This is a genomic window from Kitasatospora sp. NPDC008050 (assembly GCF_042957465.1).
Taxonomy (GTDB): domain Bacteria; phylum Actinomycetota; class Actinomycetes; order Streptomycetales; family Streptomycetaceae; genus Kitasatospora.
The window spans coordinates 1-57671 of record NZ_JBIBIJ010000027.1; the positions used below are offsets into that span (position 1 = coordinate 1).

Genomic DNA, 57671 nt, shown 5'->3' on the forward strand with positions numbered 1-57671 from the left:
GCCTCAAGAGGCCTTCGCCGTAACCGACCTGACGGCCTGTCCGACGTGTTGAACTTTAGCCCAGCCCCGCTCCGAAAAGCGAATCCGGCCCACCCCCCGAAATACCGGCACGACAAAAGAAGCCAGCCGCAGAAGCGTGCGAAAAGCGACGCGCCAACGACCGACATTTCATATCGGAAATGGTGTTTCAGGAGAGTGGCCGCCCCGGGACCGTCCGCGCCGATGCGTGTCCGGTTCTCCCTGCCGAGCGACTAGGACACGCTACGCCTTCCGAGGCCGCTATGCAAACGCCAGCTGAACGGCTCCGGCCGGTCTCCCCGGTGGGGATGGACCGGCCGGAGCCGCATGGGGGGACCAGGGTGAGCGTGGCCGCTCAGCTGTTGGTCGGGAAGCCGAGGTTGATGCCCCCGTGCGAGGGGTCGAGCCAGCGCTGGGTCACCGCCTTGCCGCGGGTGAAGAACTGCACTCCGTCCGCCCCGTACGCGTGCGCGTCACCGAAGAGCGAGGCCTTCCAGCCACCGAAGGAGTAGTAGGCGACCGGCACCGGGATCGGCACGTTGATCCCGACCATGCCGACCTCCACCTCGTGCTGGAACCGCCGGGCCGCGCCACCGTCGTTGGTGAAGATGGCGGTGCCGTTGCCGTACGGGTTGGCGTTGATCAGCTCCACGCCCTCCTCGTAGGAGGAGACCCGGACCACCGAGAGCACCGGCCCGAAGATCTCGTCGTTGTAGACCGACATGCCCGGCTTCACGTGATCGAAGAGCGTGGGGCCCAGCCAGAATCCGTCGGCGGTGTCCTGCCCGTTCACGTCCTGTCCGGCGATCGGGTGGGCCCGTCCGTCCACGGCCAGCTCCGCGCCATCGGCCAGGCCCGACTCGATGTAGGAGGTGACCTTGTCGCGGTGCTGGCCGGTGACCAGCGGGCCCATCTCGCTGTCGCCGTTGCAGCCCGGCCCGACCTTGAGCGTGGCCACCCGCTGCTTGATCTTCTCGACCAGCTCGTCGCCGATCGGATCGACCGCGACCAGCACGGAGACCGCCATGCAGCGCTCGCCGGCCGCACCGAAACCGGCGTTCACGGCCGCGTCGGCGCTGAGGTCGAGGTCGGCGTCGGGCAGCACCAGCATGTGGTTCTTCGCGCCGCCCAGGGCTTGCACCCGCTTGCCGTACCGGGTCCCGGTCTCGTAGACGTAGCGGGCGATCGGGGTGGAGCCGACGAAGCTGACGGACTTGACGTCCGGGTGCTCCAGCAAGCGGTCGACCGCGACCTTGTCACCGTGCACGACGTTGAAGACGCCGTCCGGGAGCCCGGCCTCCTGCCACAGTCCGGCGATGAAGTTCGCCGCCGACGGGTCCTTCTCGGAAGGCTTGAGGACCACCGTGTTGCCCGCCGCGATCGCGATGGCGAAGAACCACATCGGCACCATCGCCGGGAAGTTGAACGGCGAGATGATGGCGACCGGGCCCAGCGGCTGACGGATCGAGTAGACGTCGATGCCGGTGGAGGCCTGCTCGGTGAAGCCGCCCTTGAGCAGCTGCGGGATCCCGCAGGCGTACTCGACCACCTCCTGGCCGCGGGCCAGCTCGCCGAGCGCGTCCGCGTGCACCTTGCCGTGCTCGGCGACGATGATCGCGGCCAGCTCGTCCTTGCGGGCGTTGAACAGCTCGCGGAAGGCGAAGAGTACCGAGGTGCGCTTGGCGATCGAGGCGTGGCGCCATTCGGCGAAGGCCGCGGCGGCCGACGCGACCGCCTGGTCGACCTCGGCGATCCCCGCGAAGTCCACCTGGCCGGAGATCCGTCCGGTGGCCGGGTCGTAGAGGTCGCCGCGGCGGGGTGCGGTGCCCGCGGTCGGCACCGGCGCGCCACCGATCCAGTGGATGACGTGCTTGTCCACGCCGGCCGGACGCCCGGTGTTCTCGGCGCTCTCAGTGGGCTTGCTCACGGTTCGTCTGCCTCCAAGTCACGGGCGGTCTGCCTGCCGCCGGACCCGGGCGCCGGCCGCGCACTTCGGGGTGCGGCCGGGCCTCTTGGTCACGGGGCTACCGCGCTCGGGCTCCAGTCTGGTCGCCGCCCGGTGGCCGCTCAACGAGCACACTGACGGGCATCACCCGGTTGGCCTTACACCTCGTCGCCACCGGAGCGGCCCGCGGACCCCGGACGCCTCACCGGTGCTCCCGGGGCCCGTCGAGCCCGGCCGCGGCCTCGTGCAGCGCCAGCTCCAAGGCCATCGGATCGGTGAGCCGCCCCGAACCATCCGGCGCCACCAGCCAGCGCGGTCCGGGCCCGCGCCGGGCGGGGTGCGGCACCACCACCCAGCTCCCCTCGCCCGCGCCGCGCAGCCCGGTGCCGACCCAGCGCGCGGCGGTACCGACCGGGACGAGGAAGGCGACGCTGTCGTCCCCGGGGTCGAAGAGCACCGGCCCGCTCCGTGCGGCCCTCCCCCGGCCGCCGGCCAGGGGTGCTCCGCCGAGCAGGCGCGCTGCGGGCCGTCCGAGCATCCCCGGCGCCGAGAGCACGTCCCAGCGGCGGCCGGCCGGGAGCAGCGTGAGACCTGCCGCACTCTGTTCCCACTCCCGTCGGCATGCCTCGGGGTCGGGCGCGGCGGCGGCCAGCCAGGCCACTGCGGCGGCGTTGGGTCCGGTGCTCTCCATGGCCCGTCCTCTGCTCGGTTCGCGCGGCGGCCGTGGGCGGTCGCCGTTCTGCGAGGAGAGACGGGTCCGGGGTCGGACTCTTACACGGGTTGGCGCGGGACCCGGGCGGCGCGGACCCGCCCGGGTCAGGCCCGGCCGGCTCAGGCCGCCCGGCTCAGGCCCGGTCGCCGAAGACGGTCCGGTGCCAGTCCTTCCTGGCCACCGCCGTGGTGTCGAACATGACGTGCTTGACCTGGGTGTACTCCTCCAGCGCGTACTGCGACATGTCCTTGCCGTAGCCGGAGGCCTTGTACCCGCCGTGCGGCATCTCGCTGATGATCGGGATGTGGTCGTTGACCCAGACGCAGCCGGCCGCGATCTCCCGGGTGGCCCGCAGCGCGCGGTGCACGTCCCGGGTCCAGGCGGAGGCGGCCAGCCCGTACGGCGTGTCGTTGGCCAGCCGCAGCGCCTCGTCGTCGGTGTCGAAGGGGAGCACCACCAGCACCGGGCCGAAGATCTCGCCCTGCACCACCTCGCTGTCCTGGGCGACACCGGTGATCAGGGTCGGCCGGTAGTAGGCGCCCCGGGTCAGGTCGGTGCCGTCGTGCCCGGTGCCCGGCGCGCCGCCGCCGGTGACGACGGTGGCGCCGTAGCCGCGCGCCCGTTCGACGAAGCCGGCGACCCGGTCGCGGTGGGCGTAGGAGACCAGCGGGCCGAGGTCGGTGTGCGGATCGCGCGGGTCGCCCAGCCGGACCGCGCCGAACAGCTCGGCGACACCGGCCACGAAGGCGTCGTAGAGCGGGCGTTGGACATAGGCGCGGGTCGCGGCGGTGCAGTCCTGGCCGCTGTTGATCAGCGCGCCGGCCACCGCCCCGTGCACGGCGGCCTCCAGATCGGCGTCCGCGAAGACCACGAACGGGGCCTTGCCGCCCAGTTCGAGGTGGGTCCGCTTGGCGGTGGCGGCGGCCAGTTCGGCCACCCGCCTGCCGACGGGGGTGGAGCCGGTGAAGGAGACCATCGCCACGCCCGGGTGCCCGGCCAGCCGCTCGCCGACGCCACGGCCCGCGCCGGTGACCACGTTGACCACGCCGTTGGGCAGCCCGGCCGCAGTCGCGGCGCGGGCGAACATCAGCGCGGTGAGCGGGGTGAGCTCGGCGGGCTTGAGCACCACGGTGTTGCCCGCCGCGATGGCCGGCAGGATCTTCCAGGCCGCCATCTGCAGCGGGTAGTTCCACGGTGCGATCGAGCCGATCACGCCGATCGCCTCGCGCCGGACGTAGGAGGTGTGGTCGCCCGAGTACTCGCCTGCGGCCTTGCCCTCCAGGTTCCGGGCGGCACCGGCGAAGAAGGCCGTGTTGTCGATGGTGCCCGGGACGTCGAACTCGCTGCTGAGCTTGATCGGCTTGCCGGTCTGGGCGGTCTCGACGTGGGCGAACTCCTCGGCCTGCTCGGCCAGCAGGGTGCTCAGCCGCAGCAGTACCTCGGCCCGGGCGCCGGGAGTGGCCCGTGACCAGTCGGGCAGGGCGGCGGTGGCGGCGGCCACGGCGGTGTCGACGTCGGCGACCGAGGCGAGCCGCACCTGCTGGACCGTGCTGCCGTCGGCTGGGTTGACCACCTCGAACGGCTCCTCGCCGGTGCCCGCGGTCAGCCTGCCGTCGATGTACTGGGCACCGTCCGCGAAGTCGCTCAGGTCCATGTGTCGGCTCTCCTCCATAGGTCCATTCCATCGGCTCCGGTCCGCCGACGATGCCCGCCGGCCCCAGGGTCGGGCAAGGCTCACTCCGACAGCCGAGCCGCCAAGGGGCTTACACAGTGCCAGGGCCGGTTGGCGGCAACAGGTCGTCACGGGGCTGCATGATTCACCTGACACCTTGCTCCCCTCGCCCGCTCCCCCGCCGCCGCTGCGCCCAGCCAGGAGGTCCACCGTGCTGCCCACCGTCGCCCGTGTGCTCGATCTGGACGTGATGCGCCGTGGCCTGCCGCAGGTGGTGGCCGGGGCCGACCGGCTGGAGCGGCCGGTGCGCTGGGTGCACGTCAGCGAGCTGCCGGACGTGGCCGGCATGCTGCAGGGCGGTGAGCTGGTGCTGACCACCGGCATCGCGCTGCCCGAGGACCGGGAGGGGCTGGCCCGGTACGTCCGAGAGCTGGTCGAGATCGGCGTGGCCGGGCTGGTGGTCGAGTTCGGCCGCCGCTACTTCGACACCCTGCCGCGCGCTCTGGTGCACGCCGCCGAGCAGCGCGGCCTGCCGCTGATCGTGCTGCGCCGGGAGCTGCGCTTCGTGGCGGTGACCGAGGCGGTGCACGCGCTGGTGGTCAACGCCCAGTTGGAGCAGTTGCGCGCCTCCGAGGCAGTGCACCAGGTCTTCAACGAGCTGGCGGTGGAGGGGGCCGAGCCGGCCGAGGTGCTGCGGCAGATCGCCCGGATGGCGGGGGCGCCGGTGGTGCTGGAGAACCTGAGCCACCAGGTGCTGGCGCACGATCCGGCCGGGCGGACCGAGGACGAGCTGCTGGACCGCTGGGAGCGCCGCTCACGCGCGGTGCGGCCGGCCGGCCGCACCGGGTACGACCCGCGCAGCGGCTGGCTGGTGACGGCGGTGGGCGCCCGCGGTGAGGACTGGGGACGGCTGGTGCTGGTCGAGGAGCCGGGCGCGCTGCCCGACCAGCAGACGCACCCCTTCACCATGCTGCTGGAGCGCGGTGCGGCGACGCTCGCGCTCAACCGCCTGCTGGTGCGCGACCGGGAGAGCCTGGAGCGGCAGACCCACCGCACGCTGCTCGCCGGGATCCTGACCCACGCGCTGACCGTCAGCGAAGTCGCGCTGCGGGCGCAGGCGCTGGGGGTTCCGCTGGAGGGGCGGCGGCTGGTCGGGGTGGTGCTGCGCCGGCGCGGCGGGCCGCTGCCCGCCGCGCTGGAGGCCCAGGCCCGGCTGCGGGACTTCACCGAGCTGGCGGCCACGGCAGCACGCGCCAGCCGGCTCTCGGCGCTGGTCGGCACGCTGGACGACGAGGGCGTGGGGCTGCTGATCGCGCTCGGTTCGCAGCAGGACGAGCATGCCGCGCTGGAGGGTTTCGCGGCGGCGCTGCGGCGGCTGGTGGCCGACGGCGGCAAGGAGGCGGCAGCACCGGTGGTGGCGGTGGGCTCCTCGGTCGGCTCGGTGCGCGATGCCCGGCGCACGCTGATGGAGGCCACCCAGGTGGCGGACGCGGCGCTGCACGACGCACCGGGCGCGCGGGCCGCCTCGTACTACCGGCTGCCGGATGTGCGGCTGCGCGGGCTGCTGCACCTGCTGCGCGACGACGCCCGTCTGCAGACCTACGTGGAGCGCGAGTTGGGGCCGCTGCTGGCCCATGACGCGGAGCACGGCTCACAGTTGGTGCAGCTGCTGCGGATCTACCTGGAGCAGGGGCGGAACAAGTCGGCCGCGGCAGACGCTGCGCATCTGTCGCGGCCGAGCTTCTACGACCGTCTGCACAAGGTGGAGCGGATCCTGGCGGTGGACCTGGACCAGGTGGAGTCCTGTCTGTCGCTGCACGTCGCCCTGCTGGCGCTGGACGCCGTGCGGCGCTGATCCCGGGCCGGCCGGCGGGCCCACCGTGCGTCTCAGCCGACGTACGCGTCGGCCACGGCGAGCGCCTCGTCGAGCACCGCCAGGCCGGCCTTGGCCTCCTCGACAGTGACGGTGCACGGCGGCACCACGTGGAGTCGGTTCATGTTGGCGAACGGCCACAGCCCGCGCTTGCGGCAGGCCGCCGTCAGCTCCGCCATCGGCGTGTTCGCGGTGCCGCTCGCGTTGTACGCAACCAGCGGCTCGCGGCTGACCCGGTCGCGCACCAGGTCCAGCGCCCAGAAGACACCCAGGCCACGCACGTCGCCGATCGAGGGGTGCCGCTCCGCCAGCTCGCGCAGGCCGGGGCCGAGCACGTTCTCGCCGATCTGCTTGGCGTTCTCGACGATCCCCTCCTGCGCCATCGCGTTGATCGTGGCCACCGCGGAGGCACAGGCCAACGGGTGTCCGGAGTAGGTCAGGCCGCCGGGGAAGGGGCGCTCGGCGAAGGTGGCGGCGATCTCGGCGCTGATCGCCACCCCGCCCAGCGGAATGTAGCCGGAGTTGACGCCCTTGGCGAAGGTCAGCAGGTCGGGGACGACGCCCCAGTGGTCGGCGGCGAACCACTCGCCGGTGCGGCCGAAGCCGGCCATCACCTCGTCCAGGATGAAGACGATCCCGTAGCGGTCGCAGATCTCCCGCACCCCGGCCAGGTAGCCGGCCGGCGGGACCAGGATCCCGGCGGTGCCGACCACCGACTCCAGGATGATCGCGGCGACCGTCGCCGGGCCCTCGAAGGCGAGGGTCTGCTCCAGATGGGCGAGCGCCCGCTCGCACTCCTGCGCCTCGTTCTCGGCGTGGAAGGCCGAGCGGTACAGGTGCGGTCCCCAGAAGTGCACGATGCCGGAGGTGCCGGTCTCGTTGGGCCAGCGGCGCGGGTCGCCGGTGAGGGCGATCGCGTTGGCGGTGGCCCCGTGGTACGAGCGGTAGGTGGCCAGGACCTTCTGCCGGCCGGTGTGCAGCCGCGCCATCCGCACGGCGTTCTCCACGGCCTCGGCACCGCCGTTGGTAAAGAAGATCTTGTCGAGGTCGCCGGGGGTGCGCTCGGCGATCAGCCGGGCGGCCTCGCTGCGCGCCTCGACCGCGAAGCCCGGTGCCAGGGTGCAGAGCTTGCCGGCCTGCTCCTGGATCGCGGCGACCACCTTGGGGTGCTGGTGGCCGATGTTGGTGTTCACCATCTGGGAGGAGAAGTCGAGGTAGCGGTTGCCCTCGTAGTCCCAGAAGTACGAGCCCTCGGCGCCGGCCACCGGGAGGGGGTCGATCAGGGCCTGGGCGGACCACGAGTGGAAGACGTGCGCGCGGTCGGCGGCCTTGACGGCCTGCCCGGCGGCGGGATCGGCGGTGGGGATGCTCATGCCCGCCAGCGTAGGGAGCGGACCCGCCGACCGGGAGCGGCATCTTGTCAGGTGGTCACCGGGAACGACGACAGGGTGGAAAGCCACAAGCGGGCCCGGGGACATACCCGAACCCGCTTGTAGGAAGAGCCGATCAGATCGCGGTCATACAGCGACTGATCGTCGCGACCCGCTAGATCGCGGTCATACAGCTCCCGATCGTCACGACCCGCTAGATCGCGGTCATGACGTGCTTGATCCGGGTGTAGTCCTCGAACCCGTACGAGGACAGGTCCTTGCCGTACCCGGACTTCTTGAAGCCACCGTGCGGCATCTCGGCGACCAGCGGGATGTGGGTGTTGATCCAGACGCAGCCGAAGTCCAGCCGGCGCGACATCCGCATCGCGCGCGCGTGGTCCTTGGTCCACACCGAGGAGGCCAGGGCGAACTCCACGCCGTTGGCGTAGCCGACGGCCTGCTCCTCGTCGGTGAACTTCTGCACGGTGATGACCGGGCCGAAGACCTCGTTCTGGATGATCTCGTCGTCCTGCAGCAGGCCGGAGACGACGGTCGGGGCGTAGAAGTAGCCGACCTCGCCGACCTGGTGGCCGCCGGTCTCGACCTTGGCGTGCGCGGGCAGCCGCTCGATGAAACCGGCCACCTGCTTGAGCTGGTTGGCGTTGTTCAGCGGGCCGTAGAGCACGTCCTCGTCGTCGATCCCACCGGTCCTGGTCTCGGCGGCGGCCTTGGCCAGCGCGGTGACGAAGGCGTCGTGGATGGACTCGTGCACCAGCACCCGGGTGGCCGCGGTGCAGTCCTGACCGGCGTTGAAGAAGCCGGCCACCGAGATGCCCTCGACGGCCTCGGCGATGTCGGCGTCCTCGAAGACCACCACCGGTGCCTTGCCGCCGAGCTCCAGGTGGACCCGCTTGACGTCCTTGGCGGCGCTGCCGGCCACCTGGATGCCCGCACGCACCGAGCCGGTGATCGAGGCCATCGCCGGGGTGTGGTGCTCGACCATCAGGCGCCCGGTCTCGCGGTCGCCGCAGATCACGTTGAAGATGCCGGCCGGCAGCTCCAGCTCGGCCAGGATGCCGCCGATGATCTCGGCGAGCAGCACGGTGGAGGCCGGGGTGGTGTCGGAGGGCTTGAGCACCACGGCGTTGCCGGCCGCGATCGCCGGCGCGAACTTCCAGACCGCCATCATCATCGGGTAGTTCCACGGCGCGACCTGGGCGCAGACGCCGACCGGCTCGCGGCGGATGATCGAGGTCATCCCGTCCATGTACTCGCCCGCGGCCTTGCCCTCCAGCAGGCGGGCGGCGCCGGCGAAGAAGCGGATCTGGTCGGCCATCGGGCCGATCTCCTCGGACTTGGTCAGCCCGCGCGGCTTGCCGGTGTTGCGACACTCGGCGTCCACCAGCTCGTCCGCGCGCGCCTCCACAGCGTCGGCGATCTTCAGCAGCAGCTTCTGCCGGGTGGAGGGGGTGGCGTCGCGCCAGGTCTCGAAGGCCGCCGCGGCCGAGGCCATCGCGGCGTCGACGTCGGCCGCGCCGGACAGCGGGGAAGTCGCGTACGCCTGGCCGTTGGTGGGGTCGACGATCTGCAGGGTGCGGCCGTCCGCCGCGTCGACGAACTGGCCGTTGATGTAGTTGCGCAGCGTACGAAGGTCGCTCACGACTCTCTCCTCGGGTTGCGGTCGGCGCGGTGGCGGCCGATCCGTCGGGGGCTGTGCCAGTGGACCGGGCGCGGGTGTCGCCGCCCGGCCCCGTCTGCGGGATCCCGGAAACCGGGTCCGGTGGTCCGCGCAGTGGGCCGGTGGTCCACTGGTGGGGAGCGTACGCCCAGCAGGGTGGCGCGCGCGTGACCTCGCCAGAGTAGCGGCATCCTTGCCGGTATCGACATAGCACCGCGTTGATCGCAATGAAATCCGCGCCGTTTTCGGATCGCAGCAACGAAATCAGCAGCTCGGCCACTTGCGCGCACCCCATCGATCGGGCACAGTGGCCACGTGGCCAACCGCGACCGGAACAGCAGCGTTCCCCTCGACTCCGTCTCCAAGGCGATCATCGAGCAGCTGCAGGAGGACGGCCGCCGCGCGTACGCGACCATCGGCAAGGCCGTCGGCCTCTCCGAGGCCGCCGTCCGGCAGCGGGTCCAGAAACTGCTCGATCAGGGCGTGATGCAGATCGTCGCCGTCACCGACCCGTTGACCGTCGGATTCACCCGACAGGCGATGGTCGGGATCACCGTCGAAGGTGACATCGAGCCGATCGCCGACGCGCTGGCCGCCATGGACGAGGTCGACTACGTGGTCTGCACCGCGGGCTCGTTCGACCTGCTGGCCGAGCTGGTGTGCGAGGACGACGAGCACCTGCTCGAAATGATCAACAAGCGAATCCGTGCGCTTCCCGGCGTGCGGAGGACCGAGAGCTTCGTTTACCTGAAGCTCCGGAAACAGACCTACACCTGGGGCACCCGATGAGCGCCGACCCGGCACCGAAGGACCTTTCGAAGACCGCCTACGACCACCTGTGGATGCACTTCACCCGCATGTCGTCGTACGAGAACTCGCCCGTGCCGACCATCGTCAAGGGCGAGGGCACCTACATCTGGGACTCCAACGGCAAGAAGTACCTCGACGGCCTGGCGGGCCTGTTCGTGGTGCAGGCCGGCCACGGGCGCGAGGAGCTGGCCGAGGCGGCCGCCAAGCAGGCCAAGGAGCTGGCCTTCTTCCCCGTGTGGAGCTACGCCCACCCGAAGGCCGTGGAGCTGGCCGAGCGGCTGGCCAACTACGCGCCGGGCGACCTGAACAAGGTCTTCTTCTCCACCGGTGGCGGCGAGGCCGTCGAGACCGCCTGGAAGCTCGCCAAGCAGTACTTCAAGCTGACCGGCAAGCCGACCAAGTACAAGGTCATCTCCCGCGCGGTCGCCTACCACGGCACCCCGCAGGGCGCCCTGTCGATCACCGGGCTGCCGGGCCTCAAGGCCCCGTTCGAGCCGCTGGTGCCGGGCACCCACAAGGCACCGAACACCAACATCTACCGCGCCCCGGCCTTCCTGGCCGGCCCCGACGGCACCGTCGACCCGGAGGCCTACGGCCGCTGGTGCGCCGACGAGATCGAGGTCGCGATCCTCAACGAGGGCGCCGAGACCGTCGCCGCCGTCTTCGTCGAGCCGGTGCAGAACGCCGGCGGCTGCTTCCCGCCGCCGCCCGGGTACTTCCAGCGGCTGCGCGAGATCTGCGACCGGCACGACGTGCTGCTCGTCTCGGACGAGGTCATCTGCGCCTTCGGCCGCCTGGGCACCATGTTCGGCGCCGACAAGTTCGGCTACCAGCCCGACATGATCACCTGCGCCAAGGGCATGACCTCGGGCTACTCCCCGATCGGCGCCACGATCATCTCGGACCGCCTGGCCGAGCCGTTCTACAAGGGCGACAACACCTTCCTGCACGGCTACACCTTCGGCGGCCACCCGGTCTCCTCGGCGGTCGCGCTGGCCAACCTCGACATCTTCGAGCGCGAGGGCCTCAACCAGCACGTGCTGGACAACGAGTCGAAGTTCCTCGGCACCCTGAACAAGCTGCGCGACCTGCCGATCGTCGGCGACGTGCGCGGCAACGGGTACTTCTACGGCATCGAGCTGGTCAAGGACAAGGTCACCAAGGAGTCGTTCAACGACGAAGAGGTGGAGCGCGTGCTCTACGGCTTCCTCTCGAAGGCGCTCTTCGACAACGGTCTCTACTGCCGTGCCGACGACCGTGGCGACCCGGTCATCCAGCTGGCCCCGCCGCTGATCTCCGACCAGTCGACCTTCGACGAGATCGAGCAGATCCTGCGGGTCAGCCTCACCGACGCGTGGAACAAGATCTGATCACCCAGATCGGCTGATGCCGCTTGGTGACCTGCCTCGCACTGCAGGGCGGTCCCGCAGTCCCTCATCGGGGTTGCCGGGGCCGCCCTGCAGTGTTTTTCTGATTGATCTGCTGATAGTTCGTCCGGGTTTACCCCGGCTCTGTCCCGTGTGCCGCAACCGCAACGCGACCTTGTCGTTCTAATCTGACGACTGTCATTCCCCTGCTCCGGACCGCACCGCCGGTGCGGCACCCGTGCAGAGCCCTCTCGGACCGGCGGAGGAATTCCATGTCAGCGGCCCCGCCCGACAACGACGTGCTGTGGGCCCGGGGGATCGTCAAGTCCCACCAGGGGACCCCGGCGGTGCGGGACGTCTCGATCGCCGTCCGGGAGGGCGAGGTGCTCGCCATCACCGGCGCCCGCGGCTCGGGCAAGTCCACCCTGATCGGCTGTCTCTCCGCGCTGCTGCCGGTGGATTCCGGCGAGGTCTGGTTCAACAGCTCGCCGGTGCACACGCTGAGCCGGGCCGGCCGGGAGAAGCTGCGCCGTGACCGGTTCGGCTTCGTCGGCTCGCAGCCCCAGCTGGTACCGGAACTGACGGCCCGGGAGAACGTCGCCCTGCCCCTGCTGCTGGCCGGCTCCGGCCACAAGGCCGCCTACGGCGCCGCTGACGACTGGCTGGAGCGGCTCGACGTCACCGACTGTGCCAAGCGCCGCCCCGCCGAGCTGGTCCAGAGTCAGCGCCAGCGGATCGCGGTGGCCCGCGCGCTGGCCCCGCTGCCCCGGGTCGTCTTCGCGGACGACCCGACCGCGCCACTGCACCGCGAGGCCCAGGACCAGGTGCTGCGGATACTGACCAGCGCCGCCCGCTCCCACCAGCTCACCCTGGTGCTCGCCACCCACGACCCGGAGCTGGCCAAGTACGCGGACCGGACCGTGGCACTGGTGGACGGCCGCACCCCGGCCCCCGCCGCTCCGGTGCGCCGCGCGACGGTACCGGCCGGTCACTGACCGCCCGCTCACCGAGCCCCGCACCACCCCACCGGTCACCGCGAAGGACTGAAGGACTATCAGGTGTTCTACTTCCGCCTGGTCAGGGGATACCGGGTCCTGGACCTGGGCCGCTGGCTGCTCACCGCCGCGGCGGCCGCCGTGGTCGCCGCCTTCCTCCTGCGGGCGCTCGGTCGCGCGCTGAGCGACCCGCCAGGCAGTGGCGAGACGGTGGAGCGCCTGCTCTGGTGCCTGCCGCCGCTGGTGGCGATCGCCTGGTTCGCGGCGGTCGCGGCCCGGGCGCTGCCCGCCCAGCGCCCCGAGCGGATGGCCGGACTGACCGCCGCGGGAGCCGGGCCGAGGCGGCTCCGGCTGCTGATCGCCGGCGAGATCGCGCTGGCCTGCGCGCTCGGTGCGCTGGCCACCCTGCTGCTCTTCCTGGTGCTGCGCAACAACATCGCGGGCCCGACCCTGGCTCCCGAGCTGGGCATGGGCGTGCCGCTGCCGCCGGCCGCACCGGTGGCCCTGCTGGCGCTGCTCCCGCTGGCCGGCGGGATCGCGGCGGGCCTGGCCGTCAACGGGACGGAGCTGCCGCCCGGCGGCGAGGAGCCGGCCCGGGCCGGGCGCTTCGGCCCGCTGCGCACCACCCTCGCCGCGCTGCTCGCGTTCGGCGGCACCTTCACCGAGCTGTACGCGCTGCGCCCGGCGGCGGCCGACGATCGGCGCCCGCTGCAGCTTCCCGCCGACCTCGGCCACACCAGTGCCGCGCTGCTGGGCGGTTGGGTGGCGGCCGCGCTGGGGCTGGCGCTGCTGACCGGACCGCTGCTGGCCGGCACCGGACGGCTGATCGCCGTGGGCCGGCCCAGTCCCCGTCGGCTGCTGGCCGGCCGCGGGCTGACCGGTGCGGCGCGCGCGCTCGGTGCGCCGCTGGCGGTGCTGGCCTTCACGATGGCCGTGGTGCTGACCTCGGTACGGCACTGGGTGGCCCCGGGCGCGGACGGCACCGGTCCGGTGCCGGCGACCGAGGCGCTGCTGACCACCGGCTGCGTGGTCGCGGCGGTGCTGGCCCGGCTGGCCGAGATCCGGGCCGGCCGGCAGCCGGGCAGCGCCGCCCTGCTGCGGCTCGGCGCCCCGCAGCGGCTGCTGTTCGGGGCGGCCCTGCTGCGCTGGGCCGCCGCCGGCAGCGTGGTGCTGGCCACCGGTGCGCTGACCGCCGTGCTGGGCGCCGGAATGCTCTCCTGAGGTCAGCCGGCCGCGGCGAGCTGGCCGCAGGCGCCGTCGATCTCCTGACCGCGGGTGTCACGAACGGTGGTGGGCACCCCGTGCGACTCCAGGCGGCGGACGAACTCGCGCTCGTCCTCGGGCCGCGAGGCGGTCCACTTGGAGCCCGGAGTGGGGTTCAGCGGGATCAGGTTGACGTGCACCCGGTGGTTCTTGATCAGCCGGCCGAGCAGGTCGGCCCGCCAGGCCTGGTCGTTGATGTCCTTGATCAGGGCGTACTCGATGGAGATCCGCCGGCCGGACTTCTCCGCGTAGTTCCACGCGGCATCCAGCACCTCGGCGACCTTCCAGCGGGTGTTCACCGGGACCAGCTCGTCGCGCAGCTCGTCGTCCGGGGCGTGCAGCGAGAGCGCCAGGCGGCAGCTCAGGCCCTCGTCGGCCAGCCGGTTCATCGCCGGGACCAGGCCCACGGTGGAGACCGTGATGCCGCGCTGGGAGAGGCCGAAGCCGTCCGGGGCCGGGTCGGTCAGCCGGCGGATCGCGGCCAGCACCCGGTTGTAGTTGGCCAGCGGCTCGCCCATGCCCATGAAGACCACGTTGCTCAGCCGCGCCTCGCCACCGGGGATCTCGCCCGCCTTGAGGGCGCGCATCCCCGCCGCGATCTGCTCGACGATCTCGGCGGTGGACAGGTTGCGGGTCAGGCCCGCCTGGCCGGTGGCGCAGAACGGGCAGTTCATGCCGCAGCCAGCCTGGGAGCTGATGCACATCGTCACCCGGTCCGGGTAGCGCATCAGCACCGACTCGACCAGGGTGCCGTCGAAGAGCTTCCAGAGCGTCTTGCGGGTGGTGTCGTCGTCGCACGAGACGTGCCGGACCACCGACATCAACTCGGGCAGCAGCGCCTCGACCAGCTTCTCGCGCCCGGCAGCCGGAATGTCGGTCCAGGCGGCCGGGTCGTTGCTGAGCCGGGCGAAGTAGTGGTTGGCCAGCTGCTTGGCGCGGAAGGGCTGCTCGCCCAGCTCGGCGACGGCCTCCTTGCGCTCGGCGGGGCTGAGGTCGGCGAGGTGTCGCGGGGGCTTGGCGCCACGCGGCGCGACAAAGGTGAGTTCTCCGGGTGCAGGCATGGTCCGTCCAGTGTCGCAGATGGCCAGAGGCCTCGGACGTGGTGCGTCCGAGGCCTCTGGATGCCGTTCGCGGTGCGGCGGCGAGGGTGGGCCGAGTCGGTGGTCAGCTGCCGACGAAGGCCGTCAGCAGCAGCCAGACCACCGGGGCGGTCGGCAGCAGCGAGTCGAGCCGGTCCATGATCCCGCCGTGGCCCGGCAGCAGCGTGCCCATGTCCTTGATGCCCAGGTCGCGCTTGATCATCGACTCGACCAGGTCACCGAGGGTCGCGATGACCGCCGCGCAGCCGCCCAGGATCAGGCCCTGCCACCACTGACCGTCATCGATGATCCACTGCATCAGCAGCGCACCGGCCAGCATCGACAGGCCGATCCCGCCGGCCAGGCCCTCACGGGTCTTGCCGGGGCTGATGGTCGGTGCCAGCTTGTTGCGGCCGAACTTGTAGCCGACCGCATAGGCCCCGGTGTCACTGCAGATGGTGACCACCAGGAAGAGCACGATCCGCTGCGGACCGTCGTGGGCGGAGAGCAGCAGAGCCACGAAGGTGGCCAGGAAAGGCACGTAGAAGGCGGTGAAGACACCCGCGGTTATGTCGCGCAGGTAGTTCTCCGGCGGCTCGCTCATCCGCCAGATCATCAGCGCCAGGGCGGTCAGCGCCAGCGCCGCCGCCGCCCCCTGCGGGCCGATCCAGTAGCCGGCGGTCAGCATGCCCACGCCGCCGAGCAGCAGCGGCAGCCGGGCGACCTTGACGTCCTTGCGCTCGGCCAGCCTGCTGGTCAGCTCCCAACTGCCGACCGACGCCGCCGCCACCACCACGATCAGGAAGAGCACCTTGACCACGAACAGCGAAACGATGATCACCGCTCCGAGGCCCAGCCCCACCCCTATCGCGGCGGGGAGGTTGCGGCCGCCACGCTGCTTGCGAGGCTGCTGCGGCTCGGGTTGGGCCACCGGACTCTCCTGCGCTGGGGGGAGGGACCCCCGGTCCACCTGCGGCGGGCGCGGTGTCACGGGGGCCTGCGGGGTTGCGCCCCTTTCGCCAGGGGCTTCGGGAGCGTCGTTCATCAGACTTCGAGAAGCTCGGCTTCCTTGTGCTTCAGCAGCTCGTCGATCTGCGCCACGTAGCCCGCGGTGGTGTCGTCGAGCTCCTTCTCCGCGCGGCGGACCTCGTCCTCGCCGGACTCCTTGTCCTTGACCAGCTTGTCCAGGGTGTCCTTGGCCTTGCGGCGGATCGCCCGGATGGAGATCTTGGCGTCCTCACCCTTGTTGCGGGCGACCTTGATGTAGTCCCGGCGGCGCTCCTCGGTGAGCTGCGGGAAGTTCACCCGGATGATGTTGCCGTCGTTGGACGGGTTGACGCCCAGGTCGGAGTCGCGGATCGCCTGCTCGATGTTGCGCAGCGCGCTCTTGTCGAACGGGGTCACGACCGCCATCCGGGGCTCCGGAACAGCGAAGGAGGCGAGCTGGTTGATCGGCGTCAGGGCGCCGTAGTAGTCCGCGACGATCTTGGCGAACATCGCCGGGTGCGCCCGGCCGGTGCGGATGGCGGCGAAGTCGTCCTTCGCGACCGTGACGGTCTTCTCCATCTTCTCCTCGGCCTCGAGGAGGATCTCTTCGATCACAGTCTGCTCCCTGTCCGGTTGCCTTGATGGCGTTCTGACGGTCCGTACGGCCTGGCCGTGCGGGTGATTACTGCTCAGGCCCGGGCGGAATCCTGGCTGATGAGTGTGCCGATCTTCTCACTCTTCACCGCGCGAGCGATATTGCCCTCCGCGAGCAGCTCGAAGACCAGGATCGGCAGGCCGTTGTCCTTGCACAGGGTGATCGCGGTGAGGTCGGCGACCTTGAGGTCGCGCGAGATCACCTCGGAGTACTCCAGGGCGTCGAAGCGCACCGCGTCCGGGTTGGTCTTGGGGTCGGAGTCGTACACTCCGTCGACGCCGTTCTTGCCCATCAGCAGCACCTCGGCGTGGATCTCCAGGGCGCGCTGCACGGCGGTGGTGTCGGTGGAGAAGTACGGCATGCCCATACCCGCGCCGAAGATCACCACGCGGCCCTTCTCCAGGTGCCGGACGGCGCGCAGCGGAAGGTACGGCTCGGCGACCTGCCCCATCGTGATCGCGGTCTGGACCCGGGTCTCGATGCCTTCCTTCATCAGGAAGTCCTGCAGTGCCAGGCAGTTCATCACCGTGCCGAGCATGCCCATGTAGTCGGAACGGGCCCGGTCCATACCCCGGACCTGCAACTCCGCGCCACGGAAGAAGTTGCCGCCGCCGATGACCACCGCGACCTCGGTGCCCTGCCGGACCACCGTGGCGATCTCGCGAGCGATCTTGTGGACGACGTCGGGGTCGACGCCGAGGCCGCCTCCGCCGGCGAACGCCTCACCGGACAGCTTGAGCAGAACACGACGGCGGGCGCCGTCCTGCGCGGACTCCTGCGTCTTCTGCATGGACTTCTCCTTCTACACCTGCTGGTTCACAGGTATGTCACCTGCTGAGACACGGGCCGGGGGGTGCGGCCCCCGAGCCCGGACGCGGGGCCTGGGCGGCCTGCTGAAGCACCCGGCCGACCGCGCGTACACGCGAGGAGGCCACTGCCGCGGGAACCGGTACGGTCTCCTGCACGGCAATGGCCTCCTCGTCGTTCTGGTGCCGGCTCACTGATGGACAGCGGCGGCCGCGGTTCCTACCTTAGGCGGGAACCAGATGAACGTGGCTCAGGCGCCGACGCGGAAGCGGGCGAAGCGCTTGAGGGCGACGCCGTTCTCCTCGAGGACCTTGGCGACGGACTTCTTGTTGTCCTTCGCGAAGGCCTGCTCCAGGACCGAGTTCTCCTTGACGAAGCCGGTGACGCGACCCTCGACGATCTTCGTCAGGGCGGCCTCGGGCTTGCCCTCCTCGCGGGCGGTGGCCTCGGCGACGCGGCGCTCGTTCTCGAGCACCTCGGCCGGGATCTCCTCGCGGGAGAGGAACTTCGGCGCGAACGCGGCGATGTGCTGCGCGACGTCCTTGGCGACCTCGGAGCTCTCCTTGTCGAGCTCGACCAGGACGCCGACCTGCGGCGGCAGGTCGGGCGAGGTGCGGTGCAGGTAGACCGCGACGTAACCGTCGGCGAACCGGGCGAAGCGGTCCAGGACGATCTTCTCGCCGAGGTTCGCGTTGGCCTCGTCCACGAACTGCTGGACGGTCTTGCCGGGCTCGATCTCGGAGGCCAGGGCGGCGGCCAGGTCGGCCGGGGCGGCCTTGGCGAGGTGCGCGGCGATCGTGTCGGCGACCGCGACGAACTTGTCGCTCTTGGCGACGAAGTCCGTCTCGCACTTGAGCTCGACCAGCACGCCGGACGTGGCGTCCTCGGCGATCAGGGCAACGACGGCGCCGTTCTCGGCGGTACGGCCCTCACGCTTCGCGACACCCTTGAGGCCCTTGATGCGGATGAGCTCAAGAGCCTTCTCGACGTCGCCCTCGGCCTCGTCGAGAGCCTTCTTGCAGTCCATCATGCCGGCGCCGGTGAGCTCACGGAGCTTCTTGACGTCCGCGGCGGAGATGTTCGCCATGGTGTGAATCTCTTCTCGCGTCTCGCGTGTCTGCGGGGTGGGTGCGCCGGGGCTCATGGTTTAGCCCCGGCACGTGGAGAGAGGGGCACTCGCCGGTGTTGACCGACGAGCGCCCCTCACCCTTCGGTGCGTCAGGCCTGCTCGGCCTCGGCGGCCGGAGCCTCGGCAGCGGGAGCCTCGTCAGCGGCGGGGGCCTCGACGGGGGTCTCGTCGGCGGCGGGGGCCTCAACGGCGGCCTCGTCGGCGGCGGGGGCCTCGTCGGCCTTCTTGTCACCGGTCGCCAGGAGGTCCTGCTCCCAGTCGGCCAGCGGCTGGTCGGCGCCCGGCTCGGCCTTGACGTCGCCCTTGGCGACACCGGCACGGGCCTTGAGGCCCTCGGCGACGGCGTCGGCGATCACACGGGTGAGCAGGGTGACGGAGCGGATCGCGTCATCGTTGCCCGGGATCTTGTAGTCGACCTCGTCGGGGTCACAGTTGGTGTCGAGGATGGCGACGACCGGGATGTTGAGCTTCCGGGCCTCGCCGACCGCGATGTGCTCCTTCTTGGTGTCCACGATCCAGACAGCGCTGGGGACGCGCTGCATGTCGCGGATACCGCCGAGGGTCTTCTCCAGCTTGTCGTGCTCGCGCTGGAGGACCAGGAGCTCCTTCTTGGTCAGGCCGGAGCCGGCCACGTCCGAGAAGTCCAGCTCGCCGAGCTCCTTGAGGCGCTGCAGACGCTTGTAGACGGTGGAGAAGTTGGTCAGCATGCCGCCGAGCCAGCGCTGGTTCACGTAGGGCATGCCCACGCGAGTGGCCTGCTCGGCGATGGCCTCCTGGGCCTGCTTCTTGGTGCCGACGAAGAGGACGCTGCCGCCGTGGGCAACGGTCTCCTTGACGAACTCGAACGCGCGGTCGATGTAGTTCAGCGACTGCAGCAGGTCGATGATGTAGATGCCGTTGCGCTCCGTGAAGATGAAACGCTTCATCTTCGGGTTCCAACGACGGGTCTGGTGACCGAAGTGGACGCCGCTCTCCAGCAGCTCCCGCATCGTGACGACGGCCATGGCCGCGCTCCTCAGGTATTGCGCCCGGCTCGTCGTTGCTGCCTGGTGGCACTCGGCGACTACCGGGTCTGCCTCGGTTGTCCGTGCCGGTCGGGTGACCGTCACGCCTGACGCCCCGACGTGCCGAGCCGTCCGATCCTGGGCGGCGGGGCCGCGACAGGCTCGGGGGACCGAGCGGCACTCGCACCGGGCGGGGCGGCGGACCGGGCCTGAGGGCGGTGGGCCGCGCGCTTGATCGCCGGTGGCGGGGCGTGCGAAGTCGACCCGAGAGACCGGGTCGCGTTGTGAAGTGTACGGGAAGCGCCGCGTGACCGGCGACTCTGTGCTCAAGGGGCCGGTCCAGGGGCCGGCGTGGCGGGTCACGCAAGCCGATTGTCGGGTCATCCGCTGGCAGATGCGGCTGTACGGGTGGGGCGCTCTGTGCACAGGACCCGAGTTGTCCACAGAAATCGGGGCGGGGGTGGCGATGGCCGGCAGCCGGGCGGACCCTCGCGGCATGACTCCTCTGCTGTGGTCCGCCCTTCGCTTCCGCTCCTTCCATTCCCCCTTCGGCTCCCTCTTCGGCTCCCTCTTCACCGGCGGTTCGCGCTTCGCCAGGCGCACGGTGCTCCGGGTGGCGGCGCACTCGGCACTCGTGCTGACCGCCTGCATCGGGCCCGCACCGGCCGCCGCCCGGGCATCGCCGCTCGGCGGCGGCGCCCTGCCCGGCTCCGGCCCCGGGCGCGCCTGGCCGGTCGGTGGTCCGTCCGGGGTGCTGCGCCGGTTCGAGCCACCGCCCGCGGTATGGGCCGCCGGGCACCGCGGCGTCGATCTGACCGCGGCTGCGGGCGAGCCCGTCCGGGCCGCCGCGGCTGGGGTCGTCGCCTTCTCCGGTGAGGTCGCCGGGCATCCGGTGGTGACGGTGGTGCACCCCGGCACCGGTACGCCCCCGCTGCGCACCACGTACCTGCCGGTGGTGGACGGCGCTGCGGTGGGGACAGCGGTCGCGGCCGGCGGCGTCATCGGCCGGCTGGCGCCGGGGGCCGGGCACTGCCCGACGGGGTGCCTGCACTGGGGGCTGCTACGAGGCGGGCGCTATCTCGATCCGCTCGCGCTGCTCGGCGCCGGGCAGGCCCGACTGCTGCCCCTGCGTCCACCGGAGCGGGTAGCCGCTGCCGCGCCGCGGGCCACCGATTTCGCACCGGGTGGGCGCCTGCCGTCGGGCATGACCGTTCAAGGCGGGCAGGCCGGTCATGCCCGGCAGCTCGGTCAGTTCGCCGGCGTGGTGTCCAACCCGCGCAGGGCCAGCGCCACGGCGGTGTCCGCGATCAGCTCGCGCTCGGCGGCCGAGCGGCCCTCCGAGTACTTGACCGCCGACTCCACCACGCCCTGGAGCAGCGTCGCCGCCAGCCGCGGATCCTGGTGGCCCAGCGCGCCCAGGGCCTCCACCACCAGCCCGACCAGCCCCGCGTGGGCGGCCCGGATCCGGTTGCGCGCGGCCTCGTCCAGCTCCGCGGCGGAGAGCGCCACGATGGCCCGGTGCCGCGGATCACCGGCCAGCACGAGCTGACCGCGGATGTACGCGGCCAGCTGGTCGTTCGCACTGTCGCAGGCGGCCATCCCGGCCTCGATCTCCGCCGCCCAGAGCGGGAAGTCCACCTCGCAGAGCTGCTCCACCACGGCGGCCCGGGAGCGGAAGTACTCGTACACCGACGAGCGGGCCAGCCCGGTCCTGGCGGCCAGGGCCGGAAAGGTGAGCGCCTCCATCCCGCCTTCGGTGAGGAGCTCGCGGGCGGCGTCCAGGAGGGCGGCACGCTGCAATTGGCGGTGCTCGGCCAGGGTGGCGGCTCGGATCTTCGGCACCCTCCCACTCTACGGAGCCCATCTGAGAGCCGAGCCCTCGGCGCACCCGCCGGCGCGGGTGGCCGGCCGGACCGGCACTGCGCTGACCGGACGGGCGGGCCGTCAGCGCAGATCGGAGAGCTTCGCCCGCAGCTGGAGGACCGATTTGGTGTGGATCTGACTGACCCGGCTCTCGGTCACCCCGAGGACCTGTCCGATCTCGGCCAGCGTCAGGCCCTCGTAGTAGTAGAGCGTCACCACGGTCTTCTCCCGGTCCGGCAGCGTGTTGATGGCCCTGGCCAGCAGCTTGCGCAGCTCGCGGTCCTCGGCGATCTCGACCGGGTCGTCGGCCCCGGTGTCCTCCAGGGTGTCCATCAGGCTCAGCCGCTCGCCTCCCTCACCGGCCGGGTGGAGCAGCTCGTCCAGCGCCACCACGTTGGCGAGCGAGAGCTGACTGAAGATCGTGTGCAGGTCCTCGATCGCGATGCCCATCTCGGCGGCCACCTCGGGCTCGTGCGGGGTCCGTCGCAGCCGGGCTTCAAGGGCGGCGTAGGTCCGCTCGACCGCCTTGGCCTTCTGCCGGATCGAGCGCGGGATCCAGTCCAGGGCCCGCAGTTCGTCGATGATCGCGCCGCGGATCCGGCTGATCGCGTAGGTCTCGAACTTGATCGCCCGGTCCAGGTCGAACTTCTCGATCGCATCGATGAGTCCGAAGATCCCGGAGGAGACGAAGTCCGCCTGCTCGACGTTGGCGGGCAGACCGACACCGACCCGGCCGGCCACGTATTTGACCAGTGGGGAGTAATGGAGGATCAACTGCTCACGCAGGTAGGGGTCGCCACTGCCCTTGTAGGAGCGCCAGAGCGACTCGAGCGCGCTCTGGCCGACCGTGCCCCTCGCACCCGACCGCGCGTCGGCCGTGCGGGCGGTGGTGGAGGCGGCTACCGAGGGGGGCGCGGTCGTGGGGGGCACCCGGGCCGAGGGCGGGGCGGCCGACGGCTGGGCAGCTGATGACGGGACGGCCGACGACGGGACGGCCGGTGGTGCGGCAGCTGACGGCGGGGTACCGGCAGACGGCGGCGCTGCCTGCTGACCGAGCCGGGCCCGCGCTCCGGCCGCGGGCTCGGCGGCCCCTGGCGGCCGGCCGGGGCCGGCCCCTCCCCCCGACGGTCTGGCTGGTGCGGGCACCGCCACCGCCGGGTCCGCCGGCAGCGGCCGCTGACCGCAATCGGCTCCCTGTCCTGCCGAGCCGGTCGGCATCGTGGGTGCGGGGGCGGGCGGTCGGTCACGGCCTGCCTGCGGCTCGGGCTCCGCGGCGATCCGGGCCGCACTGCTGCCACCAGCGCTCTCACCCTGTGCCCGCCGGTCCGGTCCGCGGTCCGGTCCGCGGCCCGGCGCCGGTACCGAGGCCATCCCGGGCATCCCGGACGCTCTCGACACCACCGCCGCGGCCCGCCCGGCCGCACGGCGGATGGCTCTCTTCGCACCTGCGTCCGCACCAGCGGGCACGGTGGCGCTCGGTCCCCAGGCGGCGTCGGCCCGCTGAGCCCGTGGTCCACCGCCCGGGCCGACGCCGGGGACCGCCTGCTGCTCAGGGCTGCGCCCAGGCGCGGGCATCACGAGGGGCAGGGTGTGTGGCGCCCGCGGACCCGGCACGTCGTCACGCTGCCGGATCGGCGGAACAGCGGTCGGGGCCGCAGGCTTCTCCGGTTGCGGAGCCGGGACCTGCTCGGGTGGGCAGGCCCGGTGGTGCTCCCGGTCGGGCCCCGAGCCGGCGCCAGGGCCGGGCCCGGCGGGCGGTCTCGCGGGCGGGCCGAGCTCCGAGACCGGCGGACGGCCCGCGGGGGGCACCGGCGCGGCGTTGGGCCGTGGCAGGCGGGAGGGCGACTCGGTACGGGTGCCGCCCGGCACGGATGGCCGGCCCGGCCGGGCGGCCACGGTGTCCGCCCGATCGGCGGCGCGCGTCGACGACCGGTCAGCAGCCGATGCACGCGGCTCTCCGGGGAACGGCTCCCCGAGGGACGACTCCCTGGTGGAAGGCTCCCCAAGGGGCGACTGCCCGGTGAACGGCTGCCGGGTGGACGACTGTCCGGTGGACGACTGTCCGGAGCGGCTGATGACGGGCGGCGGGATCGGAGCCGTGGCGAACTGATCGCGGTGCGCGGTGCGCTCGGCCGCGCGCCCGGTGGGCTCCGGCGCGTTCAACACCCACCCACCGCCCACCGCGCCCCCCGCCTCCGCGCCCGGTGCGCTGCGCCACTCGGCGCCATGCTGCGGGCCCGGGGTGCTTGGCGGGGCGTCAGCTCCGGACAGCGGCACGGCCGCGCTCGGCGGATGACTGCTCGACAGGACGGGCTTCGCGGGCTGGGCGTCGGTGCTGAGTCGCGAGTCGGTGCCGGAGCCCCCCGAGGGCAGGCCGGCACTGGTCACCCTGTGTCCGGGAATGTGTGTGGGCATACGTGGGTCTGCGCCGTTCTGCCGAGTCATGTGCTGATAGGGAAGCCATAGCGAGCGTAGCGTGACCGAGTCGATGCGCTGTGCTACCACCACCTGGCCGTCGCTCGATCCGGTGGCGTTCACTCCGTCGTGGGAACGGGAGCACACGAATCGGGACCGCCCGGGCGGCGCCGTCGCGGAATGCGGGTGCCCGTGACCGCACCAACGAGCACCGCGCGCCTCACGATTCGTCAGCCGTCAACGGATCACCCTCCAGTGCGATCCCACACGTTGGACGAAGCCCAGCGAGCACAGTTCGTAGAGCTCCTTGTGGACCTGATCAGCGGGGAAACCGGTGCGCAGCACGAGGTCGGCGGCCGATGCGCCGGCCGGTCCGCCCGGGATCGCCTCCAGCACCTGGGCGGCGGCGTGCTGGAGCAGATCCCTGGGGCGGGGCCGGGAGTTGCGCGGTGAAGGGAGGTCCGCCCCGATCGAACCGATCTGCTCGGCCACCTCCGCCGCATCGGTGACCAGCGTCGCGCCACCACCGCGGATCAGCGCGTGCACTCCGGCCGACAGCTCGGAGGTCACCGGGCCGCAGACGCCCATGGTGTGCCGGTTGAGCTCCTGGGCGCGCCGCGCGGTGCTGAGCGCCCCGCTGCGCACCGCCGCCTCGACCACGACCGTGCCCCGGGTCAGCGCCGCCAGCACCCGGTTGCGGAGCACGAAGCGGAAGCGGTTGGGATGCTCCCCCGGCGGCAGCTCGCTGACCAGCTGGCCCTGTTCGGCGATCCGGCCGATCAGTTCGCTGTGGCCGCGCGGGTAGCGCACGTCCACTCCGCAGGCGAGCACCGCCACCGTCATGCCGCCCACCGCCAGCGCGCCGCGATGGGCGGCCGCGTCGATGCCGTAGGCCGCCCCGGAGCACACCACCCAGCCGCGCTCGGCGAGTGCGGCCGCCAGCTCGGTGGCGACATGCGCGCCGTAGGCCGTGCAGGCGCGGGCGCCGACCAGCGCGACCGAGCGCAGCGCGAGCAGCCGAAGCGATCCGGTGCCCAGCACCCACAGGCCGATCGGCTGGGCATCGGCCAGATCGGCCAGCTGGCTGGGCCACTCCGCGTCGGTGGGGACGAGGAAACGGCCGCCGATCGCCCGCAGCTGTTCGAGGTCGGCGACCGGGTCGGTGAGTGCCAGTCGTTGGCGCAGCACCGCCAGGCGTCGCTGATCGAGGCTCAGCTCGGGCAGCTCCTGCCGGGTCCGCACCAGTTCGATCAGTTCGGCCGCGGACCGCGACCGCAACCACCGGCCCACCGCCGTGGTGCCGGGCTCGACCAACCGGGTCAGGGCGACCCGGGCCAGCCGCTCCTCCCCCGGGGCCGGTGCACGGCCAGGGTCGGCGCCGGCACCAGTGCCCGTGCCGGTCGTGAGGTCCAGCGCGATCTGTGTCTCCTCCCGCTCGGTCATCGCCGCCCTCCCAAGGGCCCGCCCAGCGGCACTCCCAGCGATCGGACACCGCTCGGGAAGCCGCGCCGCAGCACCAGCGCCGTCCCCACCTCGGCGGCCCCGGGGACGTCGTGGCCGGCCAGGTCGGCGACGGTCCAGGCCACTCGCAGCACGCGGTCCAGCCCGCGCGCGGTGAGCTGGCCGCGCTCCATCTCGCGTTCGGCCTCGGTCAGCGACCCCTCCAACGGTCGCCAGCGGGTGCGCAGCTCGCGGCCGGGGACCTCGGCGTTGGTACGCCACGGCGTCCCGGCGAGGCGGGCTGCCGTCCGCTCCCTGGCGGCCCGGACCCGGGCGGCCACCACGGCGGTGCGCTCGGCCGAGCTGTTCCGGTCCAGCAGCGCGGCCCTGGTCACCGGCTCGACCTGGACCCGCAGGTCCACCCGGTCCAGCAGCGGCCCGGAGAGCCGCGCCTGATAGCGGCTCACCATCGTCGGTGTGCACTCGCACCCCTCGCCGCGCCGGGAGTGGCGGCCACACGGACACGGATTGGCCGCCAGGCAGAGCAGGAAGTTGGCCGGCAGCCGCAGCGAGCCGGCCGAACGGGCGATCACCACCTCGCCGGACTCCAGGGGTTGGCGCAGCGCGTCCAGGACCCGGACCGGGAACTCCGGTGCCTCGTCCAGGAAGAGCACGCCGCGGTGGGCCAGCGAGACCGCGCCCGGACGGGGCAGGCCGCTGCCGCCGCCGATGATGGCGGGCATCGTGGTGGAGTGGTGCGGGGCGCAGTACGGCGGCAGGTCGACGAGGGGACGCCCGGCCGGCAGCAGCCCGGCCACCGAGTGCACCGCGGTGACCTCCAGCGCCTCGGTGCGGGTCAGCGGTGGGAGCAGCCCGGGCAGCCGCTCGGCGAGCATCGTCTTGCCGGCTCCGGGCGGCCCCTTGAGATAGAGGTGATGGGCGCCCGCGGCGGCGATCTCCAGTGCCCGGCGGGCCTCCTCCTGCCCGGCGACGTCCGCCAGGTCGGGGCCGAACTCGGGGTCGGCGGTGGTCCGGCGCACGGCGGCGCCCGGCAGCAGCAGCCCGGACATCAGTGGGTCGGGGCTGCCGGCGACCGGATCCGGCGGCTCCTCGGGGACGGGCGCATCGGTGAGCAGCGCGATCAGCTGCCGCAGGGTGCGCACGCCGAGCACCGAGACGCCGGGGACCAGCGCCGCCTCGGCCACGGTCTGCTCGGCGACCACCACCTGCCGGTAGCCGGCGTCGGCGGCCGCCAGCACCGAGGGCAGCACCCCGCGCACCGGGCGGACCCGGCCGTCCAGCCCCAGCTCACCGATGACCAGCAGGTCGGCGATGGCCTCCGGTGGCAGGCGCTCGGCGGCGGCGAGCACCGCGCAGGCCACCGCGAGATCGAAGCCGCTACCGCTCTTGGGCACCGAGGCGGGACTGAGCCCGACCGTGAGCTTGCGCTGCGGCCAGCTCTCGCCGGAGTTCACCACCGCCGCCCTGACCCGGTCGCGGGCCTCGCTGAGCGCCTTGTCGGGCAGCCCGACCAGGGTGAAGGCGGCGACACCCGGTTCGAGGTCGGCCTGCACCTCGACCACCACACCGTCCACCCCGAGCAGGGCCACCGAGCAGGTACGGGCGAAGGCCATCTCAGATCACCCCCCGCAGGTGCTCGATCCGCGCGGCGCCGCGCGCCCGGCTGACCACCGAGACGAGATCGATCCGCACCCCGCCGGGCGGCAGCGGAACCGCGGTGACGGGCGGAGCCGGCGCGGCCGGCGCCGGGCCGTTCACCGGGCCGCTCACCGGGCCGTTCACCGGGCCGCTCACCGGGCCGCTCGACGAGCCGTTCACCGGTGGCGCTGCGGCGGTGCCTCCGGGGAGCGGCACCGCCCTGGCCACGCCCTCGGCGAGCCGGACGAAGTGCTCCGGCCAGCGTTCGGATAGCCAGCGTTCGGCGAGGTGGCGCAGGCGCTGCGCCTTGACCGTGCCGATCGCCTCCGCCGGCTGTTGGAAACCCCGCTCGGAGCGGGTCTTGACCTCGCAGACGGCGACCGTGTCGCCATCCAGCACGATGATGTCGAGTTCGCCCTCGGAACAGCGCCAGTTGCGCTCCAGGACCTGCAGGCCCTCCTCGGCGAGCCTGCGGGCGGCCACTTCCTCGCCGTAGCGGCCCAGGGCCGTGTGTGCGTTCTGCACGGCGATCACCTCCGATCACGGAGGTTGCCGCACAGCACCCGCCCCGCCCAGCGGGTACCGTCAAACTGTGGATAACCCGGGGGCTGTGGACAATCGCCGCCACTCGGACGGACGTACCCGCCAGAACGAACGACCCGCCGGAACGAACGACCCATCAGGACGGAAGACCCGTCAGGACGAACGACCTGCCCGTCGGGCCCGGGGCCCCGAGCGGCTCAGCTCCCGAAGCCCGCCTCGTCCGAGGGCAGCTCCAGGTCGCTCTTCGCCAGTTCCTCGATGTTGACGTCCTTGAAGGTCAGCACCCGCACCTTCCGGACGAACCGGGCGGGGCGGTACATGTCCCAGACCCAGGCATCGGCCATCGACACCTCGAAGAAGACCTCCCCCTGGACCGAGTGCACCTGCAGCTCGTAGTCGTTCGTGAGGTAGAACCGCCGCTCGGTCTCGATCACGTACTTGAACAGGCCGACGACGTCCTTGTACTCCCGGTAGAGCTTGAGCTCCATCTCGGTCTCGTACTTTTCGAGATCTTCCGCACTCATGCAGGCGTCCCCTCAGCTCGGCAGGTCCCTCCCCATTGTGGACCACGCCACCGTCGGTCAGAGGCGGACCGGGTCCACCGGTGGCCCCTGTTCCAGCAGGAGCGCCAGCAGCTCGGCCAGCCGCACCGGGTAGACCTGTTCGGTCGTGCGGCGTAGATCCGCCAGCGTCCACCAACGCGCCTGGCGCAGTTGCGCCCGTTCCTGCTGCTCGGAGCCCGAGCTGTCCGGCTCGGGCCCGGTCCGCCGGATCCGGGCGAGGTGGAAGCTCTGGTGCTGCTCGTACCGCTCACCGTCGTACGGGAACAGCGCCAGATCGACGGCGACCACCGGTCCGAGCTCGACCCCGGTCAGCCCGGTCTCCTCCGCGAGCTCGCGCCGCGCCGCCGCCCGGCTGTCCTCCCCCGGCTCCAGCCCGCCGCCCGGGGTGAACCACCAGGTCCGGGCCGGCTCGGCGGGGTCGAAGCCGTGGAAGAGCAGCAGGCGGTCGGCCGAGTCCAGCAGCAGAACCCGGGCCGCTTCCCGCCGGCGCACCGCCGGCTCTCCCGTGCCCATCCGTCCCCGTCCCCGTCCCCGTTCCCGTCGCCGTCGCCGTCGCCGTATCCGGAACTCAGCGCCGCCCGCGCAGCCGGCGCGCCAGCGCGGCCGCCGGCCCGGTCAGCGAGGTCAGCACGATCACCACCGCACCGGCCAGCGACGCCCAGGCGGCCGGCACCAGCGGCCCCGGCCCGCTCGCCGCCGGTCCACCCAGCGCGTCGAAGGCCACCGTACGCCCGCGCAGGCCCGCGTGGCCGAGCGGCCAGACGGTCGCCTCCACCCGGGCGATCACGTCGGAGGCCGGCACCGTCCCGGCGAGGACGTCCAGGTGCGAGCGGGAGTCCAGCGAACCGCCGCGGTTGTCGCCGAGCAGGAAGAGCCGCCCGGCGGGCACCTGCACGCTGAACGGCGTGTTCGGCACCTGGTCGGGGGCCAGGTAGGGCTCGGTCACCGGCTTGCCGTCGACCGTCAGGCTGTGCTCCGCACTCCCGTAGGCCACCGTGTCACCGCCGACCGCCACCACCCGCTTGACCAGCGTCGCGTTGCCCCAGGTCGGATCGTGGAAGACCACGATGTCGCCGCGCCCGACCGGTCCGCCGTCCACCTTGCGGGCGAGCACCGTGTCACCGGCGGAGATGGTCGGCTCCATCGAGCCGGTGGGCACCACGTAGGGCCGGTAGTCCAGCGCGATCAGCCCGAACCCGCCCAGCAGCAGGCCGAGGCCCAGCACCAGGGCCACCGTCTGCAGCACCGCGCCGGCTCCCCAGCGGCGCCGGGGCGCCACCGGTGCGGCGGCGGGCGCTTCGGCCGTGGCGTCCGCCCCGGCCCCGGACGGGCCGGGGCCTTCTTCGGTGAGCCTGCTCATCGGGACCGTCCTGGTTCGAGGGCCGGGCACGGCGGCGGGCCGTGGCACGTCCGAGCAGATTACTCGTCGGTACCACGGCCCGCGCAAGAGAAGAACCGAAGGAAACGGAGGCTCAGTCGCCCTTCGTCCGCCGACGGCGCAGCCACCACGCCACCGGCAGCGTCCCCACGGCGCCGAGCGCCGGGGGCACCAGGCCCGCCGTCGCGATGCCCTTCTGCCCGAAGGTGGAGGGCACCGGCAGGGTGGACCAGTGGTTCACCGGCCAGGCCACCACGAAGGCCCGTCCGACCACGTCGTTCACCGAGACGAAGCCGCCGCCGGGCTCGTTCTTGGTCGCCGGCTGATCCATGTGGAAGCGCGAGTCCAGCGAGTCGCTGCGGTGGTCGCCCATCACCCAGATCGCGTTCGGCGGCACCTTGACCGGCCCGAACGGCTTGCCCGCGCACGGGTCGGGCGGCGTGATGCCCGGGGTGTAGATGTAAGGCTCGTTCAGCGCCACGCCGTTGACCTTGAGCGGCCCGTTGCCCTGGCACTCGATGGTGTCACCGGCCACCCCGATCACCCGCTTGATCAGGTCCTTCTCGTTGGCCGACGGCATCAGGCCGATGAAGCTCAGCACATCCTGGGCGCCTCGGACCACCGCGTTGGAGCTCTGCTGGGTCCCCTCGCCGTCGAGCCAGCCGCCCGGGTCGTGGAAGACCACCACGTCGCCGCGGTCCGGCTTGGAGCCGAACCAGGGAGTCAGCTTGTCCACCAGCACCCGGTCGCCGATCTGGAGGGTCTGCTCCATCGACGCGGAGGGGATGGAGAAGGCCTGCACGAAGAAGGTCTTGATGACCAGGGCCAGGACCAGCGCGATGCCGACCAGGATCGGCAGTTCCTTCCAGAACGAGCGCTGCTTGCGCTCGCCGGCCCGCTTCTCGTTGTCCTGTGCCGGGGCCTCGGGGGCCTGCGGGCCGCCTTCGCCGGGGCGCTCGTCGGCGGCGCCCGGCAGCGCGCCCTCGCCCTGACCGCCGGCACCGTCGCCCGGCTCCGTCGGCTGCCCGGACTCGGTGGACTGGGCCGTACGGCCGCCGGAGCCCTCAGGCTCACCGGCCCCGCGGGCGCCGATCACCAGATCCCCCACGACATCTCCTCCCTGCTGTGCGGACGACCATCGTCCGCGCTCACCAGTGCCGCGCAGCGGACACCACGTCTGTGACCGACCGTGAACCCGGCTCAGGCCTGCCCATCACCGGACGGCCTGACACCAGCACAGCCTTCGGAACCATCCGCACGGCACGGGCCGCGAGGATGTCTGCACTTCTCTATCACTCCGAGTGGTCCACCCGGCTCTCCCACACGGCGGCTCGGCGGACCGGACGGACCGTCAGTCCGGGCCCGCTGATCGCCGGGCCGCCCGCCAGCGGCGTCGGGCCGCGCGCGAGCCACCGGTGAGCACCCCGGATCGGCGCCGCAGCAGCAGCGCCGGGGAAACGCCCAACATCCCCATAACGAGCGAAGGTTCCAAGGGATCCGGGTCGAGCCCCACCGATTGGCCCGCGGCCGGGCCGGCGAGCGTACCGCCGCCCGGCGAGCCGAGGGCGGCCGGGGTCCGGTAGGTGGGCCGGGAGATCCCCTGCAGGCGGTCCAGCGGCCAGGCGATCGAGAAGGCGCGCCCGATCACGTTCCCGACCGGCACGGTGCCCTGCCCCGGGCCGGTCATGTGGTAGCGCGAGTCGGCGGACAGGTCGCGGTGGTCGCCCATCACCCACAGGCGCCCCTTGGGCACCGTGACCCGGAACGGGATGCGCGAGGGCGGGTTGCCCGGAGCCAGGTACGGCTCCTCGATCGGGTTGCCGTTGACGGTGATCCGGCCCTGGTCGTCGCAGCAGGCCACGGTGTCGCCGCCGACCCCGATCACCCGCTTGATCAGGTCCTGTTCGTTCGAGGAGGGCAGCAGGCCGACGAAGCTGAAGACGTCCTTGAGGCCGCGGCCGACCGGGCCGCCGGAGTCCGCGGCGGGCTGGTTCTCCAGCCAGCCGCCCGGGTCCTTGAAGACCACCACGTCACCCCGCTGCGGTGTGCTGCCGAACCAGGGGGTGAGCTTGTCCACCAGCACCCGGTCGCCGATCTGGATGGTCTGCTCCATCGATCCGGAGGGGATCGAGAAGACCTGCACGAAGAAGGTCTTCAGGGCCAGCGCGATCAGCAGCGCCACCACGGCGATCACCGGGAGCTCGCGAAAGAGCGAGCGCCGGCCGGTGCGCGCGGCCCGCCGGGCGGTGCGCCGCCGCTGTGCGCGCCCGCGCGGAGCGACCGGGCCCTTGAGCGGATCCTGGGCCGGTTCCCGCGCCGGATCCTGGGCCGAGCCGTCCGCCGCGGCCTGAGCCGGGCGCTGTGCCGGGTCCGGCTGTCCGCTCGCGTCCGAGGGCCGGGCGCCACCGTGCGGCGCCTCGGTGCCGTCGGACCGCTGGTGACCGCCGGGCGCGGGTCTACCCCTGGTTCCCATGGCCACCGCCCTTCGCGGCCGCGGCGATGGCGGCGAAGCCGGGCGGCCGGTCCAGTGAGGACCAGTGCCCGACGGGGAAGATCACCCAGGCGGCCCGGCCGATCACCTTGCTGACCGGGACGTATCCGCCACCGGGATCGCCGAGGTGGTCCCGGGAGTCACTGGAGTTGCTGCGGTGGTCGCCCAGCACGAAGAGCTTGCCGGGCGGGACCTGGACGTCGAAGCCCACACCGGAGGGGGCGTCGCCCGGGTAGAGGTAGTCCGACTCGGCCAGTGGAACGCCGTTGACGGTCAGCTCGTGGTCGCCGGCCCGGTAGGTCACCCGGTCGCCGCCCACCCCGATCACCCGCTTGACGAAGATCGAGCCGTCCGAGGGCGCCAGGCCCAGCGCCGCGCCGAACTTGCGCAGCTCGGTACCGATGCCGATCGACTCGTTGCCCCCGGGCACGAAGGAGTCGGTACCGTCGAAGACCACCACGTCGCCGCGGCTCACGGTGCCACCGAACTGGTAGGCCAGCTTGTTCACCACCAGGCGGTCGCCGGGGCGCAGGGTGTTCTCCATCGAGCCGGAGGGCACCACGAAGGGCTGCGCGACAAAGACGTTGACCAGCAGCAGGATCAGGACGCAGGCCGCGACGAGCTTGGCCAGATCGCGCAGGCGCCAGCCGGCCTCCGGCCCGGCACCGTCGTCGGGGACGTCGGGGACGTCGGGGACGTCGGGGACGTCGGCTGCATTGACGGTGTCACCGGTGTCACCGGTGTCACTGGCCTCGCTGGCCTCACCGGTTTCACCGGTTTCACCGGTTTCATCGGCCGAAACGACCGCGGACCGCGACGGCGGTCCCGCACCCGGAGGTGCGGAGGTGCCGTCGCGGTCCGCGATCGGTTCGTGCGTGCTCATCGGGGCTGAGCTTAGCCGCCCCGCCTGAGCGTGCCGCACCCCCGACTCGCGCCGGGGGCAGCGACTCAGCGGTCGCGCTTCTCCTTGATCTTCGCGGCCTTGCCGCGCAGGTCACGGAGGTAGTACAGCTTGGCGCGACGGACGTCACCGCGGGTGACGACCTCGATCTTCTCGACGATCGGGGTGTGCACCGGGAAGGTGCGCTCCACGCCGACGTTGAAGCTCACCTTGCGGACGGTGAAGGTCTCACCGATGCCCGCGCCGTGGCGGCGGATCACGACGCCCTGGAAGACCTGGACACGGGAGCGGTTGCCCTCGATGACCCGGACGTGAACCTTCAGGGTGTCACCGGCACGGAAGGCCGGAATGTCGGTACGCAGCGAGGCCGCGTCGACAGCAGCGAGCTTGTTGCTCATGATGCTCTCCATCGCGGGCGCCACGGGCCGCCCACGGAAATTCGTCACAATGGGGTGGGTTGCGGGTCGCCTCGGCCTTAGCGATCCCCCCGTGGCGGGGGCGCGGGACCACCGGATCTCCTGGTCGATAAGACCTGTGAAGAGCCCGGCGACAGACAACAGCGGCCTATTCTTCCACAGCCCCGGCTACTCGGAGAAATCGGCCGCGTTCCTCGTCCCAGCCGAGCCCCAGCACGCTCAGCACCTCGCGCTCCTTCTTGTCGAAGGAGGAAAGGCGCCAGCGCCCCACCAGATCGGGGCGATTGGCCAGCGTGCGGGTGAAAGCCTGCTCGCGCCGCCAGCGGGCGATCTTGCCGTGGTTGCCGCTGAGCAGGATCTCCGGCACCGCCCGGCCACGCCACTCGGCGGGCTTGGTGTAGACCGGGCCCTCCAGCAGGTCGGCCATCGCACCGGGGGCGAAGGAGTCGTCGCGGTGCGACTCGGCGTTGCCGAGCACGCCGGGCAGCAGCCGGGCGATCGCCTCGACCATCACCAGCACCGCGACCTCGCCGCCGGCCAGCACGTAGTCGCCGATCGAGGCCTCGACCACCGGCATCCGGGTGGCGGCCTCCTCGATCACCCGCCGGTCGATGCCCTCGTAGCGGGCCGGCGCGAAGGCCAGCCAGGGCCGGGCAGCCAGTTCCTGGGCCAGCTCCTGGGTGAACGGCACGCCGCTCGGGGTGGGCACCACCAGCGTCGGCACCTGGTCCGCCGGCCCGGCGGCACAGACCGCGTCCAGCGCCTCGCCCCACGGCTCGGGCTTCATCACCATGCCGGGGCCGCCGCCGTACGGCGTGTCGTCCACGGTGCGGTGCACGTCGTGGGTCCAGGAGCGCAGGTCGTGCAGGTGCACGTCCAGCTGCCCGCGCGCACGGGCCTTGCCGACCAGCGAGACGTTCAGCGGCTCCAGGTACTCGGGGAAGATCGTGACGACGTCGATCCGCATGCCGTGCCGCTCCTCGGCCGCGGCCACCGGCGCCTCGGGCTCCGCGGCCTCGGGCTCCGCGGCCTCGGCGGCCGTCATCGGTCGCTCTCCGGCCCGCCGGCGACCTCGGCCCCGTCGTCGATCAGCCCGCCGGGCGGGTCGATCACGGCCCGCTGGTTCTCCAGGTCGATGGTCGGCACGATCTTGCTGACGAACGGGATCAGCACCTCGGTGCCGTCCGGCCTGGTGACCGTGAGCAGGTCCTGGTAGGGCAGGTGGACCACCTCGGTGAGCTCGCCGACCAGGGTGCCGTCCAGCAGCACCACGTCCAGGCCGATCAGCTGGTGGTCGTAGTACTCGTCCTCGTCCTCCGGCCGCTCTTCCGGGTCGACCTCGGCGATCAGCATGGTCCCGCGCAGCGCCTCAGCGTCGTTGCGGTCCTTGACGCCGGCGAAGCGGATCAGCAGCCGGCCGCTGTGCACCTTGCCGGACTCCACGGTCAGCGGACCGGCGGTCGCGGGGTCGGTGAGCAGGACCGCGCCGGGCCCGAGCCGCAGCTCGGGTTCGTCGGTGCGGACCTCGACGAAGACGTCCCCCCTGATGCCGTGGGCGCGACCGATCCGGCCGACGACGAGCTGCACGGTGCACTCCTGAGCGCTAGCTACTACGGGTACGAGCCGCCGGGGCGGGCTCGCTTACGAAGGTACGGGGATGGGAAAACAGATCCGGCCGGGACGCGTGGAGCGTCCCGGCCGGATCTCAGGCGACGGTGACCGTCAGCGGATGTTGTCCACGTCGACCAGGTCGACCCGGACGTTGCGACCACCGAGCGCGCCGACCACGGTGCGCAGCGCACGCGCGGTGCGGCCGCCACGGCCGATCACCTTGCCGAGGTCATCAGGGTGCACCCGCACCTCGATGGTGTTACCCCGGCGCAGGTTGCGCGAGCGCACCTGAACGTCCTCGGGGTGCTCGACAATGCCCTTCACCAGGTGATCGAGGGCGTCCTCGATCACGGTCAGGCCTCGGTGGAAGCGGCGTCGGCGTCAGCCTCGGCCTTGTCCGACTTCTTGGCCTTCGGGGTGATGGCAACACCGGTGGTGGCGTCCTCGAAGCCGGCGACGGCCTTCGCGAACAGGTGCGAGAAGTCCTCGACCTTGGGCTCGGCCACCAGCAGCGGGGCCGGGGCGGGCAGGCCCTTGAACTTCTGCCAGTCACCGGTCAGCTTGAGGATGGCGAGCACCGGCTCGGTCGGCTGGGCGCCGACGGACAGCCAGTACTGGGCGCGGTCGGTGTCGACCTCGATCTTCGAGGGGTTGTAGGTCGGCTGGTAGATGCCGATCTCCTCGATCGCGCGACCGTCACGCTTGGTGCGCGAGTCGGCGACGACGATGCGGTAGTGCGGGGAACGGATCTTGCCGAGACGCTTGAGCTTGATCTTGACTGCCACGGGAGTGGATTCTCCTGGAGTTGACGTGGGTGAGCGACCGCGCTCCCGCGTGGGGTTGCGGGGTCGGTCGTTCGAATGACACGCCAGCCGTAGGCGAGAGGGTTCCTGTTGGCTGCCGGGTATCAGCTATCGATTGTGCCACATCACGCACAGCCCTCCGACCGGAGGCGAACCTGGCCGAGAGCTGTGCGTGATGTGGCACAGACCGGAGACGGAAGACCCGGCCGAGAGCTGTGCGTGATGTGGCACAGACCGGAGACGGAAGACCCGGCCGAGAGCTGTGTGTGATGTGGCACAGACCGGGCCGGGAGACCCGGCCGAGGGGTGTACGCGATCAGGCGATCTTGAACGGCTGCTGGCAGGCACCGCACACGATCGAGGCCTGGGCCAGCACCGACGGCACCACCCGGACGTTGCGGCCGCAGCCGCAGACGGCCTTGACCCGCACGCCGCCGCCGGAGGAGCCGTGCCGGGCCGCCGGGCCGCGGAACGCCCGCAGCACGCCGCCGTCGGGCGTCCCGGCCACCGCCTGCTGGTGGGCGCCGAGGGCGAGCTCCAGCCGTTCGATGGTCGCGGCGTACCGATCCTGGGTCTCGGTCAGCATGGTCACCTGGGAGAAGCCGCTGCTGGCATGCGGTTCGACCGGGTGTGCCAGCCCCAACTCGGAGGCGAGCAAGAGGAATCGACGGTTGTGGTAGCGCCCGGCCCGGGAGGTGTCCCGGATGTCGCGGGCGGCGGCCAGTCCGTGGGCGGCCTCGTGCAGCAGCCGCTCGAAACCGAGCCGGGTGCCGCAGGCCGAGGACGACTCGCCGATCAGCGCCTCGGGCGAGGCGAGATCGGGCAGGTCGTGATGGTGGGCCTGGATGTCGCTCCAGGCGGCGGCCAGTTCGGCCGCGAGGACGAGAGGCTGTGTCGTGCTCACGCTATGCCAACGAGGGAGTCGGTTCCGACGTTCCATTCTTGAGCACTCACCAGGAATTCCCGGAGAACTCTCAGCTGGGCGTAACAATGCCCGCGTTGAGCGTTCGAAATCTGACGCAAGACCAACCCCCTCGGTGTCTGCACCCGTCGTTCCTCGCCGGGTCGCCCGATTCCCGGGCACGGCAGAGCGCCGCGCCGAGTTGTCCGGCCCGGGCCCTGTACGTGTTTTGACAGGGCCACGGGCCGTACACCGTACCGCTAGTTCGCCCGCACTGGGAGTTGACCGGCCAGTAGGCGAGACGCCGTCACCTACCGGTTACTCGGCCGGTGAATCAGCGCGCCTTATCAGTAGGCCCGCGCGACAATCGCGAGGTTGCCTTCCTGGTCGTACGAGTCCGGCACCGAACCGTCGGCGGCGACCAGGCAGCGGACCGAGACACCCTGCTCGGCGAGCTTCGTCTCGCCCTCCGGGCCGAGGTCGGCCCAGGAGATCCGGCCCCAGCCGGTGGCGGCGGCCTCGACGCACTCGTCGATGGTCTTCACGTCCACCGTGCGGGACTCGCGGCGCTCGCGGGACTGGCGCAGCAGCAGCGCCTGGTCCTCCTCCAGGATGCCGGGCACCAGGGCGGCCAGGGCGTCGATGGAGACCGGCTCCTTGCCGCCGGGGATGCGGCGGGCCAGCATCGCGGTGCCGTTCTCCAGGTCCCGCGGGCCGACCTCGATGCGCAGCGGGACGCCCTTGAGCTCCCAGTCCACCGCACGGCGGCCGAACGGGGTGTCGGTGCGGTCGTCGACCACCACGCGCACGCCCGCCGCCTCCAGGGTGGCACCGATCTCGCGCACCTTGGCGATCACCGCGTCGTCGCCCTTGATGGCGAGCACCACGGCCTGCACGGCCGCCAGCCGCGGCGGCACCCGCAGGCCGTTGTCGTCGCCGTGCGACATGATCAGGCCGCCGACCATCCGGGTGGTGACACCCCAGGAGGTCTGCCAGACGTGCTCGCGCTCGGCGCCCTGCAACTGGTAGGTCGTGTTGAAGGCCTTGGCGAAGTTCTGGCCCAGCTCGTGCGCGGTGCCCATCTGCAGGGCCTTGCCGTCGCCCATCATCGCCTCGAGGGTGAGGGTGTTGATGGCGCCGGCGAAGCGCTCCTTGACCGTCTTGCGACCGAGCACCACGTCGATGCCGAGCACGTTGGTCATGAAGTCGCCGTAGACCTGGGTGTGGATCATCGACGCGTACGCGCGGGCGTCCTCGTAGGTGGCGTGGGCGGTGTGGCCCTCCTGCCAGAGGAACTCGGTGGTGCGCAGGAAGATCCGCGGGCGCAGCTCCCAACGGACCACGTTGGCCCACTGGTTGATCAGCAGCGGCAGGTCGCGGTGGCTCTGCACCCACTTGGAGAAGTACTCGTTGATGATGGTCTCGGAGGTGGGCCGGACGACGACCGGCTCCTCCAGGTCCTTGCCGCCGCCGTGGGTGACCACCGCGAGCTCGGGGGCGAAGCCCTCGACGTGCTCGGCCTCCTTGGTCAGGTAGGACTGCGGGATGAAGAGCGGGAAGTAGGCGTTCTGCGCGCCGGCCTTCTTGATCCGCGCGTCCAGGTCCTGCTGCATCCGCTCCCACAGCGCGTACGCATACGGTCGGATGACCATGGTGCCGCGCACCGGACCGTTGTCGGCCAGTTCGGCCTTGTTGATCAGATCCTGGTACCAGCGCGGAAAGTCGTCCGCCTGGGGGGTGAGAACGGGAGCCTTTGCCATGGGGCGAATCGTACGGTGCCAGGCGGACGGAGTGTGAATCGATTCCACCCGCGCGGCCGGGAGCGGGGCCCAGGGGGCGCACGCCCGCCGAACGGCGATGCTCCGGCGCGCTCCTCTGGACGGCGCGCCCGCGCCGCTGTTCGCTGGAGACGGGACGAACAGTGGGGGGAGCATCCGCAGCTCGTTGGACCGGACCTGATGGGAGGCCACTCGATGGCTTCAGCGCACGGCACGGCACCCGCACCGACCCGACCGCGGCCCGCCTCGCGGGCGCGCGACTGGGCCGAGATCCAGGAGCGCACGCTGGTGCCGCTCTACGAGGCGGTGCACGAGCGAGCGGCCGTCGGCCCGGGGACCAGCCTGCTCGGCCTGGGGTGCCGCTCCGGCCTCGCGCTGCTGCTGGCGGCCGGGCGCGGGGCCCAGGTCGCGGGCCTCGAACCGGACCCGGAGCTGCGCGAGCTGGCCCGGGCACGCCGGCTGGCGGTGGCCGCCGGGAGCCTGGGCACCCGGGCGGCCCATCGCGTGGTCACGGTCTTCGAACCGCTGCGGATGGCCGAGGAGCCGCACCGGGTGGTCCGGGAGGCGGCGCGCCTGGTCCTGCCCGGCGGGCTGGTGGCGCTGGCCGGCTTCGGGCCGGCCCGGGACTGCCAGAGCGCGGCCGTGCTGGAGGTGGCCCGGCGGCGCAGCGGACCGCGCCGGGCGCCCGACCCGCTGCGGCTCGGCGGGGCCGGTGAGCTGGCCGCGCTGGCGGCCGGGGCGGGGCTGCGGGTGGTGGACAGCGGGCGGGTGAGTTGCCCGTTCGGCTACCCGGACCTGGACAGCGCGGTGCGCGGGCTGCTGGCCACCGGCTGGTTCGACGCTGCCATCGCCTACGCGGGCGAGGCGCCGGTGGCCAAGGAGGTCGCCGAGGCGCTGCACCCGTTCACCCGGGCGGACGACACCGTGCGGATGGCCAATGTGTTCCGCTACATGCTGGCCGAGCGGACCTGACGCAGCCCGGTCGGACCTCACGAAGCCTCAGGCGGAATCCCGCGCGATCCCGGCGGCCCGGTAGGCGGCCTCCTCGTCCAGCGTCTCGTGCTCCAGCAGGGCCGCGGCCAGCGTGTCCAGCCGGTGGCGGTGCTCGTGCAGCGTGGCCAGCGCCTCCTCGTAGCACTCGGCGACGATCCGCCGGGCCTCGTGGTCGACCAGGTCCAGTGTGCTGGGCGCGGCGGACAGGCCGTAGGCGCCCTGGCTGTCGTCGGGGATCGCGGTCAGCCGCCCGACCCGCTCGCTCATGCCCCAGCGGCCGGCCATCCCGCGGGCGATGTTGGTGACCTGCTCCAGGTCGCTCTCCGCGCCGGTGGTGATCACCCCGTAGACCACCTGCTCGGCGGCCATCCCGCCGAGCGCCCCGATGATCCGGCCGCGCAGGTACTGCTCGGTGTAGGAGTAGCGGTCGGCCTCCGGGGTGGACATGGTGACGCCCAGCGCCCGGCCGCGCGGCACGATGGTGACCTTGCGGACCGGGTCGGCGCCGGGCTGCAGCATGCCGAGCAGGGCGTGCCCGCTCTCGTGGTAGGCGGTCCGCCTGCGGTCCGCCTCCGGCATCACCAGCGGCCGCACGGCGCCCAGCTGGACCTTCTCCAACGCCTCCGAGAGGTCCCGCTGGTCCACGCTGGGCCGCTTGCGCTTGACCGCCAGCAGGGCCGCCTCGTTGACCAGGTTGGCCAGTTCGGCGCCGGTCATCCCCGGGGTGCTCTTGGCGACCTCGGCCAGGCTGGTGCCCTGGGCGAGCGGCACCTCGCGGGCGTGGATGGTCAGGATCGCGGTGCGGCCGTCGCGGTCGGGCGGGCTGACGTTGACCACCCGGTCGAACCGCCCGGGGCGCAGCAGCGCCGGGTCGAGCACGTCGGCCCGGTTGGTGGCGGCCAGCACCACGACGCCCTCGGAGCCGGAGAAGCCGTCCATCTCGGTGAGGATCTGGTTGAGCGTCTGCTCGCGCTCGTCGTGGCCGCCCATCGTGTTGCCGCCGCCGCGCTTGCGCCCGATGGTGTCGATCTCGTCGATGAAGATGATCGCCGGGGCCACCTTGCGGGCCTCGGCGAAGAGTTCACGCACCCGGCTGGCGCCGACCCCGACGATCATCTCGATGAACTCCGAGGCGGAGGCGGAGAAGAACGGCACCCCGGCCTCGCCGGCCACCGCCCGGGCGAGCAGCGTCTTGCCGGTGCCCGGCGGGCCGGCCAGCAGGACGCCGCCGGGCATCTTGGCGCCCAGCTTGCGGTAGGCGCCGGGGTTCTTCAGGAAGTCCACCACCTCGGTCAGCTCGGCCTTGACCTCGTCGATGCCGGCCACGTCGGCGAAGGTGGTGCGCTTGCCCTCCTCGGGGGTGACCGGCTTGGGCGGCGCCTTGCGGCCCAGCGGCCCACCCCCCAGGCCGCCGGCCATCCGGCGGGCCAGCAGCACCCAGACCACGATCAGCAACAGCATCGGGGCCAGCGAGATCAGCAGGTTGGCCAGGAAGCTGCGCTGCTGCACCACCGGTTCGGCGGTGACCTCGACGCCCTGGGTGAGCAGGGTGCTGTAGAGGTTGTCGTTGGCGAACGAGGGGCGCTGGGTGGTGAATTCCGTGTAGCTGCCCTTGCCGCCGTCGGGCTTGGGCGCGGCCGTCTTCAGGGTGCCCTCGATCGCGTCGCCCTTGGAGTAGATCTTGGCGATGTTGCCCTTGGTCAGCTCGTTGTTGAACTCGGTGTAGGAGACGGTGGTGCCGCCGCCGTTGCCGAAGAAGCTGAGCAGCAGGTCGCTGATCAGGAAGACCACCAGGGCGGTGAGGATCAGGCCGAACCAGCCGCCGGGCATCTTGCGGCGCGGCGGGGCCGGCGGCGGCGGAGGCGGCGCGCCCTCGGAACGCCAGGGCTGGTCGGGACTCTGGCGGGGCGGCACGGGTTCGGTCACAGTCCGGACCATACGGGCTGAAAAGCGGACAATCCATCAGCAACGCCGCCGCGGCCGCCCGAGCGGGGCCTACCCCGAGACCCCCAGCGGCTGCCACTCCTCCACCGTCAGGGCGAACCGCTCGTGGTCGCGCCAGGCGCCGGAGAGGAAGAGCATCCGCGGGGTGAACCCCTCGTGCCGGAAGCCCAGCCGCCGGGCCAGCGCGATCGAACGCTCGTTCTCGGGCTGCACGTTGATCTCCAGGCGGTGCAGGCCCAGGCCGCCGGCCACCTGGTCGGCGAAGCAGCGGTCCACCACCAGCCGCATGCCCTCGGTCATCCGCCCGGTGCCCGCGAAAGGGAGGTAACTGTCGTAGCCGAGCGCGGCGTTGCAGAACCGGCCCATCACGATGTTGGACACGTTGCACTTGCCGACCAGTCCGCTGTCCGTCCGGTCGACGATCAGGTAGCTGCGCAGCCCGGGCCCCTGACGCTGCAGCAGGTCCGGCAGGCCGTCCGGCTCGACCGGGTTCCACGGCCTGATGTGCTCGGCGGAGCGCAGCACCGCTGCGGCGTACGGTCCGGCGTCGGCGGGCCTGGGGGCGCGGATGGTCACTCGGCTCATCGGAACATCATCGGGTACGCACACGGCCCGCCGCCCCATGAGCGAGGCGGCGGGCCGTGCGACGATCACCTGCTCAGCGCAGGAGGGACCGAACTCCTAGAGCAGGTCCTTGAACTCCTTGGGCAGCTCGAAGTCGGCCGGGCCCTTGCCCGCGCCGATCCCGAAGGCGCCACCCTCGGCGGGGGCCTGCTGCCCCGCGCCCGGGCCCAGCGCCCGGCGCTCGGCGGCGGCCGCCTCCTCCTGCGCCCGCTTGAGCGGGTTGCCGCTCTTGCGCTTGCCCTTGGCGGCCGGCGCCTTCTTGCCCGACTTCTTGCCGCCGCCACCCATGCCCGGGATCCCCGGCATGCCGGGAATGCCCTTGCCGGAGGCCATCGCGGTCATCATCTTGCGGGCCTCGAAGAAGCGCTCGACCAGGTTGTTGACCTCGCCGACGCCGACGCCCGAACCCTTGGCGATGCGCAGCCGGCGCGAGCCGTTGATGATCTTCGGGTCGGTCCGCTCGGCCGGGGTCATCGACTTGATGATCGCGCCGACCCGGTTGACGTCCTTGTCGTCGATGTTGTTGATCTGCTCGCGGATCTGGCCCATGCCGGGGAGCATCCCGAGCAGCTTGGAGATCGAGCCCATCTTCTGGACCTGCTCCAGCTGCGACAGGAAGTCGTCCAGCGTGAAGTCCTTGCCGCCGCCCTGCAGCTTGGCGGCCATCTTCTCGGCCTCGGCCTGCGAGAAGGTCTGCTCGGCCTTCTCGATCAGCGACAGGACGTCACCCATGCCCAGGATGCGCGAGGCCATCCGGTCCGGGTGGAAGGCGTCGAAGTCGTCGACCTTCTCGCCGTTGGAGGCGAACATGATCTGCCGGCCGGTGATGTGCGCCACCGAGAGGGCGGCACCACCACGGGCGTCACCGTCCAGCTTGGAGAGCACCACGCCGGTGAAGTCGACGCCCTCGAGGAAGGCCTGCGCGGTGGTGACCGCGTCCTGGCCGATCATCGCGTCGACGACGAACAGGACCTCGTCCGGGTCGACCGCGGCCCGGATGTCGGCGGCCTGCTGCATCAGCTCGGCGTCGATGCCCAGGCGACCGGCGGTGTCGACGATGACGACGTCGTACTGCTTCTGCTTGGCGTACTCGATCGCGTCCGAGGCCACCTTGACCGGGTCGCCCACGCCGTTGCCCGGCTCGGGGCCGTAGAACGCGACACCGGCCCGGTCGGCCACCACGTTCAGCTGGGTGACCGCGTTGGGGCGCTGCAGGTCGCAGGCGACCAGCAGCGGGGTGTGCTTCTGCTGCTTCAGCCAGTGGCCGAGCTTGCCGGCCAGCGTGGTCTTACCGGCACCCTGCAGACCGGCCAGCATGATCACGGTGGGGCCGGTCTTGGCGTACTGCAGGCGGCGGGTCTCGCCACCGAGGATGCTGATGAGCTCCTCGTTGACGATCTTGATGATCTGCTGCGCCGGGTTCAGCGCCCCGGAGACCTCGACGCCGAGCGCCCGGTCCTTGATCTGCTTGATGAAGGCCCGGACCACCGGGAGCGCGACGTCCGCCTCCAGCAGGGCGATCCGGATCTCGCGGGCGGTGGCGTCGATGTCCGCCTCACTGAGGCGGCCCTTGCCCCGGAGGTTCTTGAACGTCGCTGCGAGGCGGTCGGAAAGAGTGTCGAACACGTCGGTCGCGGGTCCCTTGCGGCATCGGTATGAGTACGGTCGTCGCCCACCAGGGTATCCGGACACCCCGGCCACCGGCCCCACCCGGTCAGCGCAGTGCCTGCCGCACCTGCTCGGCCACCGCCTCGGCGGCTGCCTCGGTCAGCCGGGCACCGGCCGCGTCCGTGAGGTAGAAGGCGTCCACCGCGTCCGCGCCGAGGGTGCTGACGTGGGCGGTGCGCACCCGCACGCCCGCCTCGTCCAGCGCCCGGCCGATCCGGTGCAGCAGGCCGGGGGCGTCGTGCGCGCGCACGTCGAGGACGGTGGCGGTGGCCGAAGCACCGCCGGGCGCCACCGTGACCGCGGGCGGCGGAACGCTGGTGCCGCGCCGGCGGGGCACCGCCGCGTCCCGCTCGGCCAGCCGGCGTCCGGGATCCAGCGAGCCGTCCAGCGCGCGGCGCAGGTCGGCCCGCAGCCGGGCGGCCTCGGGCAGCTCGCCGAACTCGGCGGCCACCCGCCAGGAGAGCAGCAGGACCGGGCCCGCGCCGATCGGGTCCAGCTCGCGCAGGGTCAGCGTGCGGACGGTGAGACGGTTGAGCGCCAGCACCCCGGAGACCGTGCCGAGCAGCCCCGGCCGGTCCACGATGGCCAGGGTCAGCTCCGCGCCGGTCGGCTCACCCTGCCCGCCGACCTCGCCGATCCCCTCGACCGGCGCCGCGGCAGCGGAGGCGTGCATCGCCAGGGCCGGCTCGCCGGTGCGCGCCGCCTCCACCGCCAGCCGCTCCTGCGCCACGGTGGCCTCGGCGGCCGCGCCCTGCGGCGGAGCCGGCCGCTCCCCCGCCAGCACGCCCGCCACCCGCTCGACCAACGTGGCCACCAGCGAGGCCCGCCAGGCGCTCCAGGCGGCCGGCCCGGTGGCGAGGGCGTCCGCCTCGGTCAGCGCGTGCAGCAGTTCCAGGTGCTCGGCGGTGCCCACCGTCTTGGCGATCAGCTCCACGGTCGCCGGATCGCCCAGATCGCGCCGGGTGGCGGTCTCCACCAGCGTCAGGTGGTGGCGCACCAGCAACGCCAGGCTGGCCACGTCCGCCTCGCCGAAGCCCATCCGGGCGGCCACGTCGCGCACGATCACCTCACCGGCCACCGAGTGGTCCCCCGGCCAGCCCTTGCCGAGGTCGTGCAGCAGGGCGGCGACCAGCAGCAGATCCGGGCGGGCCACCCGACGGGTCAGCGCGGCGGCCCGCACCGCCGTCTCGATCAGGTGCCGGTCCACCGTCCAGGTGTGCACCGCGTTGCGCTGCGGACGGCAGCGCACCCGCTCCCAGTCCGGCAGCAGTCTGGTGACCAGCCCCTCGGCCTCCAGCGCCTCCCAGACCGGCAGGCAGGCCGCACCCGCGCCCAGCAGGGTGATCAGCTGCTCGCGGGCCTCGTCGGGCCAGGGCACCGGCAGCGCCTTGGTCTCGGCGGCCAGCCGGCGCACCGTGGCGTAGCCGACCACCAGGCCCGCCTGGGCGGCGGCGGCCGCCGCGCGCAGCGGCAGCACCGGGTCGGTGGCCGGACGGGCGCCCTGGGCCAGCACCGCCTCGCCGTCCTGCTCGACCACGCCCTCGGCCAGTGGGCGGCGCGCCGTGCTGCCGCGGGACAGCGCGCCCGCGCCGCGTGCGCCGGTCAGGCCGAAGCGGAACGGCCGCCGGCCCCGGGAGCGGCGGGCCGCCAGCAGCCGGTCCACCGCGCGCCAGGTCACGTCGCCGGCGTAGGCGATGGTGCGCGCGGCCTGGTAGACCTCGCGCAGCAGGGTGTCCGCGTCCAGCACGCCGAGGGCGGTGGCCACCTGGTCCTGCTCCTGGAGCACGAGCCGCTCGGTGGCCCGCCCGGTGGTCAGGTGCAGCGCGTCGCGCACGTCGCTGAGCCGGCGCTGGGCGGCGTCCAGCCCCTGCCGCGGGGCGTCGGCCAGCCAGGAGGCGGCGATCGCGTCCAGCGCCACCACGTCCCGCAGGCCGCCCCTGGCCTCCTTCAGATCGGGTTCCAGTCGGAAGGCCAACTCGCCGTGACGCTCGGCCCGTTCACGCCCGAGCTCGCGCAGTTCGGGCAGCCGCTCGGCGGCCTTGTCCCGCCAGTCGGCCAGCACCGCCGAGCGCAGCGTGGCGGTGAGGGAGGCGTCGCCGGCCAGGTGCCTGGCGTCCAGCAGGCCCAGCTGGGCCTTCAGGTCGGCGGCGGCCACCGCGCGGGCCTCGGTGGGCTTGCGCACCGAGTGGTCCAGGCCCACGCCGCTGTCCCAGACCGGGTACCAGAGCCGGTCGGCGAGCGGGCCGACCGGGGCGCCGTCGTGCAGCAGCAGCACGTCCAGGTCGCTGCGCGGGGAGAGTTCGCCGCGCCCGTAGCCGCCGACCGCGACCAGCGCGACGCCGTCCATGCCGCCGCCGGCCGCGGCGAGCAGGCCGGTGAGCCAGCGGTCCGTCAACGCGGCCAGCGCGGTGCGCCGTTCGCGGCCGGTCAGCACGGGGTCGGCGAACAGGGCGGCCCGGGCGGCCTGGTAGTCCACGGGTTCGAGCGGGTCAACGGCGGTCATGGCGGCTCCCGACCAAGGGGGAACGGACCCGTGGCGGTTGTTCGTCACGGGTCCGTCGGGTGATGGTGTCTCAGAGCGCGTCCGGTCCGCGCTCGCCGGTCCGAACCCGGACCACGGTGTCCACCGGGACGCTCCAGACCTTGCCGTCCCCGATCCGCCCGGTGCGGGCGGCCTTGAGCAGGACCTCGATCACGTCCTCGGCGTCGTCGTCGGCGACCAGCACCTCTATCCGGACCTTCGGCACCAGGTCGACGGTGTACTCGGCGCCCCGGTAGACCTCGGTGTGGCCGCGCTGGCGGCCGTAGCCGCTGGCCTCGGTGACGGTCAGGCCCTGGACGCCGAAGGCCTGCAGCGCGTCCTTGACCGGCTCCAGCTGGTGGGGCTTGACGACGGCGGTGATCAGCTTCATCGGGCGTCCGCTCCGGTCTTGTGTGTGGTCTTCTCTCCGGCGGGCTTCTCTCCGGCGGGCTTGGCGGCCACCGCCGCCGAACCGCCCAGCGCCCGGGCCAGGCTGGCCCCCACCGCGCTGAATTCGTAGGCGGTCTCGGCGTGTTCGGCCTGGTCGATGCCGGCCACCTCGACCTCCTCCGCGACCCGGAAACCGATCGTCTTCTGAATCGCCTGGCCGAGCAGCCAGGAGAGCGTGAAGGAGTAGCCCGCGACCACCAGGACACCCACCACCTGCTTGCCCAGCTGCCCCCAGCCGCCGCCGTAGAAGAGGCCCTGGGCGCTCTGGCCGACGTGCCCGGTGGCGAACAGGCCGATCAGCACCGAGCCGATCGCGCCGCCCACCGCGTGCACACCCACCACGTCGAGCGAGTCGTCGAAGCCCAGCTTGTACTTGAGGCTGATCGCGGCGGCGCAGACCGCCCCGGCGATCAGGCCGATCGCCAGCGCGCCCAGCATCGAGACCGAGCCGCAGGCGGGGGTGATGGCCACCAGGCCGGCCACCGCCCCGGAGGCGGCGCCGAGCGAGGTGAAGGCGCCGTGCCGCAGTTTCTCGTAGGCCAGCCAGCCGAGCATCGCGGCGGCGGTGGCGACCTGGGTGTTCATGAAGGCCATGCCGGCCAGGCCGTTGGCGGCCAGCGCCGAGCCGGCGTTGAAGCCGAACCAGCCGAACCAGAGCAGCCCGGAGCCGAGCATCACCAGCGGCAGGCTGTGCGGGCGCATCGGGTCCTTCTTGAAGCCGACCCGCTTGCCCAGCACCAGGCACAGGGCCAGGCCCGCGACCCCGGCGTTGATGTGCACAGCGGTGCCACCGGCGAAGTCGATCACGCCCAGGTGGTCGACCAGCCAGCCGCCGTGGCCGTTGTCGGTGAAGAAGACCCAGTGCGCGACCGGGAAGTAGACGACGGTGACCCACAGGGCCACGAACAGCGACCAGGCCGTGAACTTGGCCCGGTCCGCGATCGCGCCGCTGATCAGCGCCGGGGTGATCACGGCGAACATCAGCTGGAAGGCGGCGAAGGCGGTGACCGGGATCGAACCGTTCAGGTCGTTCATGCCGATGCCGCGCATGCCGAGGTGGTCGAGGTTGCCGATCAGACCGTGGAAGGAGTCGTTGCCGAAGCTGAGGGTGTAGCCGTAGAGCACCCAGAGCACGCTGACGATCGCCAGCGAGATGAAGCTCATGACCAGCATGTTGAGGGTGCTCTTGACCCTGACCATGCCTCCGTAGAAGAAGGCCAGGCCCGGGGTCATCAACATGACCAGGGCCGCACTGATGAGCACGAAGGCGGTATCGCCCCCGCTGAAGCCGTCCGGCATCGGCGTCTCCTCCAGGTGTCCGCCGCGCCACCCTCGGGATCCCTGTCCCGTGCCACCCGGGGTGTCGGCGATGAACAGGAGAGTGCCGAAGACGGGTTTCGGCCAGTGCGGCTCGGTGTTTCGCCGTCGTGACGCGGTCGACGCACCGGTTACGGGTACGTGAACTACGGCCGTGCCATGACAGGCCGTGAGGTACCGTACCGCCGCACACCACCCGGGGTGGCTACTCGATCACCCCGGGTCCACCGAACGGAGTAGCGCCGGCCCGCCCGACTAGACGACCTCGTACTCCGGGATCTGCTCCACCACCAGGTCGGCCAGCCGGTGAACGGCCGGAACCGAGCGGTAGTCCCGGGTGGCCGCCGCCGAGGTCTTGCGGACCCGGGTGTTGAGCCGCTCCGAGCGCACCTTGCCGGCGATCTCCACCGCCTCCTCGGCCAGCACGGTGGCCTGCTCCGGCTCGCCGCGCAGCAGGTGCACGCTGGCCATGCCGACCAGGTTGAAGGCGTAGGAGCGGGTGTGGTTCTCCTTGTCGGCGCGGAACAGGTCGACGGCGGTGGCCATCACCGGCTCGGCCATCGAGGCGTACCGCGGGCTGCGGCTGGAGTGGTAGGCGAGGTCGCGGAAGGAGTGCGCGTTCTCCGCGTACAGCTCGGCCTTGGAGAAGAACCGCAGCCAGTCCGGGTCGCTCTCCACCGCGCCGGTGTCGGTGAAGGTGTCCTCCGCCAGCCGGACCGCGCGGGCGCAGCGGTTGACCTCGCCGATGTTGGAGTACGCGCGGGCCTCCATCGCGTAGAGCAGCGCCTGCTGGCGCGGGGTGGCGGAGTCCCGGCTGCCGTACTGGGCCAGGTGGATCAGCTCCAGCGCGTCCTCGCCGCGGTTCAGGTGGATCATCTGGCGGCTCATGTCGGTCAGGATCTGCGCACCGAACGGGCGGTCGCCGGCCTCCTTGGCCGCGTGCAGGGCCAGCACGTAGTACTTCTGCGCGCTGGGGTGCATGCCCACGTCGTAGGACATCCAGCCGGCCAGGTGGGCGAGTTCGGCGGTGAGCCGGAACAGGCGCTGGGTGATCTGCGGCGCATAGGTCTCCTGCAGCAGGTCGGTGACCTCGTGCAGTTGGCCGACCACCGCCTTGCGGCGCAGGCCGCCGCCGTTCTGCGCGTCCCACTGCCGGAAGGTCCCCGCGGTCTGCTCCAGCAGCTGGAGCTCCGGCTCGGAGAGCCGGCCGGTGAAGGGCTCACCGCCGCCGACGGCCGCCAGGATCGGGGTGGGCGAACCCCCGGGACCCGGGGTGAGCCAGCGCTGCATCGGCTCGATCAGCGCGGCGCCGGCCGTCAGGGCCAGCGAAGTGCCGAGGAAGCCACGGCGGTTGAGCATCAGGTCGCTGCGCGAGTACTCGCTGATCAGCTGCACCGTCTGCGGGCCGCTCCAGGGCAGGTCGACGCCGCCGCCGGCCACCGTGGAGACCGGCACGACGGTGCGCAGCCCGAGGTCCTCGACCGAGACCACCGAACCGAAGCGCTCGGAGAAGAGGTCCGCCATGATCTTCGGAATCGGCTCGCGCGGCTGCTCACCGTCCAGCCAGCGCCGCACCCGCGAGGTGTCGGTGCTCACGTGGTGCGCGCCGAGCTGGCGCGCCTGTCGGTTGACCTGTCTGGCGAACTCGCCCTTGGACCAGCCGCTGCGCGCGAACCAGGCCGTCAGTTTCTCGTTTGGCTGCTTCTCTGCCATTGAGGGTCCACCCCAGTCCCGCCGGGCCCCGCTCGGAGGCCTGCCGTCATCCCGCCCACGCACCCACCGCCCCGGTCCGTGTGCTGAACGTAACCTGCCACACACGGCCCGGGGGATGCTTCGCCGGGAAACGCCACCATTCGCCACCCCCACGACGGGAGCCGACGGTCCGTCAGCGGCGCTTCACTGGTAGCCGGACCCCGCCCGGCACCGGGTGGTTCGACTCCTGCACTCGACGGCGCACTTCGCCCGCCGCGCGCCGTCAAGCGGGAACACGCGCTGGACGCGAGAATTTGACTGTGCGTCACAGTCCCGTAACCGCCGGCAACCGAATTCTGTTGGGGGAGGCATGGACAACCTGTTCGGCGATCTGAGGTTCGGCTCGCGCCGCCGCATCCGCGCCACCGCGTGCCAGGCAGCGGCCGAGTACGCCGGGCGCTGGGGCTGGACGGTCGCCCTCGGCGGCTCACCGGCCCGCTCGGCAGCGGCGGCCCGGGTGCGACCGGCCGACCCGTGCGCCTGCGGCCGCCCGCACTGCGCGGCGCCCGGGCTGCATCCACCGCACGGCGGCGCCGCGCGCGAACTGCCGCCCGGCGCCGCCCCGCACGAGGCGCGCGAGCTGTGGAGCGGCGAGCCCGGGGCCAGCGTGCTGCTGCCGGCCGGGCGCACCTTCGACGTGCTGGACGTGCCGGAGCCGGCCGGGCTGCGCGCGCTGGTCCGGCTGGAGCGGATGGGCACCCAGGTGGGCCCGGTGCTCGCCTCCCCCGGCGGCCGGCTGCTCTTCTTCGTCGCCCGTGGCACCGCCGCCAAGCTGCCCGACCTGCTCTACCGGATGGGCTGGGACGACGCCGCGCTCGACCTGGTCTGCCACGGCGAGGGCACCTTCCTGGCCGCGCCGCCCACCGTGCTCACCGGCCTCGGCCCGGTGCGCTGGCTGCGTCACCCCTGCCGCGAGAGTGCCGCCCGCCCGCCCGAGGCCCGGCTGCTGCTGGGCACCCTCGCCTACGCCTGCCACCGCGGGCGCGAGCGCGCGGTGGCAGCGGAGCCGGCCTGGCTGGCCTCCTGAGCCTCGGTCTGCCGGGCTGCCGGGCCGACTGAGCCCGCCGGGGCCGCCGGGGCCGCCGGCCTGCGGGACCGGACGCGAAAGGGGCGCCCTCCCCCACCGGGAAGGACGCCCCACCAACCGGCCGCGACGGCTGGTCAGTCGCCGATCAGCGCGTCCACGAACGCACCCGGCTCGAACGGCGCCAGGTCGTCGGCGCCCTCGCCCAGGCCGATCAGCTTGACCGGCACACCCAGCTCGCGCTGGACCGCGACCACGATGCCGCCCTTGGCGGTGCCGTCCAGCTTGGTCAGCACGATGCCGGTGATGTCCACCACCTCGGCGAAGACCCGGGCCTGGACCAGGCCGTTCTGCCCGGTGGTGGCGTCCAGCACCAGCAGCACCTCGTCCACCGCGCCGTGCTTCTCCACCACCCGCTTGACCTTGCCGAGCTCGTCCATCAGGCCGGTCTTGGTGTGCAGCCGGCCCGCGGTGTCGATCAGCACGGTGTCAGCACCCTCGGCGATGCCCTCCTTGACCGCGTCGAAGGCGACCGAGGCCGGGTCGCCGCCCTCGGGCCCGCGCACGGTGCGGGCGCCGACCCGCTCGCCCCAGGTCTGCAGCTGGTCGGCGGCGGCGGCCCGGAAGGTGTCGGCCGCGCCGAGCACCACCGAGCGGCCGTCGGCGACCAGCACCCGGCCGAGCTTGCCGGAGGTGGTGGTCTTGCCGACCCCGTTGACGCCGACCACCAGGACCACCGCCGGGCGGCCGTCCTCGTGCTTGGCGGTCTTCAGCGAGCGGTCGGCCTCGGTGCCGATCAGGGCCACCAGCTCCTCGTGCAGCAGCGCGCGCAGCTCGGCCGGGGTGCGGGTGCCGAGCACCTTGACCCGGGTGCGCAGCCGCTCCACCAGCTCCTGGGTGGGTGCCACACCGACGTCGGCGGTGAGCAGGGTGTCCTCGATCTCCTCCCAGGTGTCCTCGTCCAGCCGGTCCCGGGAGAGCAGGGCCAGCAGGCCCTTGCCAAGCGAGTTCTGCGAGCGCGACAGCCGCGAGCGCAGCCGCACCAGCCGGCCCGCGGTGGGCTCGGGCACCTCGATGGCGGGCGCCTCGACGGCCTCCTCGGGCTCGACCTCGACGGGCTCGACCGCCGCGGGGAGCTCGACCTCCTCGACGGTGGTGACCGGGGCCTCGCGCGGCGGGGCGGCCTCGTCGCCGACCTGCGGCTCGGCCGGGCCCGGCCGCTCGGGCTCGACCGCCTTCGGCTTGCCGGGCAGCGGCGCGGTGGGGGCCTTGGGCGGCAGTTCCTTGCGTCGCCTGCCGCTGACGACCAGGCCGGCGACCGCGCCGACGGCGATCACGGCGATGACCACGGCAAGGATCACGTATTCCACATCAAACTCCTTCGCTGGTACTCCGGCCGTGGCCGGGGTATCGAGTGATCCTCCCGCGGATGACGTTCCGTCACACCACTGCTACGCCCTGTCATGCACCGTGCGGTGCCGCTCGGGACCCGGCCGTCGCGAAAGCCGTCGGACGGCCGGGTGAGAAGCCCTCTCGCCGTGAGAGGGAGGAGTCACAACGCGACCCAGTATCCGTGATCGCGCCGCCCCGCGGGCGGATGCCCCGGCACCGGGCCTGTCCGGCGGCCAGGGCGCGTCCTGGCGGTCAGTCGCCCGGCCGGGAGGCCGCTCCGCCGGAGAGAGGCGCATCCTGCTGGCGCGGCAGCGCCGCGGGGTGCCGCCGCTCCCGGTCCTTCTCCCGCAGCCGCTGGCTGATCACCTGGGAGATGCCGTCGCCCTTCATGGTCACGCCGTAGAGCGCGTCGGCGCACTCCATGGTGAGTTTCTGATGGGTGATCACGATCAGCTGGGAGCTGTCCCGCAGCTCCTCCATGATCGCGATCAGCCGCCGCAGGTTGGTCTCGTCCAGCGCCGCCTCGACCTCGTCCATCACATAGAACGGGCTCGGCCTGGCCTTGAAGATGGCGACCAGCAGCGCGACCGCGGTCAGTGAGCGTTCGCCGCCGGAGAGCAGCGACAGGCGCTTGACCTTCTTGCCCGGCGGCCGGGCCTCCACCTCCACGCCGGTGGTGAGCATGGACTGCGGGTCGGTCAGCACCAGCCGGCCCTCACCGCCGGGGAACAGCCGGGCGAACACGCCCTCGAACTGGGCGGCCGTGTCGTGGTAGGCGGCGGTGAAGAGCTCCTCGACCCGCTGGTCCACGTCCCGGACGATCTCCAGCAGGTCGCGCCGGCTCTTCTTGAGGTCATCCAGCTGCTCGCCGAGGAACTGGTGGCGCTCCTCCAGCGCGGCGAACTCCTCCAGCGCCAGCGGGTTGACCCGGCCCAGCTGCTGGTAGGCCTTCTCGGCGGCACGCAGCCGCTTCTCCTGCTCGGCGCGGACGTAGGGACGGCTCTCGCCCGGCGGCCGGCCCTCCTTGCCGGACGGCTTCTCGGACGCCTGCCCGGGCTCCTTGCCGGACTCCCTCTCGGGCTCCTCGTCGACCGAGGGCGGCACCGGCTGGTCCGGCCCGTAGCCGGTCAGCAGCTCCTCGCCCTCGATGCCGAACTCCTCCAGCGCCCGGGTCTCCAACTGCTCGATCCGCAGCCGCTTCTCGGCCCGCAGCACCTCGTCGCGGTGACCGGCGTCGACCAGCTTGTCCAACTCGTCCTTCAACTCCCGGCCGCGCTCGCGGATCTGGCGCAGCGCCGTCTCGCGCTCCGCCCTGGCCTGCTCGACGGCGGTGCGCTCGGCGTCGGCCCGGCCCAGCGAGACCTCCAGGCAGGCGAGCAGAGCGCGGGCGCCGGCGGCCACCGCCCCGGCCACCTGGGCATCCCGCTCGGCGCGCCGGCGGCGCTCGGCGGCGCGGGCCCGGGTCTCGCGCTCGGCGCGGGCCGCGCGGTCCAGGCTCTCGGCCCGGCCGGCCAGCGAGCGGACGCGTTCCTCGTGGGTGCGCACCGCCAGCCGGGCCTCCAACTCGGCCTGCCGGGCCGCGGTGCCCAGCTCGGCCAGCCGGTCGCGCTCGGCCGCGTCGGGTTCCTCGGTCTCCTCGTCCGCCAGTTCCTCGGCCGCCGCGAGCCGGGCGGCCAGCTCCTCGGCGGCGTCCGCCGCGGCGGCCAGGCCCTGTTCGGCCCGCTCGACGGCCGCCGCGGTGCGCTCGGCCTCGCCGGCGGCGGCCCTGGCCTGCCCGCCGAGCCGGCCCAGCGAACCGGCCACCTCGGCGCGCTGCTTCTCGGCCCGGCGACGGTCGGTGGCCAGCTGCTCGACCGCCACGGACAGTTCGCGGCGCTGCTCCCTGGCCTGCGCCAGCCGCTCGGTCAACTCGGCGCAGCGGCCGGTCAGCTCCTCGATCGCGCGGGCCGCCGCGTCGACGGCGGCCTGGGTCTCCAGCTGGCTGGGCGGGCCGGCCGAGCCGCCCTGGGCGAGCGCGGCGGCCAGCAGGTCGCCCTCGGCGGTGACGGCGGTCAGCCGCGGATGGGCGGCCAGCAGGCGCTGGGCGCCGGCCAGGTCGGCGACCACGACGGTGCGGTGCAGCAGGGCGCGCACGGCGGGCAGCAGCGCGGCGGGGCCGTCCACCAGCTCGGCGGCCCAGCGCGCGCCGAGCGCCGCCAGGTCGGTCGGCGCCTGGTCGGTCGGCGCCGGATCACCGAGTGCCGAGTCGCCGAGTGTCGGGTCGGCCGGCGCTGGGCCGGCCGGCTGGGCGCCGGCGATCAGCAGCGCCGCGCGCCCGGCGTCCGCCTCGCGCAGCAGGCGCAGCGCGTCCGCGGCCGCGTCGAGGTCGGCCACCGCGACGGCGTCGGCCGCCGCCCCCAGGGCCGCGGCGAGCGCCACCTCGTGACCGGGGACCACGGTGAGCAGTTCGGCCGCCGGGCCGAGCACGCCGGCCAGGCGCTCGGTGGCGCCCAGCAGCGCGCCGGTACCGTCCTTGCGCCGCAGACCGAGCGAGAGCGCCTCGTGACGCGCGTCGAGCGCGGCGCGTTCCCGTTCGGCCGCGCTCTGCGCCTCCCGGGCGAGGCTCAGCTCCCGTTCCGCGCCGGCCAGTTGCTCGCGCGCCTGCTCGTGCGCGTCCGCGAGCTGTTCGTCCCCGGTCTCCAGACCGGCCACCTGTTCCCGGAGCAGTTCGAACTCGGCCTGCGCGGCCTCGGACCGCAGCACGGCCTCGTCCCTGGCGGTCACCAGCCGGTCGATCTCGGCCTGCGTGCCGGCTGCCCGGCTGGCCGCCGCGGCGGCCTGGCCCTGCAACCGGGCCAGGCCCTCGCGGCGGTCGGCCACCGCCCGGGCGGCCGCCTTGAGCCGCTGCTCCTCCGCACCGAGCGCGCGCTCGGCACCGACCCGGGCGTCCACCGCTTCGGCCAGCGCGTCCTGGGCCGCCTCCAGCGCCTCGGTCAGCGTGGCCTCCTCGGTCCGCACCCGCGCGGCCTCCGCGGCCAGCTCCTCGGGATCGCGCCCGCGCCGCTCCTCGCCCTGGCGCTCGGTCCCGGCGTGCCGGACCCTGGCCTCGGCCAGGGTGATCGTGCCGCGGGTCCGCTCGACCAGCGCGGAGAGCCGGTACCACGCCTGCCGGCCGGCCTCCAGGCGCGGCCCGAGCTGCTCGACCTGGGCCTCCAGCACCGCCTCGCGCTGCCGGGTGCGCTGCAGCTCCTGCTCGACGGTGGACTGCCGCAGCCGCAGGGCTAGTTCGTCGGCCACCTCGGCCTGTATGGCCTGACGCAGCGTCAACAGGTCGTCGGCGAGCAGCCGCAGCCGGGCATCGCGCAGCTCGGCCTGGATGCCGGCCGCCCGGCGGGCGATCCTGGCCTGGCGGCCGAGCGGGCCGAGCTGGCGGCGCAGTTCGGCGACCAGGTCCTGCACCCGGTTGAGGTTGGCCGCCATCGCGTCCAGCTTCCGCAGCGCCTTCTCCTTGCGCTTGCGGTGCTTGAGCACCCCGGCGGCCTCCTCGATGAAGGCGCGGCGGCCCATCGGGTCGGCCTGGAGCACGGAATCGAGCCGGCCCTGGCCGACGATCACGTGCATCTCGCGGCCGATCCCGGAGTCGGAGAGCAGTTCCTGGATGTCCAGCAGCCGGCAGGCGTCGCCGTTCAGCGCGTACTCGCTGCCGCCGTTGCGGAACATCGTGCGGGTGATGGTCACCTCGGCGTAGTCGATCGGCAGCGCGCCGTCGGTGTTGTCGATGGTAAGGCTGACCTCGGCGCGGCCGAGCGGGGCGCGCCCGCTGGTGCCGGCGAAGATGACGTCCTCCATCTTGCCGCCGCGCAGTGATTTGGCGCCCTGTTCGCCCATCACCCAGGAGAGCGCGTCGACCACGTTGGACTTGCCGGAGCCGTTCGGGCCGACCACACAGGTGATGCCCGGCTCGAAGCGCAGCGTGGTGGCCGAGGCGAAGGACTTGAAGCCGCGCAGCGTCAGACTCTTGAGGTGCACGCGCCGCTCTCCCTACCGCTTCCCGTGTCCCGCGAGAGGTCCCACGGTTCTCCCCGCGAGTGATCCCACGGGTTTCCCGCGCCCCGACTGTATCCGGCCGACGCGGCGGTTTCGGGAGGGCTGGCCGTGGGCAGCCTCAGACAAAATGAAGGACAGGCCCCCGGTCACGGACGAGGGCGGCAGGTGGGGGGCAGCAGGCAAGGGGAGAGACGACGAAGGGACGCCGGTGAGGGCGTCCCTGATGATCGCGTTCCGCTCGGGATCACAGCCGACCCCGACGCGGAGCGAAACACATCCACGTACGGCTGACCCGCCCGGTCTCCGTCCGGTCGAGTCGATGTTGCTTTCAGGTGAGTGCGGGCTCCCGCTGTCCCAGGCCGATGCTGTCGAGCAGGGAGTGCTCGTCAGCGACCGCGACCAGCGCGTCGTTCTCGGCCTGCATCCGAACGAGTTCGGCCTCCAGGTCCTGGACGCGCTGCTGAAGCCGCCGCATCTCGGACAGCATTCGCGGGTCGGGGCCGCCGACGTACCCGAGAAGCGCCTTTGCCATGATGTATGGTCCTCCACGCTGAGTGACCGAACCGGTACGGTACAGGTCGAGGGGAAGGGGTGACGCGCGCGCTGGCGAATCCAGGGCAGCCAAACTGGCAACACAGGTCAGACACTGTGGATGTACGGCCACAGGGCATGACCCTGCCCGAAATCACGGTCGCGTGCGCGGGCTTCCAGCGTCTCACCAAAGACCGTACGGGTCAACACGATCACCGCGTGCTACAACCCCGCTGTCACCTGCATGGCGGTCGACTCACGCCACGGGCAGCGGACCGTGCCACCGAGGAACGGTGGATCACTGCTCGATGCGGAGTTAACCATGAGTAGGCCCTGATGGCAACCGTCACGTCACCCACTCAGCGGATGGCAAAGCTGTCGTACCCGTCGCCGGTCGCGCTCCAGATCTCGGTCACCCCGCTCACCCGGCCCGGCGTACCGGGGCCGCGCAACAGCGCCAGCAGCAGCTCGCAGTCGGCGTGCGAGCCCTCGGCGACGACCTGGACCCGGCCGTCGTCGAGATTGCTCGCATAGCCGGTCAGACCGATCTCCAGCGCTCGGGCCCTGGTCCACCAGCGGAAGCCGACGCGCTGGACGGTGCCGCGCACCCAGGCGGTGACTCGGACGTCTTCGTGCATCCCCCGAGCCTATGGCCTGCGCTTGCGAGCGGTGCGCGGGCCGGGGTTCAGTCCAGCGGGCCGGAGCGCTCCCAGCCAGGGGTGTGGATGTCGAAGGTGAGGCCGCTCTGCACGACCTCCTCGCCGCAGCATCGGCAGACCCAGGACGGGTCCAGCTCGTGCTCGGCCTGCCCGCCGCCCACGTGGCGCAGGGTGACCGGGGGCTCGGTCACCGCCCAGCGGTCGCCCCAGACGACCAGCGCCTGGGTGACCGGGGCGAGCTCACGGCCCGCCTGGGTGAGGTGGTACTCGTAGCGCGCCGGACGCTCCTGGTAGAGCCGGCGCTCGACCACGCCGGCCTCCTCCAGCGCCCGCAGCCGGGCGGTGAGCCGGTCCCGCGGGGCACCGGTGTTGCGCACGATCCGGTCGAAGCGGTGGTTGCCGTAGAAGAGTTCGCGCACGGCCAGCAGGGCCCACTTCTCCCCCAGGATCTGCAGCGCGGCGGCGATCGAGCAGGGCCGCCCGGCGGGCTTGGCGACCGCCCGGCGGGTGGCAACCGGCCCGCCCGCCTGGTCGGCTGAGTGGGCCGCGGGCCCGTCGGCGGGGTCGGTAGCGGGTTCGGTGCTCACAGCGCCAGCCTGCCACAGGGGGTTCCATTCTCAAACCAAGCAGGCCGGGCCCGCTCC

The 57671-nt window shown here is 72.5% G+C and carries 48 protein-coding genes and 2 pseudogenes; 8 read left to right on the top strand and 42 right to left on the bottom strand.

Annotation, left to right across the window (positions count from 1 at the left end; genetic code table 11):
• Positions 1-373: 373 nt before the first annotated feature.
• From ACFZB9_RS33990 to ACFZB9_RS34000, 3 genes are all read right to left on the bottom strand, one after another.
• Entirely contained in the window at positions 374-1945 is a 1572-nt protein-coding gene (locus ACFZB9_RS33990; protein ID WP_391453670.1) for a CoA-acylating methylmalonate-semialdehyde dehydrogenase, read from the bottom strand.
• Positions 1946-2165: 220 nt separating this feature from the next.
• Positions 2166-2654, bottom strand: a complete 489-nt coding sequence (locus ACFZB9_RS33995) for a hypothetical protein (RefSeq protein WP_391453672.1) — start codon at positions 2652-2654, stop codon at positions 2166-2168.
• 154 nt (positions 2655-2808) lie between these two features.
• On the bottom strand, positions 2809-4329 hold the full coding sequence (locus ACFZB9_RS34000; RefSeq protein ID WP_391453674.1) for a gamma-aminobutyraldehyde dehydrogenase: 1521 nt from the start codon (positions 4327-4329) through the stop codon (positions 2809-2811).
• 229 nt (positions 4330-4558) lie between these two features.
• On the opposite strand from ACFZB9_RS34000, the gene ACFZB9_RS34005 reads away from it, so the two are divergent.
• Positions 4559-6202: a PucR family transcriptional regulator gene (locus ACFZB9_RS34005; protein WP_391453675.1), complete on the top strand. Its 1644-nt coding sequence runs from the start codon at positions 4559-4561 to the stop codon at positions 6200-6202.
• Between the two features lie 32 nt (positions 6203-6234).
• On the opposite strand, the gene ACFZB9_RS34010 is transcribed toward ACFZB9_RS34005, so the two are convergent.
• Positions 6235-7593, bottom strand: a complete 1359-nt coding sequence (locus ACFZB9_RS34010) for an aspartate aminotransferase family protein (RefSeq protein WP_391453676.1) — start codon at positions 7591-7593, stop codon at positions 6235-6237.
• A 211-nt stretch (positions 7594-7804) separates the two neighbouring features.
• Positions 7805-9250, bottom strand: a complete 1446-nt coding sequence (locus ACFZB9_RS34015; RefSeq protein ID WP_391453678.1) for a gamma-aminobutyraldehyde dehydrogenase — start codon at positions 9248-9250, stop codon at positions 7805-7807.
• Between the two features lie 333 nt (positions 9251-9583).
• On the opposite strand from ACFZB9_RS34015, the gene ACFZB9_RS34020 reads away from it, so the two are divergent.
• The 4 genes from ACFZB9_RS34020 (at position 9584) to ACFZB9_RS34035 (ending at position 13661) form a co-directional block, all read left to right on the top strand.
• On the top strand, positions 9584-10057 hold the full coding sequence (locus ACFZB9_RS34020; protein ID WP_035846077.1) for an Lrp/AsnC family transcriptional regulator: 474 nt from the start codon (positions 9584-9586) through the stop codon (positions 10055-10057).
• Complete coding sequence (locus ACFZB9_RS34025) at positions 10054-11448, top strand: aspartate aminotransferase family protein (RefSeq protein WP_391453679.1); 1395 nt, start codon at positions 10054-10056, stop codon at positions 11446-11448. The genes ACFZB9_RS34020 and ACFZB9_RS34025 overlap by 4 nt, the downstream gene beginning before the upstream one ends.
• 269 nt (positions 11449-11717) lie before the next feature.
• Positions 11718-12440 carry an ABC transporter ATP-binding protein gene (locus ACFZB9_RS34030; protein WP_391453681.1) on the top strand — a complete coding sequence of 241 codons (723 nt, stop codon included), beginning with the start codon at positions 11718-11720 and terminating at the stop codon, positions 12438-12440.
• 63 nt (positions 12441-12503) lie between these two features.
• Positions 12504-13661, top strand: coding sequence for a hypothetical protein (locus tag ACFZB9_RS34035; RefSeq protein ID WP_391453682.1), 1158 nt, complete (start codon positions 12504-12506; stop codon positions 13659-13661).
• 2 nt (positions 13662-13663) lie between these two features.
• Here ACFZB9_RS34035 and rlmN read toward each other — a convergent pair whose 3' ends face one another.
• The 6 genes from rlmN to rpsB all read right to left on the bottom strand — a co-directional run bounded on the left by rlmN (position 13664) and on the right by rpsB (position 19364).
• Complete coding sequence (gene rlmN, locus ACFZB9_RS34040) at positions 13664-14764, bottom strand: 23S rRNA (adenine(2503)-C(2))-methyltransferase RlmN (RefSeq protein WP_391453684.1); 1101 nt, start codon at positions 14762-14764, stop codon at positions 13664-13666.
• Between the two features lie 103 nt (positions 14765-14867).
• The gene (locus ACFZB9_RS34045; protein ID WP_391453685.1) at positions 14868-15827 is read right to left on the bottom strand and encodes a phosphatidate cytidylyltransferase; all 960 of its coding nucleotides are present in this window, start codon (positions 15825-15827) and stop codon (positions 14868-14870) included.
• A complete protein-coding gene (frr, locus tag ACFZB9_RS34050; RefSeq protein WP_391453687.1) occupies positions 15827-16384 on the bottom strand; it encodes a ribosome recycling factor in 558 nt (185 codons plus the stop codon). The genes ACFZB9_RS34045 and frr overlap by 1 nt, the downstream gene beginning before the upstream one ends.
• Before the next feature lie 74 nt (positions 16385-16458).
• A complete protein-coding gene (gene pyrH / locus ACFZB9_RS34055; RefSeq protein ID WP_391453689.1) occupies positions 16459-17214 on the bottom strand; it encodes a UMP kinase in 756 nt (251 codons plus the stop codon).
• Positions 17215-17481: 267 nt separating this feature from the next.
• The gene (tsf, locus tag ACFZB9_RS34060) at positions 17482-18318 is read right to left on the bottom strand and encodes a translation elongation factor Ts (RefSeq protein WP_391453691.1); all 837 of its coding nucleotides are present in this window, start codon (positions 18316-18318) and stop codon (positions 17482-17484) included.
• A gap of 131 nt (positions 18319-18449) precedes the next feature.
• Complete coding sequence (rpsB, locus tag ACFZB9_RS34065; RefSeq protein ID WP_391453693.1) at positions 18450-19364, bottom strand: 30S ribosomal protein S2; 915 nt, start codon at positions 19362-19364, stop codon at positions 18450-18452.
• 496 nt (positions 19365-19860) lie between these two features.
• Between rpsB and ACFZB9_RS34070 the strand changes: the two are divergent.
• A pseudogene (locus ACFZB9_RS34070) lies at positions 19861-20391 on the top strand (peptidoglycan DD-metalloendopeptidase family protein); the annotation flags it as partial.
• A gap of 33 nt (positions 20392-20424) precedes the next feature.
• Here the strand turns inward: ACFZB9_RS34070 and ACFZB9_RS34075 are convergent.
• The 19 genes and pseudogenes from ACFZB9_RS34075 to proS all read right to left on the bottom strand — a co-directional run bounded on the left by ACFZB9_RS34075 (position 20425) and on the right by proS (position 38108).
• Entirely contained in the window at positions 20425-20598 is a 174-nt protein-coding gene (locus ACFZB9_RS34075) for a hypothetical protein (RefSeq protein WP_391453789.1), read from the bottom strand.
• A 14-nt stretch (positions 20599-20612) separates the two neighbouring features.
• On the bottom strand, positions 20613-21182 hold the full coding sequence (locus ACFZB9_RS34080; RefSeq protein WP_391453784.1) for a TetR/AcrR family transcriptional regulator: 570 nt from the start codon (positions 21180-21182) through the stop codon (positions 20613-20615).
• A gap of 126 nt (positions 21183-21308) precedes the next feature.
• A pseudogene (gene whiG, locus ACFZB9_RS34085) lies at positions 21309-22064 on the bottom strand (RNA polymerase sigma factor WhiG); the annotation flags it as partial.
• A 1815-nt stretch (positions 22065-23879) separates the two neighbouring features.
• Positions 23880-25085, bottom strand: coding sequence for a DNA-processing protein DprA (dprA, locus tag ACFZB9_RS34090; protein WP_391453694.1), 1206 nt, complete (start codon positions 25083-25085; stop codon positions 23880-23882).
• Entirely contained in the window at positions 25082-26716 is a 1635-nt protein-coding gene (locus ACFZB9_RS34095) for a YifB family Mg chelatase-like AAA ATPase (protein ID WP_391453695.1), read from the bottom strand. Before ACFZB9_RS34095 ends, dprA begins: the two co-directional genes overlap by 4 nt.
• 1 nt (position 26717) lies before the next feature.
• The gene (locus ACFZB9_RS34100; protein ID WP_391453697.1) at positions 26718-27266 is read right to left on the bottom strand and encodes a YraN family protein; all 549 of its coding nucleotides are present in this window, start codon (positions 27264-27266) and stop codon (positions 26718-26720) included.
• Positions 27267-27481: 215 nt separating this feature from the next.
• Positions 27482-27808 (bottom strand): DUF2469 domain-containing protein, encoded by a 327-nt coding sequence (locus ACFZB9_RS34105; protein WP_110669769.1) that lies wholly within the window; start codon positions 27806-27808, stop codon positions 27482-27484.
• A gap of 57 nt (positions 27809-27865) precedes the next feature.
• A complete protein-coding gene (locus ACFZB9_RS34110) occupies positions 27866-28360 on the bottom strand; it encodes an NUDIX hydrolase (RefSeq protein ID WP_391453698.1) in 495 nt (164 codons plus the stop codon).
• 55 nt (positions 28361-28415) lie between these two features.
• Complete coding sequence (gene lepB / locus ACFZB9_RS34115; protein ID WP_391453699.1) at positions 28416-29207, bottom strand: signal peptidase I; 792 nt, start codon at positions 29205-29207, stop codon at positions 28416-28418.
• Between the two features lie 112 nt (positions 29208-29319).
• Positions 29320-30333 (bottom strand): signal peptidase I, encoded by a 1014-nt coding sequence (gene lepB / locus ACFZB9_RS34120; protein ID WP_391453701.1) that lies wholly within the window; start codon positions 30331-30333, stop codon positions 29320-29322.
• A 243-nt stretch (positions 30334-30576) separates the two neighbouring features.
• Positions 30577-31698, bottom strand: a complete 1122-nt coding sequence (gene lepB, locus ACFZB9_RS34125; RefSeq protein ID WP_391453703.1) for a signal peptidase I — start codon at positions 31696-31698, stop codon at positions 30577-30579.
• A complete protein-coding gene (lepB, locus tag ACFZB9_RS34130; protein ID WP_391453705.1) occupies positions 31682-32599 on the bottom strand; it encodes a signal peptidase I in 918 nt (305 codons plus the stop codon). Before lepB (ACFZB9_RS34130) ends, lepB (ACFZB9_RS34125) begins: the two co-directional genes overlap by 17 nt.
• 65 nt (positions 32600-32664) lie before the next feature.
• Positions 32665-33015, bottom strand: coding sequence for a 50S ribosomal protein L19 (gene rplS / locus ACFZB9_RS34135; protein WP_145904254.1), 351 nt, complete (start codon positions 33013-33015; stop codon positions 32665-32667).
• A gap of 166 nt (positions 33016-33181) precedes the next feature.
• Positions 33182-34000: a tRNA (guanosine(37)-N1)-methyltransferase TrmD gene (gene trmD, locus ACFZB9_RS34140; RefSeq protein WP_391453785.1), complete on the bottom strand. Its 819-nt coding sequence runs from the start codon at positions 33998-34000 to the stop codon at positions 33182-33184.
• A gap of 74 nt (positions 34001-34074) precedes the next feature.
• Entirely contained in the window at positions 34075-34620 is a 546-nt protein-coding gene (gene rimM / locus ACFZB9_RS34145) for a ribosome maturation factor RimM (RefSeq protein ID WP_391453707.1), read from the bottom strand.
• Between the two features lie 135 nt (positions 34621-34755).
• Positions 34756-34995: an RNA-binding protein gene (locus ACFZB9_RS34150; RefSeq protein WP_266293475.1), complete on the bottom strand. Its 240-nt coding sequence runs from the start codon at positions 34993-34995 to the stop codon at positions 34756-34758.
• Positions 34996-34997: 2 nt separating this feature from the next.
• Positions 34998-35429, bottom strand: a complete 432-nt coding sequence (gene rpsP, locus ACFZB9_RS34155) for a 30S ribosomal protein S16 (RefSeq protein WP_184935375.1) — start codon at positions 35427-35429, stop codon at positions 34998-35000.
• A 334-nt stretch (positions 35430-35763) separates the two neighbouring features.
• Positions 35764-36387 (bottom strand): hypothetical protein, encoded by a 624-nt coding sequence (locus ACFZB9_RS34160; RefSeq protein ID WP_391453709.1) that lies wholly within the window; start codon positions 36385-36387, stop codon positions 35764-35766.
• A gap of 308 nt (positions 36388-36695) precedes the next feature.
• Entirely contained in the window at positions 36696-38108 is a 1413-nt protein-coding gene (gene proS, locus ACFZB9_RS34165; RefSeq protein WP_391453711.1) for a proline--tRNA ligase, read from the bottom strand.
• A gap of 213 nt (positions 38109-38321) precedes the next feature.
• On the opposite strand from proS, the gene ACFZB9_RS34170 reads away from it, so the two are divergent.
• Positions 38322-39098: a class I SAM-dependent methyltransferase gene (locus ACFZB9_RS34170; protein WP_391453713.1), complete on the top strand. Its 777-nt coding sequence runs from the start codon at positions 38322-38324 to the stop codon at positions 39096-39098.
• A 27-nt stretch (positions 39099-39125) separates the two neighbouring features.
• Here ACFZB9_RS34170 and ftsH read toward each other — a convergent pair whose 3' ends face one another.
• From ftsH to ACFZB9_RS34205, 7 genes are all read right to left on the bottom strand, one after another.
• On the bottom strand, positions 39126-41045 hold the full coding sequence (ftsH, locus tag ACFZB9_RS34175) for an ATP-dependent zinc metalloprotease FtsH (RefSeq protein ID WP_391453715.1): 1920 nt from the start codon (positions 41043-41045) through the stop codon (positions 39126-39128).
• 69 nt (positions 41046-41114) lie between these two features.
• Positions 41115-41648 carry a GNAT family N-acetyltransferase gene (locus ACFZB9_RS34180; protein ID WP_391453717.1) on the bottom strand — a complete coding sequence of 178 codons (534 nt, stop codon included), beginning with the start codon at positions 41646-41648 and terminating at the stop codon, positions 41115-41117.
• A gap of 96 nt (positions 41649-41744) precedes the next feature.
• Positions 41745-43313, bottom strand: a complete 1569-nt coding sequence (gene ffh / locus ACFZB9_RS34185) for a signal recognition particle protein (protein ID WP_391453718.1) — start codon at positions 43311-43313, stop codon at positions 41745-41747.
• Between the two features lie 88 nt (positions 43314-43401).
• The gene (locus ACFZB9_RS34190; protein WP_391453719.1) at positions 43402-45858 is read right to left on the bottom strand and encodes a [protein-PII] uridylyltransferase; all 2457 of its coding nucleotides are present in this window, start codon (positions 45856-45858) and stop codon (positions 43402-43404) included.
• Between the two features lie 70 nt (positions 45859-45928).
• Positions 45929-46267 (bottom strand): P-II family nitrogen regulator, encoded by a 339-nt coding sequence (locus ACFZB9_RS34195; RefSeq protein ID WP_391453720.1) that lies wholly within the window; start codon positions 46265-46267, stop codon positions 45929-45931.
• Positions 46264-47625: an ammonium transporter gene (locus tag ACFZB9_RS34200; protein ID WP_391453722.1), complete on the bottom strand. Its 1362-nt coding sequence runs from the start codon at positions 47623-47625 to the stop codon at positions 46264-46266. The genes ACFZB9_RS34195 and ACFZB9_RS34200 overlap by 4 nt, the downstream gene beginning before the upstream one ends.
• Before the next feature lie 273 nt (positions 47626-47898).
• A complete protein-coding gene (locus tag ACFZB9_RS34205) occupies positions 47899-49356 on the bottom strand; it encodes a hypothetical protein (protein ID WP_391453724.1) in 1458 nt (485 codons plus the stop codon).
• A 349-nt stretch (positions 49357-49705) separates the two neighbouring features.
• Between ACFZB9_RS34205 and ACFZB9_RS34210 the strand changes: the two genes are divergently transcribed.
• The gene (locus ACFZB9_RS34210) at positions 49706-50422 is read left to right on the top strand and encodes a bifunctional DNA primase/polymerase (protein WP_391453725.1); all 717 of its coding nucleotides are present in this window, start codon (positions 49706-49708) and stop codon (positions 50420-50422) included.
• Between the two features lie 134 nt (positions 50423-50556).
• Here the strand turns inward: ACFZB9_RS34210 and ftsY are convergent, their stop codons facing one another.
• The 5 genes from ftsY to ACFZB9_RS34235 all read right to left on the bottom strand — a co-directional run bounded on the left by ftsY (position 50557) and on the right by ACFZB9_RS34235 (position 57614).
• Complete coding sequence (gene ftsY / locus ACFZB9_RS34215) at positions 50557-51789, bottom strand: signal recognition particle-docking protein FtsY (RefSeq protein ID WP_391453727.1); 1233 nt, start codon at positions 51787-51789, stop codon at positions 50557-50559.
• A 274-nt stretch (positions 51790-52063) separates the two neighbouring features.
• Entirely contained in the window at positions 52064-55819 is a 3756-nt protein-coding gene (gene smc / locus ACFZB9_RS34220) for a chromosome segregation protein SMC (RefSeq protein WP_391453729.1), read from the bottom strand.
• Between the two features lie 346 nt (positions 55820-56165).
• Positions 56166-56369 carry a hypothetical protein gene (locus tag ACFZB9_RS34225; RefSeq protein ID WP_035846027.1) on the bottom strand — a complete coding sequence of 68 codons (204 nt, stop codon included), beginning with the start codon at positions 56367-56369 and terminating at the stop codon, positions 56166-56168.
• Positions 56370-56727: 358 nt separating this feature from the next.
• Positions 56728-57006 carry an acylphosphatase gene (locus tag ACFZB9_RS34230; protein ID WP_391453731.1) on the bottom strand — a complete coding sequence of 93 codons (279 nt, stop codon included), beginning with the start codon at positions 57004-57006 and terminating at the stop codon, positions 56728-56730.
• A gap of 47 nt (positions 57007-57053) precedes the next feature.
• Positions 57054-57614: a winged helix-turn-helix transcriptional regulator gene (locus ACFZB9_RS34235; protein WP_391453732.1), complete on the bottom strand. Its 561-nt coding sequence runs from the start codon at positions 57612-57614 to the stop codon at positions 57054-57056.
• Positions 57615-57671 lie beyond the last annotated feature (57 nt).

Excerpts from the sequence above, each read along its gene's own strand:
- rpsB (WP_391453693.1), bottom strand. The coding sequence starts at position 19,364 with ATGGCCGTCGTCACGATGCGGGAGCTGCTGGAGAGCGGCGTCCACTTC.
- ACFZB9_RS33995 (WP_391453672.1), bottom strand. The coding sequence starts at position 2,654 with ATGGAGAGCACCGGACCCAACGCCGCCGCAGTGGCCTGGCTGGCCGCC.
- ACFZB9_RS34180 (WP_391453717.1), bottom strand. The coding sequence starts at position 41,648 with ATGAGCCGAGTGACCATCCGCGCCCCCAGGCCCGCCGACGCCGGACCG.
- ACFZB9_RS34160 (WP_391453709.1), bottom strand. The coding sequence starts at position 36,387 with ATGGAACGTCGGAACCGACTCCCTCGTTGGCATAGCGTGAGCACGACA.
- ACFZB9_RS34190 (WP_391453719.1), bottom strand. The coding sequence starts at position 45,858 with ATGACCGCCGTTGACCCGCTCGAACCCGTGGACTACCAGGCCGCCCGG.
- lepB (WP_391453705.1), bottom strand. The coding sequence starts at position 32,599 with ATGAGCACGCACGAACCGATCGCGGACCGCGACGGCACCTCCGCACCT.
- rplS (WP_145904254.1), bottom strand. The coding sequence starts at position 33,015 with ATGAGCAACAAGCTCGCTGCTGTCGACGCGGCCTCGCTGCGTACCGAC.
- ACFZB9_RS34210 (WP_391453725.1), top strand. The coding sequence starts at position 49,706 with ATGGACAACCTGTTCGGCGATCTGAGGTTCGGCTCGCGCCGCCGCATC.
- ACFZB9_RS34195 (WP_391453720.1), bottom strand. The coding sequence starts at position 46,267 with ATGAAGCTGATCACCGCCGTCGTCAAGCCCCACCAGCTGGAGCCGGTC.
- ACFZB9_RS34010 (WP_391453676.1), bottom strand. The coding sequence starts at position 7,593 with ATGAGCATCCCCACCGCCGATCCCGCCGCCGGGCAGGCCGTCAAGGCC.
- proS (WP_391453711.1), bottom strand. The coding sequence starts at position 38,108 with ATGGCAAAGGCTCCCGTTCTCACCCCCCAGGCGGACGACTTTCCGCGC.
- pyrH (WP_391453689.1), bottom strand. The coding sequence starts at position 17,214 with ATGCAGAAGACGCAGGAGTCCGCGCAGGACGGCGCCCGCCGTCGTGTT.
- tsf (WP_391453691.1), bottom strand. The coding sequence starts at position 18,318 with ATGGCGAACATCTCCGCCGCGGACGTCAAGAAGCTCCGTGAGCTCACC.
- ACFZB9_RS34225 (WP_035846027.1), bottom strand. The coding sequence starts at position 56,369 with ATGGCAAAGGCGCTTCTCGGGTACGTCGGCGGCCCCGACCCGCGAATG.
- ACFZB9_RS34230 (WP_391453731.1), bottom strand. The coding sequence starts at position 57,006 with ATGCACGAAGACGTCCGAGTCACCGCCTGGGTGCGCGGCACCGTCCAG.
- rlmN (WP_391453684.1), bottom strand. The coding sequence starts at position 14,764 with ATGCCTGCACCCGGAGAACTCACCTTTGTCGCGCCGCGTGGCGCCAAG.
- ACFZB9_RS34170 (WP_391453713.1), top strand. The coding sequence starts at position 38,322 with ATGGCTTCAGCGCACGGCACGGCACCCGCACCGACCCGACCGCGGCCC.
- ACFZB9_RS34200 (WP_391453722.1), bottom strand. The coding sequence starts at position 47,625 with ATGCCGGACGGCTTCAGCGGGGGCGATACCGCCTTCGTGCTCATCAGT.
- lepB (WP_391453699.1), bottom strand. The coding sequence starts at position 29,207 with ATGAGCAGGCTCACCGAAGAAGGCCCCGGCCCGTCCGGGGCCGGGGCG.
- ACFZB9_RS34105 (WP_110669769.1), bottom strand. The coding sequence starts at position 27,808 with ATGAGTGCGGAAGATCTCGAAAAGTACGAGACCGAGATGGAGCTCAAG.
- ACFZB9_RS34205 (WP_391453724.1), bottom strand. The coding sequence starts at position 49,356 with ATGGCAGAGAAGCAGCCAAACGAGAAACTGACGGCCTGGTTCGCGCGC.
- ACFZB9_RS34025 (WP_391453679.1), top strand. The coding sequence starts at position 10,054 with ATGAGCGCCGACCCGGCACCGAAGGACCTTTCGAAGACCGCCTACGAC.
- ACFZB9_RS34045 (WP_391453685.1), bottom strand. The coding sequence starts at position 15,827 with ATGAACGACGCTCCCGAAGCCCCTGGCGAAAGGGGCGCAACCCCGCAG.
- ACFZB9_RS34000 (WP_391453674.1), bottom strand. The coding sequence starts at position 4,329 with ATGGACCTGAGCGACTTCGCGGACGGTGCCCAGTACATCGACGGCAGG.
- ACFZB9_RS34110 (WP_391453698.1), bottom strand. The coding sequence starts at position 28,360 with ATGGGCACGGGAGAGCCGGCGGTGCGCCGGCGGGAAGCGGCCCGGGTT.
- ACFZB9_RS34095 (WP_391453695.1), bottom strand. The coding sequence starts at position 26,716 with ATGGCCTTCGCCCGTACCTGCTCGGTGGCCCTGCTCGGGGTGGACGGT.
- ACFZB9_RS34075 (WP_391453789.1), bottom strand. The coding sequence starts at position 20,598 with ATGACCGGCCTGCCCGCCTTGAACGGTCATGCCCGACGGCAGGCGCCC.
- dprA (WP_391453694.1), bottom strand. The coding sequence starts at position 25,085 with ATGACCGAGCGGGAGGAGACACAGATCGCGCTGGACCTCACGACCGGC.
- ACFZB9_RS34030 (WP_391453681.1), top strand. The coding sequence starts at position 11,718 with ATGTCAGCGGCCCCGCCCGACAACGACGTGCTGTGGGCCCGGGGGATC.
- lepB (WP_391453703.1), bottom strand. The coding sequence starts at position 31,698 with ATGGGAACCAGGGGTAGACCCGCGCCCGGCGGTCACCAGCGGTCCGAC.
- trmD (WP_391453785.1), bottom strand. The coding sequence starts at position 34,000 with ATGCGGATCGACGTCGTCACGATCTTCCCCGAGTACCTGGAGCCGCTG.